Annotated in this window: 50 protein-coding genes and 1 tRNA gene (1 of these 51 running past the window's edge); 17 read left to right on the top strand and 34 right to left on the bottom strand. The window is 44.0% G+C overall.

Annotated elements, in window-relative coordinates:
* The 17 genes from FM019_RS00005 to FM019_RS00085 form a co-directional block, all read right to left on the bottom strand.
* Window positions 1–470 (bottom strand): GTP-binding protein (locus FM019_RS00005; RefSeq protein ID WP_143833839.1); only part of this gene is annotated, 470 nt, incomplete at its 3' end.
* Between the two features lie 63 nt (window positions 471–533).
* A complete protein-coding gene (gene fusA / locus FM019_RS00010) occupies window positions 534–2,636 on the bottom strand; it encodes an elongation factor G (RefSeq protein WP_143833840.1) in 2,103 nt (700 codons plus the stop codon).
* A gap of 24 nt (window positions 2,637–2,660) precedes the next feature.
* The gene (gene rpsG, locus FM019_RS00015; protein ID WP_143833841.1) at window positions 2,661–3,131 is read right to left on the bottom strand and encodes a 30S ribosomal protein S7; all 471 of its coding nucleotides are present in this window, start codon (window positions 3,129–3,131) and stop codon (window positions 2,661–2,663) included.
* Between the two features lie 76 nt (window positions 3,132–3,207).
* Window positions 3,208–3,582: a 30S ribosomal protein S12 gene (rpsL, locus tag FM019_RS00020; protein WP_143833842.1), complete on the bottom strand. Its 375-nt coding sequence runs from the start codon at window positions 3,580–3,582 to the stop codon at window positions 3,208–3,210.
* A 208-nt stretch (window positions 3,583–3,790) separates the two neighbouring features.
* The gene (rpoC, locus tag FM019_RS00025) at window positions 3,791–7,975 is read right to left on the bottom strand and encodes a DNA-directed RNA polymerase subunit beta' (protein WP_143833843.1); all 4,185 of its coding nucleotides are present in this window, start codon (window positions 7,973–7,975) and stop codon (window positions 3,791–3,793) included.
* A gap of 90 nt (window positions 7,976–8,065) precedes the next feature.
* Window positions 8,066–12,100: a DNA-directed RNA polymerase subunit beta gene (gene rpoB / locus FM019_RS00030; protein ID WP_143833844.1), complete on the bottom strand. Its 4,035-nt coding sequence runs from the start codon at window positions 12,098–12,100 to the stop codon at window positions 8,066–8,068.
* 295 nt (window positions 12,101–12,395) lie between these two features.
* Window positions 12,396–12,770, bottom strand: coding sequence for a 50S ribosomal protein L7/L12 (rplL, locus tag FM019_RS00035; RefSeq protein ID WP_143833845.1), 375 nt, complete (start codon window positions 12,768–12,770; stop codon window positions 12,396–12,398).
* 55 nt (window positions 12,771–12,825) lie between these two features.
* Complete coding sequence (gene rplJ / locus FM019_RS00040; protein ID WP_143833846.1) at window positions 12,826–13,344, bottom strand: 50S ribosomal protein L10; 519 nt, start codon at window positions 13,342–13,344, stop codon at window positions 12,826–12,828.
* Window positions 13,345–13,698: 354 nt separating this feature from the next.
* Complete coding sequence (gene rplA / locus FM019_RS00045) at window positions 13,699–14,397, bottom strand: 50S ribosomal protein L1 (protein ID WP_143833847.1); 699 nt, start codon at window positions 14,395–14,397, stop codon at window positions 13,699–13,701.
* A gap of 3 nt (window positions 14,398–14,400) precedes the next feature.
* Window positions 14,401–14,829 carry a 50S ribosomal protein L11 gene (gene rplK, locus FM019_RS00050; RefSeq protein WP_143833848.1) on the bottom strand — a complete coding sequence of 143 codons (429 nt, stop codon included), beginning with the start codon at window positions 14,827–14,829 and terminating at the stop codon, window positions 14,401–14,403.
* A gap of 444 nt (window positions 14,830–15,273) precedes the next feature.
* Window positions 15,274–15,810 carry a transcription termination/antitermination protein NusG gene (gene nusG, locus FM019_RS00055; RefSeq protein ID WP_143833849.1) on the bottom strand — a complete coding sequence of 179 codons (537 nt, stop codon included), beginning with the start codon at window positions 15,808–15,810 and terminating at the stop codon, window positions 15,274–15,276.
* A gap of 3 nt (window positions 15,811–15,813) precedes the next feature.
* A complete protein-coding gene (gene secE, locus FM019_RS00060; RefSeq protein ID WP_143833850.1) occupies window positions 15,814–16,191 on the bottom strand; it encodes a preprotein translocase subunit SecE in 378 nt (125 codons plus the stop codon).
* An 82-nt stretch (window positions 16,192–16,273) separates the two neighbouring features.
* A tRNA-Trp gene (locus tag FM019_RS00065) sits at window positions 16,274–16,350 on the bottom strand.
* A gap of 137 nt (window positions 16,351–16,487) precedes the next feature.
* Window positions 16,488–17,207 (bottom strand): hypothetical protein, encoded by a 720-nt coding sequence (locus FM019_RS00070; RefSeq protein WP_143833851.1) that lies wholly within the window; start codon window positions 17,205–17,207, stop codon window positions 16,488–16,490.
* A gap of 65 nt (window positions 17,208–17,272) precedes the next feature.
* Window positions 17,273–19,114, bottom strand: coding sequence for an ABC transporter ATP-binding protein (locus FM019_RS00075; protein WP_143833852.1), 1,842 nt, complete (start codon window positions 19,112–19,114; stop codon window positions 17,273–17,275).
* Window positions 19,115–19,132: 18 nt separating this feature from the next.
* Window positions 19,133–19,744 (bottom strand): RraA family protein, encoded by a 612-nt coding sequence (locus tag FM019_RS00080; protein ID WP_143833853.1) that lies wholly within the window; start codon window positions 19,742–19,744, stop codon window positions 19,133–19,135.
* 4 nt (window positions 19,745–19,748) lie between these two features.
* Window positions 19,749–20,165, bottom strand: a complete 417-nt coding sequence (locus tag FM019_RS00085) for an MAPEG family protein (RefSeq protein WP_143833854.1) — start codon at window positions 20,163–20,165, stop codon at window positions 19,749–19,751.
* Between the two features lie 151 nt (window positions 20,166–20,316).
* Here FM019_RS00085 and FM019_RS00090 point away from each other — a divergent pair, with 151 nt between their 5' ends.
* Both FM019_RS00090 and FM019_RS00095 read left to right on the top strand, forming a co-directional pair.
* Window positions 20,317–21,132 carry a class I SAM-dependent methyltransferase gene (locus FM019_RS00090; RefSeq protein ID WP_143833855.1) on the top strand — a complete coding sequence of 272 codons (816 nt, stop codon included), beginning with the start codon at window positions 20,317–20,319 and terminating at the stop codon, window positions 21,130–21,132.
* Between the two features lie 57 nt (window positions 21,133–21,189).
* Window positions 21,190–23,256: a M13 family metallopeptidase gene (locus FM019_RS00095; protein WP_143833856.1), complete on the top strand. Its 2,067-nt coding sequence runs from the start codon at window positions 21,190–21,192 to the stop codon at window positions 23,254–23,256.
* Between the two features lie 65 nt (window positions 23,257–23,321).
* Here FM019_RS00095 and FM019_RS00100 read toward each other — a convergent pair whose 3' ends face one another.
* The gene (locus FM019_RS00100) at window positions 23,322–24,206 is read right to left on the bottom strand and encodes a hypothetical protein (RefSeq protein ID WP_143833857.1); all 885 of its coding nucleotides are present in this window, start codon (window positions 24,204–24,206) and stop codon (window positions 23,322–23,324) included.
* Window positions 24,207–24,491: 285 nt separating this feature from the next.
* Between FM019_RS00100 and FM019_RS00105 the strand changes: the two genes are divergently transcribed.
* From FM019_RS00105 to FM019_RS00140, 8 genes are all read left to right on the top strand, one after another.
* Window positions 24,492–27,224, top strand: coding sequence for a hypothetical protein (locus tag FM019_RS00105; RefSeq protein WP_143833858.1), 2,733 nt, complete (start codon window positions 24,492–24,494; stop codon window positions 27,222–27,224).
* A 129-nt stretch (window positions 27,225–27,353) separates the two neighbouring features.
* The gene (locus FM019_RS00110) at window positions 27,354–30,020 is read left to right on the top strand and encodes a TonB-dependent receptor domain-containing protein (RefSeq protein ID WP_143833859.1); all 2,667 of its coding nucleotides are present in this window, start codon (window positions 27,354–27,356) and stop codon (window positions 30,018–30,020) included.
* Between the two features lie 173 nt (window positions 30,021–30,193).
* Window positions 30,194–30,961 (top strand): DUF3450 domain-containing protein, encoded by a 768-nt coding sequence (locus FM019_RS00115; RefSeq protein WP_143833860.1) that lies wholly within the window; start codon window positions 30,194–30,196, stop codon window positions 30,959–30,961.
* A gap of 64 nt (window positions 30,962–31,025) precedes the next feature.
* Window positions 31,026–32,348 carry a MotA/TolQ/ExbB proton channel family protein gene (locus tag FM019_RS00120; RefSeq protein WP_260681498.1) on the top strand — a complete coding sequence of 441 codons (1,323 nt, stop codon included), beginning with the start codon at window positions 31,026–31,028 and terminating at the stop codon, window positions 32,346–32,348.
* Window positions 32,349–32,357: 9 nt separating this feature from the next.
* On the top strand, window positions 32,358–32,882 hold the full coding sequence (locus FM019_RS00125) for a MotA/TolQ/ExbB proton channel family protein (protein WP_143834246.1): 525 nt from the start codon (window positions 32,358–32,360) through the stop codon (window positions 32,880–32,882).
* Window positions 32,883–32,907: 25 nt separating this feature from the next.
* Window positions 32,908–33,315, top strand: coding sequence for a biopolymer transporter ExbD (locus FM019_RS00130; protein ID WP_143833861.1), 408 nt, complete (start codon window positions 32,908–32,910; stop codon window positions 33,313–33,315).
* 3 nt (window positions 33,316–33,318) lie between these two features.
* A complete protein-coding gene (locus FM019_RS00135; protein ID WP_143833862.1) occupies window positions 33,319–33,927 on the top strand; it encodes an energy transducer TonB in 609 nt (202 codons plus the stop codon).
* 10 nt (window positions 33,928–33,937) lie between these two features.
* Window positions 33,938–35,263: a tetratricopeptide repeat protein gene (locus FM019_RS00140; RefSeq protein ID WP_185969122.1), complete on the top strand. Its 1,326-nt coding sequence runs from the start codon at window positions 33,938–33,940 to the stop codon at window positions 35,261–35,263.
* Between the two features lie 104 nt (window positions 35,264–35,367).
* Here FM019_RS00140 and dbpA read toward each other — a convergent pair whose 3' ends face one another.
* From dbpA to pyrC, 5 genes are read right to left on the bottom strand one after another with little or no spacing between them, the layout of a single operon-like run.
* Window positions 35,368–36,774, bottom strand: a complete 1,407-nt coding sequence (dbpA, locus tag FM019_RS00145; RefSeq protein ID WP_143833864.1) for an ATP-dependent RNA helicase DbpA — start codon at window positions 36,772–36,774, stop codon at window positions 35,368–35,370.
* Window positions 36,771–37,460 (bottom strand): crotonase/enoyl-CoA hydratase family protein, encoded by a 690-nt coding sequence (locus FM019_RS00150; protein ID WP_143833865.1) that lies wholly within the window; start codon window positions 37,458–37,460, stop codon window positions 36,771–36,773. The genes dbpA and FM019_RS00150 overlap by 4 nt, the downstream gene beginning before the upstream one ends.
* Before the next feature lie 11 nt (window positions 37,461–37,471).
* Window positions 37,472–38,287: an ABC transporter substrate-binding protein gene (locus tag FM019_RS00155; protein ID WP_185969123.1), complete on the bottom strand. Its 816-nt coding sequence runs from the start codon at window positions 38,285–38,287 to the stop codon at window positions 37,472–37,474.
* Window positions 38,274–39,110, bottom strand: coding sequence for a substrate-binding periplasmic protein (locus tag FM019_RS00160; protein WP_143833867.1), 837 nt, complete (start codon window positions 39,108–39,110; stop codon window positions 38,274–38,276). The genes FM019_RS00155 and FM019_RS00160 overlap by 14 nt, the downstream gene beginning before the upstream one ends.
* Before the next feature lie 32 nt (window positions 39,111–39,142).
* Window positions 39,143–40,177: a dihydroorotase gene (gene pyrC / locus FM019_RS00165; protein WP_143833868.1), complete on the bottom strand. Its 1,035-nt coding sequence runs from the start codon at window positions 40,175–40,177 to the stop codon at window positions 39,143–39,145.
* Window positions 40,178–40,334: 157 nt separating this feature from the next.
* On the opposite strand from pyrC, the gene FM019_RS00170 reads away from it, so the two are divergent.
* Complete coding sequence (locus FM019_RS00170; RefSeq protein ID WP_143833869.1) at window positions 40,335–42,080, top strand: lysophospholipid acyltransferase family protein; 1,746 nt, start codon at window positions 40,335–40,337, stop codon at window positions 42,078–42,080.
* Between the two features lie 32 nt (window positions 42,081–42,112).
* On the opposite strand, the gene FM019_RS00175 is transcribed toward FM019_RS00170, so the two are convergent.
* From FM019_RS00175 to FM019_RS00195, 5 genes are all read right to left on the bottom strand, one after another.
* Window positions 42,113–42,676 carry a PhnA domain-containing protein gene (locus FM019_RS00175; protein WP_143833870.1) on the bottom strand — a complete coding sequence of 188 codons (564 nt, stop codon included), beginning with the start codon at window positions 42,674–42,676 and terminating at the stop codon, window positions 42,113–42,115.
* 96 nt (window positions 42,677–42,772) lie between these two features.
* Window positions 42,773–43,276 carry a hypothetical protein gene (locus tag FM019_RS00180; protein ID WP_143833871.1) on the bottom strand — a complete coding sequence of 168 codons (504 nt, stop codon included), beginning with the start codon at window positions 43,274–43,276 and terminating at the stop codon, window positions 42,773–42,775.
* Window positions 43,277–43,368: 92 nt separating this feature from the next.
* Window positions 43,369–43,884, bottom strand: coding sequence for a lipocalin family protein (locus tag FM019_RS00185; protein ID WP_143833872.1), 516 nt, complete (start codon window positions 43,882–43,884; stop codon window positions 43,369–43,371).
* A 67-nt stretch (window positions 43,885–43,951) separates the two neighbouring features.
* Complete coding sequence (locus FM019_RS00190) at window positions 43,952–44,587, bottom strand: hypothetical protein (protein ID WP_143833873.1); 636 nt, start codon at window positions 44,585–44,587, stop codon at window positions 43,952–43,954.
* Between the two features lie 149 nt (window positions 44,588–44,736).
* Complete coding sequence (locus FM019_RS00195; protein ID WP_143833874.1) at window positions 44,737–45,237, bottom strand: hypothetical protein; 501 nt, start codon at window positions 45,235–45,237, stop codon at window positions 44,737–44,739.
* 379 nt (window positions 45,238–45,616) lie between these two features.
* On the opposite strand from FM019_RS00195, the gene FM019_RS00200 reads away from it, so the two are divergent.
* Together FM019_RS00200 and FM019_RS00205 are read left to right on the top strand one after the other, a co-directional pair.
* The gene (locus FM019_RS00200) at window positions 45,617–47,227 is read left to right on the top strand and encodes a sodium:solute symporter (protein ID WP_143833875.1); all 1,611 of its coding nucleotides are present in this window, start codon (window positions 45,617–45,619) and stop codon (window positions 47,225–47,227) included.
* A gap of 318 nt (window positions 47,228–47,545) precedes the next feature.
* Complete coding sequence (locus FM019_RS00205; RefSeq protein WP_143833876.1) at window positions 47,546–49,294, top strand: glycoside hydrolase family 9 protein; 1,749 nt, start codon at window positions 47,546–47,548, stop codon at window positions 49,292–49,294.
* A gap of 30 nt (window positions 49,295–49,324) precedes the next feature.
* Here FM019_RS00205 and FM019_RS00210 read toward each other — a convergent pair whose 3' ends face one another.
* The gene (locus FM019_RS00210; RefSeq protein WP_143833877.1) at window positions 49,325–50,077 is read right to left on the bottom strand and encodes a hypothetical protein; all 753 of its coding nucleotides are present in this window, start codon (window positions 50,075–50,077) and stop codon (window positions 49,325–49,327) included.
* A 117-nt stretch (window positions 50,078–50,194) separates the two neighbouring features.
* Between FM019_RS00210 and FM019_RS00215 the strand changes: the two genes are divergently transcribed.
* Complete coding sequence (locus FM019_RS00215) at window positions 50,195–51,073, top strand: LysR family transcriptional regulator (RefSeq protein WP_143833878.1); 879 nt, start codon at window positions 50,195–50,197, stop codon at window positions 51,071–51,073.
* 14 nt (window positions 51,074–51,087) lie between these two features.
* Here FM019_RS00215 and FM019_RS00220 read toward each other — a convergent pair whose 3' ends face one another.
* Together FM019_RS00220 and FM019_RS00225 are read right to left on the bottom strand one after the other, a co-directional pair.
* Window positions 51,088–51,840 carry a glutathione S-transferase family protein gene (locus FM019_RS00220; RefSeq protein ID WP_143833879.1) on the bottom strand — a complete coding sequence of 251 codons (753 nt, stop codon included), beginning with the start codon at window positions 51,838–51,840 and terminating at the stop codon, window positions 51,088–51,090.
* 183 nt (window positions 51,841–52,023) lie between these two features.
* Window positions 52,024–53,640, bottom strand: coding sequence for an alpha-amylase family glycosyl hydrolase (locus tag FM019_RS00225; RefSeq protein WP_185969124.1), 1,617 nt, complete (start codon window positions 53,638–53,640; stop codon window positions 52,024–52,026).
* Window positions 53,641–53,833: 193 nt separating this feature from the next.
* On the opposite strand from FM019_RS00225, the gene FM019_RS00230 reads away from it, so the two are divergent.
* The gene (locus FM019_RS00230; protein ID WP_143833881.1) at window positions 53,834–54,859 is read left to right on the top strand and encodes a metal-dependent hydrolase; all 1,026 of its coding nucleotides are present in this window, start codon (window positions 53,834–53,836) and stop codon (window positions 54,857–54,859) included.
* A gap of 97 nt (window positions 54,860–54,956) precedes the next feature.
* Here the strand turns inward: FM019_RS00230 and FM019_RS00235 are convergent, their stop codons facing one another.
* Window positions 54,957–55,286, bottom strand: coding sequence for a hypothetical protein (locus tag FM019_RS00235; RefSeq protein WP_143833882.1), 330 nt, complete (start codon window positions 55,284–55,286; stop codon window positions 54,957–54,959).
* A 144-nt stretch (window positions 55,287–55,430) separates the two neighbouring features.
* Between FM019_RS00235 and FM019_RS00240 the strand changes: the two genes are divergently transcribed.
* Both FM019_RS00240 and FM019_RS00245 read left to right on the top strand, forming a co-directional pair.
* Window positions 55,431–55,955 (top strand): helix-turn-helix domain-containing protein, encoded by a 525-nt coding sequence (locus tag FM019_RS00240; RefSeq protein ID WP_143833883.1) that lies wholly within the window; start codon window positions 55,431–55,433, stop codon window positions 55,953–55,955.
* Between the two features lie 295 nt (window positions 55,956–56,250).
* The gene (locus FM019_RS00245) at window positions 56,251–56,829 is read left to right on the top strand and encodes a hypothetical protein (protein WP_143833884.1); all 579 of its coding nucleotides are present in this window, start codon (window positions 56,251–56,253) and stop codon (window positions 56,827–56,829) included.
* A gap of 59 nt (window positions 56,830–56,888) precedes the next feature.
* Here the strand turns inward: FM019_RS00245 and FM019_RS00250 are convergent, their stop codons facing one another.
* Window positions 56,889–57,395 carry a DUF3087 domain-containing protein gene (locus tag FM019_RS00250; protein ID WP_143833885.1) on the bottom strand — a complete coding sequence of 169 codons (507 nt, stop codon included), beginning with the start codon at window positions 57,393–57,395 and terminating at the stop codon, window positions 56,889–56,891.
* Window positions 57,396–57,545: 150 nt separating this feature from the next.
* Window positions 57,546–57,671, bottom strand: partial view of a twin-arginine translocation signal domain-containing protein gene (locus FM019_RS00255; RefSeq protein ID WP_143833886.1) — the 3' portion only. Its footprint extends 960 nt past the window's final position; 126 of the gene's 1,086 nt are visible here — the last part of the coding sequence; its start codon lies off the right edge, out of view — the gene reads right to left on this strand; its stop codon occupies window positions 57,546–57,548.

Below are 57,671 nucleotides of genomic sequence, written 5' to 3' on the forward strand. Positions count from 1 at the left end.
AGTTCACGTACTTCCATTTCTACCAATTCTAGTAACTCTTCGTCATCAACCATGTCACATTTGTTCATGAATACGATCATGTAAGGTACGCCAACCTGACGACCCAACAAGATGTGCTCACGTGTTTGTGGCATAGGACCATCTGTTGCCGCTACAACCAAGATTGCGCCGTCCATCTGTGCAGCACCCGTGATCATGTTTTTAACGTAATCAGCGTGTCCTGGGCAGTCAACGTGTGCGTAGTGACGAGTCGGTGTATCGTACTCAACGTGAGACGTTGCGATTGTGATACCACGCTCGCGCTCTTCTGGAGCGTTATCGATTTGATCGAATGCTTGAGCTGAACCACCGTATGTTTTTGCAAGTACAGTTGTAATTGCGGCAGTTAGGGTTGTTTTACCATGGTCAACGTGACCAATTGTACCAACGTTGACATGGGGTTTCGTACGTTCAAACTTTTCTTTAGCCATTTTTCTTTTTTCCTAATTTAAAAGTCCGACCCAATAACAGACCGGACCGAACCTTCATTTAGATTAATTTCTAGATTCAACTATTGCTTGCGTCACATTTGCTGACGCTTCTGCATAGTTGAAAAACTCCATAGAATACGAAGCTCGACCCTGCGTAGCACTTCTCAGTGCGGTAGCATAACCAAACATCTCAGAGAGCGGAACCTTTGCGCGTACAATTTTTATACCCGCAACGCCATCATCCATTCCCTCTATTACGCCGCGGCGACGGTTTAGATCGCCAACAACATCACCCATCCAGTCTTCTGGTGTGGTGACTTCAACTTTCATTGTCGGTTCGAGCAATACAGGCTTGGCTATTTCACAAGCATTTCTAAAGCCCATTGAACCGGCAATTTTAAACGCCATTTCCGAAGAATCTACATCATGAAAAGAACCGTCAAACAAAGTTGCTTTGACATCGAGAACAGGATAACCGGCAAGTACACCATTTTGCATTTGCTCTTGGATACCTTTGTCAACAGCTGGAATGTATTCTTTGGGGACAACGCCACCAACGATTTCATTCACGAACTCGTAACCTGCTCCTTCTTCATTTGGCTCAACTTTTAGCCAGACGTGTCCATATTGGCCACGACCGCCGGATTGACGCACAAACTTACCTTCCACTTCCACGCTCTTACGAATTGTTTCGCGGTACGCCACTTGCGGTTTACCAACGTTACAATCAACGCTAAATTCGCGCTTCATTCGATCGACGATAATATCCAGATGTAATTCACCCATACCAGAGATTATAGTCTGGCCGGATTCTTCATCAGTTTTAACGCGAAAAGAAGGATCTTCGGCAGCAAGTTTTGCTAATGCGACAGCCATTTTGTCCTGATCAGCTTTTGATCGGGGCTCTACCGCAATGGAAATCACCGGTTCAGGAAACTCCATACGTTCAAGAGTAATCACATGATTAGGATCACACAAAGTGTCCCCGGTTGTGACGTCTTTTAAACCAATGGCAGCAGCTATATCGCCAGCTCTTACTTCTTTTAACTCTTCGCGGTCTTTGGCGTGCATTTGCACGATTCGACCAAAGCGTTCTTTTTTACCTTTAACCGCGTTGAAAACAGCATCACCTGTATTAACAACTCCGGAATAACAGCGGAAGAACGTTAAGGTACCCACAAATGGGTCAGTGGCAATTTTAAACGCCAAAGCAGCAAACGGTTCACTGTCGTCAGCATGACGCTCAGCTTCGGTCTCTTTTTTGTCGTTTAATACCCCTTTAATAGCAGGGACATCTACTGGAGCAGGCAAGAACTCAATCACAGAGTCGAGAACTGCTTGCACACCTTTGTTTTTAAACGCGGAGCCGCATGTAGCAACAACAATCTCGTTATTTAGCGTACGTATGCGTAGTCCGGTTTTAATTTCTTCCTCAGAAAGCTCTTCACCTTCCAGGTATTTATCCATTAGTTCGTCAGAGGCTTCCGCAGCAGCTTCTACCATCTCCATGCGCATTTCTGTCGCGCGGTCGAGTAGATCTGCCGGAATATCTTCATAGTCGAATGTCATGCCCTGATCAGATTCGTTCCAATTAATGGCTTTCATCTTGATCAGGTCAATAACGCCTTTAAAGGTCTCTTCAGCACCAATGTTCAATTGAATAGGCACACAAGTGGCACCTAAACGATTGCGAATTTGATCCACTACGCGATCAAAGTCAGCGCCTGCACGGTCCATTTTATTGACAAAAACCATGCGCGGAACATGGTATTTGTCAGCTTGGCGCCATACAGTTTCAGATTGAGGTTCGACACCCGATGAGCCACAAAACACCACGACAGCACCATCAAGTACACGCAAAGAGCGTTCTACTTCAATCGTGAAGTCAACGTGCCCTGGTGTATCGATGATGTTGATTCTGTGCTGGTCATACTGTTGTTGCATGCCAGACCAGAAACAGGTGGTTGCCGCTGAGGTAATAGTAATGCCACGCTCTTGTTCCTGCTCCATCCAGTCCATGGTGGCTGCGCCATCATGGACTTCACCGATCTTGTGAGACAAGCCAGTATAGAATAGAACACGTTCAGTCGTGGTCGTTTTACCCGCATCAACGTGTGCAACGATTCCGATGTTACGATAGCGTTCGATAGGATGCTTACGAGCCATCTTTCCCTCTTAATCCTGCGGTGACTACCAGCGGTAGTGCGCGAACGCTTTGTTCGCTTCAGCCATACGGTGAACGTCTTCACGTTTCTTAACCGCAGAGCCTCTGTTCTCAGACGCATCTAGCATTTCAGCTGCTAGGCGCTGAGCCATAGATTTTTCACCACGCTTACGCGCAGCTTCAACCATCCAACGCATACCTAGTGCATTACGACGAACTGGACGAACTTCTACAGGTACTTGGTACGTAGAACCACCAACACGGCGAGACTTGACCTCGACTGTAGGGCGGATGTTGTCTAGTGCTTCTTCGAAAACATCTAGGTGTGTTTTGCCGGTCTTTTCAGCAACGATGTCTAATGCACCGTAAACGATTTTTTCAGCAGTAGATTTTTTACCATCTAACATGACAACGTTCATGAATTTGGCAAGTAATTGTGATCCGAACTTAGGATCTGGTAGGATTTTACGTTGACCTACGACTCGTCTTCTTGGCATCTTAATTCTCCGTGGGATTCAGGGATAACCCAAAACTCTAATTTAATTCAGTTTGGCCTTACTAAACGGAGAACCGTTAAGATTTAGGCCTTTTTGCGCCGTACTTAGAACGGGCTTGTTTACGGTCGTTTACGCCTGCGCAGTCCAAAGTACCGCGAACAGTGTGGTAACGAACACCTGGTAAATCTTTAACACGGCCACCACGGATAAGAACAACACTGTGCTCTTGTAGGTTGTGACCTTCACCACCGATGTATGAAGAAACTTCAAAACCGTTGGTTAAACGAACACGGCATACTTTACGTAGTGCTGAGTTCGGCTTCTTTGGTGTGGTGGTATATACACGAGTACATACTCCACGTTTTTGTGGGCACGCTTGCAATGCAGCAACGTTGCTTTTCACAACGGGCTTTTTGCGAGGGGAGCGTACCAACTGGTTAACTGTTGCCATTAACTAGCTCCTGGTTATAAAAAATCTACTGTTTTGCTCGTTTTACCGAGCGCTGAAAGCGAAAAATCCGCAACCTTAACTTGGATTACCAAATTTCGGGTCGCGGAATTCTATAGATCATAAAGTGAACTGTCAAGGAATGAATAACGAAAGGCCCCTGAATGAGGGGCCTTTTTATTTGACAGTTGGTAAAGCGTTTAGCGACTGATTATTCTTCAGTTGCTGTGCCGCTTTCACCTGTTTCTGCATTCAATGCTTCGGCAAGTGCTTGCTCTGCTTCTGAAGCTGAAACTGAAGGTTCTTCAACCAATGCAGCTTGCTTCATTTTGGCGCGGTTTTGATGATAAGCAAAACCAGTACCAGCAGGGATCAAACGACCTACGATAACGTTTTCTTTCAAGCCACGTAATTCGTCTTCTTTACCTTGCACTGCAGCTTCGGTAAGAACACGTGTTGTTTCTTGGAAAGATGCAGCTGAAATGAATGATTCAGTTGAAAGTGATGCTTTGGTAATACCTAGCAACTGAGTCTCAAACTGAGCAGGGATTTTGCCCTGTTTTTCCATTTCACGGTTAGCAATCTTAACGTTAGCAACTTCTACTTGTTCACCTTCTAGGAACTGAGTGTCACCAGCATGGGTGATCAAACACTTACGCAACATCTGGCGAATAACAACTTCGATGTGCTTATCGTTAATTTTTACACCTTGCAGACGGTAAACTTCCTGTACTTCGTTCACAATGTAGTTAGCTACTGCACTGATACCACGCAGACGTAAGATGTCATGCGGAGACTCAGGACCATCAGCGATAACTTCACCTTTTTCTACAGACTCACCTTCGAAGACGTTCAATTGACGCCATTTCGGGATCATCTCTTCATAGTGATCACCATCTTTTGGTGTAATGACCAAGCGCTTCTTACCTTTGGTTTCTTTACCAAAGCCGATGCTACCTGATACTTCTGCCAAAATGGCTGGCTCTTTAGGCTTACGAGCTTCAAACAAGTCAGCAACGCGCGGTAGACCACCGGTGATGTCACGAGTTTTCGAACTTTCCTGAGGAATGCGCGCTAACACGTCACCTTCACGAGCTTCTTTACCATCAGCCGCTTCAATGGTGGTAAAGCTAGGCAGGCGAATTTCTTGCAAGCCAACTTCATCACTTTCAAGGATAAGCTTAGGCTCTTTTGCATTAGCTTTCGTCAAATCTTTAACAACGATACGGGTCAAGCCAGTCAACTCGTCTTGTTGCATTTCGGTGTTCGAATCGTCTACGTCAGCAAAGCTGATTTTCGCTTTACGTTCAGTGATAATTGGATGCGAATGCGGGTCCCAGTTAGCTACAACGTCACCTGCATTCACCGCAGCATTGTCGTCAACAGTTAAAATCGCACCATATGGCACCTTGTAACGCTCTTTCTCACGACCTTGATCATCGATCATTGTCAATTCAGTTGAGCGAGAAACGATTACCACTTTGTCATCTGCGTTGCGAACAAACTTAGAGTTGTGTAGTTTCAATGTACCAGTTGTTTTAACCTGAACACTGTTTTCGGCAGAAGCTCTAGATGCAGCACCACCGATGTGGAAAGTACGCATCGTTAGCTGTGTACCTGGTTCACCGATTGATTGTGCTGCAATAACACCAACCGACTCACCATGACCAACCATGTGACCACGGGCCAAATCACGACCGTAACATCTCGCACACACACCAAAATCGTTATCACAAGTGATAACCGAGCGTACGATAATCTGGTCAACTGAGTTTGCTTCAAGCATATCAACCAAGGCTTCATCCAATAGCACGTTACGTTCTACTAGAATCTCGTCTGAACCTGGCTTAACTACGTCTTCAGCAACAACACGACCCAATACACGTTCGCGAAGCGGCTCAACAACGTCACCACCTTCGATTAACGGTGTCATTTTAACACCTTCGAAAGTGCCACAGTCTTCGTTGTTAATAACCAAATCTTGTGCAACGTCAACCAAGCGACGGGTTAGGTAACCCGAGTTTGCTGTTTTCAATGCAGTATCGGCCAAACCTTTACGCGCACCGTGAGTTGAGATGAAGTACTGAAGTACGTTCAAACCTTCGCGGAAATTAGCGGTAATCGGTGTTTCGATGATTGAACCATCTGGTTTTGCCATCAAGCCACGCATACCTGCAAGCTGACGAATCTGTGCGGCACTACCACGAGCACCGGAGTCAGCCATCATGAACACGGAATTGAACGAGTCTTGCTCTTCCATTTCGCCGTCACGGTTCTTAACGCTTTCTTTTGACAAGTTCGACATCATCGCTTTAGCAACGTCTTCGTTTGCACGAGACCAGATATCGATAACCTTGTTGTAACGCTCACCAGCAGTAACAAGACCTGATTGGAATTGCTCCTGGATTTCAAATACTTCTTCTTCTGCTGCTTCGATAATTTCTTTCTTAGCATCAGGAATGACCATGTCGTCAATACCAACAGAAGCACCCGCGATCATCGCGTAGTGGAAACCGGTATACATGATTTGGTCAGCGGCAATAACCGTATCTTTAAGACCCAAAACACGATAACAAGTATTTAGCAATTTAGAGATTTGCTTCTTACCCATTGGCTGGTTAATGATTTCAAACGGCAATCCTTTTGGCAGGATCAAAGAGAAAATAGCGCGGCCAACAGTGGTATCTGTCAACGTCACTTTTTCTGTTTTAGAACCGTCTTCCGCAACATCGTACTCAGTGATACGTACTTTTACGCGAGCATGCAACTCAGCATTACCTGTACGATACGCTTTTTCAGCTTCGTGTGGGCTGGTAAATACCATGCCTTCACCCAAGCCATTTACACGGTCACGAGTTAGGTAGTACAAACCTAATACAACGTCCTGTGAAGGCACGATGATTGGCTCACCATTTGCGGGGGACAAAATGTTGTTGGTTGACATCATCAATGCACGGGCTTCTAGTTGTGCTTCGATAGTCAACGGTACGTGTACCGCCATTTGGTCACCATCGAAGTCAGCGTTGTACGCTGCACAAACCAATGGATGCAATTGGATAGCTTTACCTTCGATTAAGGTCGGTTCAAATGCTTGAATACCCAATCTGTGTAGTGTTGGTGCACGGTTAAGTAATACAGGGTGTTCGCGGATAACGTCATCCAAAACGTCCCAAACTTCCGGCGCTTCACGTTCGACTAATTTTTTAGCTGCTTTAATCGTTGTTGCTAATCCACGACCTTCTAATTTTCCGTAGATAAATGGCTTGAATAACTCAAGTGCCATTTTCTTAGGCAGACCACACTGGTGCAAACGTAGTGTAGGACCAACAGTGATAACTGAACGTCCAGAGTAGTCAACACGCTTACCAAGAAGGTTCTGACGGAAACGACCTTGCTTACCTTTGATCATATCAGCCAAAGATTTCAACGGACGTTTGTTAGAGCCAGTGATAGCACGACCACGACGACCATTATCTAACAAGGCATCAACCGCTTCTTGAAGCATACGTTTTTCGTTACGAACAATGATGTCTGGCGCAGCAAGATCGAGAAGACGCTTCAAACGGTTATTACGGTTAATAACTCGGCGGTAAAGGTCATTCAAATCAGAGGTTGCGAAGCGGCCACCATCCAGAGGTACCAATGGACGTAAGTCAGGCGGTAATACTGGAAGTACTGTCATGATCATCCACTCTGGCTTGTTGCCAGACTGTTGGAATGATTCAAGCAACTTCAAACGCTTGGTGATTTTCTTGCGCTTAGTTTCTGAGTTGATGCTAGGCAATTCTTCACGCATAGCCGCCACGTCTGCATCAACATCAAGTACTTTAAGTAATTCAAATACTGCTTCGGCACCCATTTTTGCTTCGAACTCATCACCATGCTCTTCTAGCGAGTCAAGGTACTCTTCTTCAGTAAGAAGTTGAGAACGCTCTAGGGTAGTCATACCAGGCTCTGTCACCACGTATGATTCAAAATAAAGTACTCGTTCGATATCACGTAGTGTCATATCAAGCATCAAGCCGATGCGAGACGGAAGTGATTTCAAGAACCAGATATGTGCAACTGGGCTCGCCAATTCGATGTGGCCCATGCGCTCACGACGCACTTTTGTTAGGGTCACTTCAACGCCACATTTTTCACAGATTACACCGCGGTGTTTTAGGCGTTTGTACTTTCCACACAAGCACTCATAGTCTTTTACTGGCCCAAAAATACGAGCACAGAATAGGCCGTCACGTTCAGGTTTGAACGTACGGTAGTTAATGGTTTCAGGCTTTTTAACCTCACCAAATGACCATGATCGGACCATGTCCGGAGAAGCAAGACCGATACGAATATTATCGAACTCTTCGGTTTTGTTCTGTTGCTTAAGAAACTTTAATAAGTCTTTCACATTTATCTCCCAGCGGAGTGGTGTTACGCAAGCCTGAATGGTGACTTACACCAAACAGGCTCTCTTAGTCTTTTGCTCTAGAAGAGCAGCTTAATCGTTCTGCTCTTCGAGTTCGATGTTGATACCCAGTGAACGGATTTCTTTCAACAATACGTTGAACGACTCCGGCATACCAGGTTCCATGCGATGATCGCCATCAACGATGTTTTTATACATCTTGGTGCGACCATTCACGTCATCGGACTTAACAGTAAGCATTTCTTGCAAGGTGTAAGCGGCACCGTAAGCTTCAAGTGCCCACACTTCCATCTCACCGAAACGCTGACCACCGAATTGAGCTTTACCACCCAACGGCTGCTGTGTAACCAAGCTGTAAGAGCCAGTTGAACGTGCATGCATTTTGTCATCAACCAAGTGGTTAAGTTTCAGCATGTACATGTAACCAACAGTAACTGGACGCTCAAACGCGTTGCCAGTACGGCCATCAAACAAGGTGATTTGTCCGCTCGTAGGGATGTCAGCCAACGTCAACAGATCTTTAATTTCTGCTTCAGTCGCACCATCGAATACTGGCGTTGCAATAGGTACACCTTTACGCAAGTTTTCAGCAAGTGTTTTGATTTGCTCATCTGAGAAGCTATCTAAATCCACTTCCTGGTGAGACGTACCAGAACCGTAAACATCTTTTAGGAAGCTACGTAGCTTGGCCATCTCTTCTTGCTCTTTGATCATGCGGTCGATTTTCACACCCAAACCATGAGCAGCCATGCCCAAGTGAGTTTCCAATATCTGACCGATGTTCATACGTGAAGGTACACCTAGCGGGTTAAGTACGATATCAACAGGGGTACCGTTTTCATCGTACGGCATATCTTCTACTGGTTGGATAGTCGAGATAACACCTTTGTTACCGTGACGACCGGCCATCTTATCACCAGGTTGGATATGACGTTTAACCGCCAAATAAACTTTAACAATTTTCAACACGCCTGGCGCAAGATCATCACCTTGGGTGATTTTACGACGCTTGATTTCAAATTTGTTATCAAAATCAAGTTTCGTTTCACTGTATTGCTCAGCGGTTTGGTCTAGTTCATTCTGTGCATCATCATCTTTCAATGTGATATCAAACCATTTCTCACGCGGCATGCTATCAAGCTTGGCTTGGTCAACGCCGTTGCGAGTTAGAAGATTCGCTGCACGAGCAAAAATGCCGTCAGCCAAGATACCAAATTCGTCACCCAAGTCTTTCTTAACTTGACGCAACTGCATATCTTCGATTTCTAATGCACGCTTATCTTTTTCAACGCCATCGCGAGTAAAGACTTGAACATCAATGACGGTACCGTGAACAGAGTTAGGTACACGTAGAGAAGTGTCTTTCACGTCAGACGCTTTTTCACCGAAGATTGCTCTCAAGAGTTTTTCTTCAGGTGTTAGCTGAGTCTCGCCTTTAGGAGTAACTTTACCTACAAGGATGTCACCGCCTTTCACTTCAGCACCGATATAAACCACACCAGATTCATCCAGTTTGCCCAATGCAGATTCCCCTACGTTAGGAATATCAGCACTGATTTCTTCTGGACCAAGCTTGGTATCACGAGCGATACAGCTAAGTTCTTGGATGTGGATAGTGGTGAAGCGATCTTCTTGGGCGACACGCTCAGAAATAAGGATTGAATCCTCAAAGTTGTAACCGTTCCAAGGCATAAATGCGATACGCATGTTCTGACCTAGCGCCAATTCACCTAAATCGGTAGACGGGCCATCAGCCAAAACGTCTCCAGCTACAATCGGGTCGCCAACATTACACGTAGGCTTTTGATTGATGCAGGTGTTTTGGTTTGAACGTGTATATTTAGTCAGGTTGTAGATATCAATGCCTGCTTCACCGGCAGTCATTTCGTCTTCATTCACCTTAATAACAATACGACTAGCGTCAACGTAATCAACCGAACCACCGCGTTTTGCAATGATGGTTACACCAGAGTCAACGGCAACGGTTTTTTCCATACCTGTACCAACAAGCGGCTTATCAGCCTTCAACGTTGGAACGGCTTGACGTTGCATGTTCGCGCCCATCAAGGCACGGTTAGCATCATCGTGCTCTAGGAATGGGATGATTGATGCAGCGACAGAAACGATCTGCTGAGGTGAGACATCCATGTATTTGATGTCTTCAATTTGCATCAACGTTGTTTCACCGCGATAACGACAAGGGATCAATTCCTCTGTCAATTTACCGTTTTCGTCAACTGCAACGTTTGCCTGTGCGATAGCAAACTGACCTTCTTCAATAGCAGACAAGTAATCAATTTCGTCTGTCACTGTGCCGTCAACAATCTTACGATAAGGTGTTTCCAGGAAACCAAAATCATTGGTACGAGCAAAACTCGAAAGCGAGTTGATCAAACCGATGTTTGGACCTTCTGGTGTTTCAATTGGACATACACGACCATAGTGAGTCGGGTGTACGTCTCGGACTTCAAAGCCTGCACGTTCACGTGTCAAACCACCTGGGCCCAAAGCAGAAATACGACGTTTGTGCGTCACTTCTGATAGCGGGTTGTTTTGGTCCATGAACTGAGAAAGCTGACTTGACCCGAAGAACTCTTTAACCGCTGCTGAGATAGGCTTAGCATTGATCAAATCTTGCGGCATGATGGCATCAAGGTCGCCCAAACTTAGGCGCTCTTTCACAGCACGTTCAACACGAACTAGGCCAACACGGAATTGGTTTTCCGCCATTTCACCAACTGAACGAATACGACGGTTACCCAAGTGATCAATATCATCCACTTCATCTTTACCATCACGAATGGTAATTAACTGCTTCATAACAGCGATGATATCGGCTTTGTCTAATATGCCTTCACCAGTCAATTCTTCACGACCAAGGCGTCGGTTGAACTTCATACGACCTACAGCAGACAGATCATAACGGTCTTCAGAGAAGAACAAGTTACCAAACAAGGTTTCTGCTGCATCTTTTGTTGGTGGCTCACCAGGACGCATCATGCGATAGATTTCAACTAACGCTTCAAGACGGTTAGTTGAGCTGTCAATACGCAATGTATCAGAGATGTAAGCACCGTGGTCAAGTTCATTGATATACAAGGTATCAAATGCTTTGACTTCTGATGCTGATAAGACTTCTAATACTTCAAGTGTTAGCTCATCATTAGCATTAACTATCACTTCTCCGGTTTCTTCGTTGACGTGTGTTTTAGCAACAACACGACCTACTAAGAATTCAGCCGGCACTTCTAGTTCAGTGATTTTAGCTTTTTCAAGCGCGCGCGTGTGGCGAGCAGAAATACGACGTCCAGTTTCTACTAGAACCTCGCCTTTCCCATCTAGTATATCGAACTGAGCAGTTTCACCACGAAGACGTTCAGGAACGATATCCATCATGAACTTATCGTCAACCATACGAATCTGATCGCGATCGAAGAACAATTCGAGAATTTCTTCTGTGCTCATTTCTAGTGCACGTAAGATGATCGTCGCTGGTAATTTGCGGCGACGGTCTATACGTACAAACAAATTATCTTTAGGGTCAAATTCGAAGTCTAACCAAGAACCACGGTAAGGAATAACTCGGGCGTTATAAAGTACTTTACCAGATGAATGCGTTTTTCCTTTGTCATGATCGAAGAACACACCAGGTGAACGGTGTAATTGAGACACAATAACGCGCTCAGTTCCATTGATAACAAAAGTACCGTTTTCGGTCATGAGTGGAATTTCACCCATGTAAACTTCTTGCTCTTTAATATCTTTAACTGTGCCCGGTGCTGCTTCTTTATCGAACAAAACTAAACGTAGTTTTACACGAAGAGGTGCAGAAAAGGTTACGCCACGGATTTGACATTCTTTAACGTCAAATACTGGCTCACCTAGGCGGTAGCTAACATATTGTAGTTCAGAGTTACCCGAGTAACTTTTAATCGGGAAAACTGACCTAAAAGCAGCTTCTAGTCCATATTGTCCATCAACATCAATATCGATAAACTTTTTAAAAGAATCGAGCTGGATTGAAAGAAGGTAAGGTATCTCTAATACCTGCGGGCGTTTGCCAAAATCCTTACGGATACGTTTCTTTTCGCTATTGGAGTAAACCATGGGTTCCTCAGCATTCTGATTTTTGACCCAACTTGCAAGGTAAAGCGCTTTTACCGAGCAAACTTCAAGCACCCTTTACGGCGCAATTTCAAAGCATACACCAATTTTTTACTTCGTATCACTATAAATAATACTTAACTCATTGGTTTTATTTTACTTTTCCATCACGGTTGCGCATACATTCGAAGGATAGTGTTAAAGGGTATAAATGCCCTATCCTACAGCGCAAAAAGGCTGGTGATTAAATAATCACCAGCCCAAGCCTTTTCAGGCAAGTAATCTGTCAGATGACAAATTACTTAAGTTCCACTTCTGCGCCAGCTGCTTCAAGTTCAGCTTTAAGTGCTTCAGCTTCGTCTTTAGATAGACCTTCTTTGATAGCTTTAGGAGCTGATTCAACAACTTCTTTAGCTTCTTTAAGACCTAGACCAGTAGCGCCGCGTACTGCTTTGATAACAGCAACTTTGTTGCCACCGAATGAAGTCATTACAACGTCAAACTCAGTTTGCTCTGCTGCTGCTTCACCAGCTGCTGCTGCAGGACCTGCAACTGCTACTGCTGCTGCTGCAGAAACGTTGAATTTTTCTTCAGCTGCTTCGATTAGCTCTACCAATTCCATAACTGGCATTTCAGCAATCGCGTTCAAGATATCTTCTTTAGTTAGAGCCATTTCTCTAAACTCCCGGGTTAGTTAATAATAAAAAATTTAATGCCAAACACGAAAATTATTTTTCGTCTTTGATCGCCGCCAATACACGCACAAACTTGCCTGGAACTTCGTTGATTGTACGAACGAATTTCTCGGCTGGTGCTTTGAAGGTAGCAAGTAGTTTTGCCAGTGCTTCGTCGCGAGTCGGAAGTGAAGCCACTGCGTCCAATTTATCAGGACCCAATAAACCACTGCCGATTGAAAGTGCTGTTACTTTAAGCTTGTCATTTTCTTTTGCGAAATCTTTGAATAGACGTGCTGCACCGCCTGGTGCGTCTATTGAAAATCCGTAAATCAAAGGACCAGTCAAAGCTTCATTCAGATCTGCAAACTTGCTGTCTGCTAAACCACGCTTAGCAAGAGTGTTACGTACAACTTTCACGTACACGCCTTGTTCACGAGCTTTAACACGCAGGTCAGTCAGTTCTGAAACTTCCATCCCACGGTATTCAGCGACGGCAACGGATAGAGCGCGAGATGCAACATCATTTACTTCTGCTACGATCTCTTTTTTTGCTGCTAAACCTAGTGCCACTGAGTTCACCTCTTGTTAACTGAAAGTTTGTTCTAAAAGAACGCTCTTTCAGAGTTCCAGATTGATAAAAATGTCACACGTAAGTGCTTCATTTTTACCGCTCTACGGTGTTCGCTTTCCCAGAGAGTCTGAGTCGAAACCACCGTCTGCGCAGGCATCCCACTTTAAAAGTAAAACATTAAGTAAAACGTTTAGTGCAAATGCTCTCTTACTTCATTTACCGTTTCACACCTGCGGTCTTGGACGGGAGCTAAGTAGTGACTTTGTCATCTATTAGCTCCAACCCATAACCTACAGAGAGATAGGCGTTAGCCTATAAGCCTTGTTTTACCGCCTAAGCGATAAGCAAAGAATTTATTTCAAGCCAATGCTTGCTGGATCAAGTGTCACGCCAGCACCCATAGTGGTGCTCAAGCTAACTTTCTTGAAGTAGGTGCCTTTTGCTGAAGAAGGCTTAGCTTTCTTCAATGCTTCAAGCAATGCTTCAAGGTTTTCTTGGATTTGATTTGCTTCAAAAGCAATCTTACCAATGCTTGCGTGGATGATACCGTTCTTGTCGTTTCTGTAACGAACCTGACCCGCTTTTGCATTTTTAACTGCAGTGGCTACGTCTGGTGTTACTGTACCCGTTTTAGGGTTTGGCATAAGGCCACGTGGACCTAAGATTTGACCAAGTTGGCCGACAACGCGCATCGCATCTGGAGAAGCAACGACTACGTCAAAATTCATTTCGCCTTTTTTCACTTGGTCTGCCAAGTCGTCCATACCGACGATATCAGCACCAGCTTCTTTAGCTGCTTCTGCATTAGCGCCTTGAGTAAATACCGCAACACGTACTTCTTTACCTGTACCGTTTGGTAGTACAGTTGCACCACGAACGTTTTGGTCAGATTTACGAGCATCGATGCCAAGGTTGACAGAAACATCAATACTTTCTGCGAATTTTGCAGTCGCTAGCTCTTTCAACAAAGACACAGCTTCGTTGATTTCATATTCTTTTTCAGCGTCAACTTTCTCACGGATAGTGCGCATTTTTTTAGATAATTTAGCCATGTCTTAACCCTCTACTACCAAGCCCATGCTACGAGCAGAACCCGCGATGGTGTTAACAGCAGCGTCAAGATCAGCCGCAGTAAGGTCAGGTTCTTTAGTCTTTGCAATTTCTTCCAATTGCGCGCGCGTCACTTTACCCACTTTTTCAGTGTTAGGACGGCCAGAACCGCTTTTGATACCCGCTGCTTTTTTCAATAAGAAAGATGCAGGAGGAGTCTTGGTTTCGAACGTGAATGAACGATCTTCGTACACAGTAATAATTACTGGAACTGGAGCACCTTTTTCAAGGCTGTCTGTAGCGGCGTTAAACGCTTTACAGAATTCCATGATGTTCACACCTTTTTGACCCAATGCAGGACCAACAGGTGGACTAGGATTTGCAGAGCCAGCTGCAACCTGTAGCTTAATTAAGCCAGTGATTTTTTTAGCCATTTTGCTTCTCTCAATTTTGGGTCAAACGCCTCGCAATACACTGAGAATGTTTGCTCGATCGGCTTCCCATACAAATAAAGGGTCGCGAATTATAGATTAGTAATTGGACATGATCAACAACAAATGTTGACAAATTTAAATTTTCTGCTTTTGGTGGCTCATAACGCGTGTAATTGTTGTCGACGACGTTATATATAACTCGACTCGAAGAAAAGTTATCGAGCGCTCTTGTCGGGGATCTCTTAAACACCATCGTAGAGTTTAAAAGATCCCGGCACTGCGTGCGCCCACAACAGCGTTGCCGGGACGAGTCTAGGTTGTATAAACAAAAAAAGACGACCTAATGTCGTCTCATCGTGCACATCCTGTGGCTAGGTTCCAGCCCGACATCCATGTCGGTCGTTCGGCAGGTAAACGCTTCTTCGAAGCTAAGTACTACCTACCTCACCCTTTCTCTACTTGCCCAAATTCCAACTCTACAGGCGTTGAACGGCCAAAAATAAGAACGGAAACTTTCAAGCGGCTTTTTTCGTAATCGACTTCTTCGACAACACCGTTGAAATCGGCAAAAGGACCGTCGGTAACACGAACCACTTCGCCTGGCTCGAATAACGTCTTCGGTTTTGGCTTGTCTACAGACTCTTCTAAGCGGTTTAAGATAGCGTCTGCTTCTTTCTTAGTGATTGGCATTGGACGGTCGGATGTACCGCCAATAAAACCAAGTACGCGTGGAACACTTTTCACTAAGTGCCACGAGTCTTCGTTCATTTCCATTTCAACCAGAACATAACCTGGGAAGAATTTACGTTCACTTTTACGCTTTTGGCCAGCGCGCATTTCAACCACTTCTTCGGTTGGAACTAGGATTTCACCAAAGTAGTCTTCCATGCTGTGCATTTTAATATGCTCAAGGAGTGTTTTTTGAACACGTCCTTCGTAACCGGAAAAAGCTTGTACTACGTACCATTTCTTGTCAGACATGAATTAAACTCCTAAACCGGTAATAAATGACACTAGCTTAACTATGATTCCGTCAAGTCCCCACAATAAGAGAGACATCACTGCCGTAGCAGCTAAAACTATCATTGTGGTAGTCGTAGCTTCTTGGCGTGTTGGCCAAACCACTTTACGAACTTCCATGCGGGACTCTTTAGCAAAGGTCAGAAATGTGCTGCCTTTAATCGTACTACTCGCAATAAAACCTGCGATAACCACAAGAGCCACCGCGCCTAAAGCACGATAAAGCACTGAAACTTCTTGGTAATAGGTATTAGCCGCAATTACGCTGCCCAACAATAGGAAAACAACCAACCATTTGATCATATCCACCGGGTTGGATTGGGTTTCTGTTTTTTCGCTCATTACTAATACTTCCGTTATCTATGCAGGCGGCAAAGTCACCCTGCATGTAAAAAATTAATTCAGGCATAAAACTATATTTGTTTGGCAGGGGTGGAGGGATTCGAACCCCCAACCATCGGTTTTGGAGACCGCTGTTCTACCAATTGGAACTACACCCCTAAACAAATTTTAGTTACACCAGCCTTGTGATTTCTTGACATTCTTATCGGAAAAACGCTGAGTCACACAAGGAGGGACGCGTATTATACTCATTGATGGGGGCGTTACAAGGGAAAAACCAGATCAAGATGCAAATTTTATTGCGGTTTCGAAATGCCGTATCCCTGGATGTATTGTGCTGCGTATTTTTCCATTCTTTCGCTGACTAAAGGGGCAAGATAGCCAAGCCTGGTGTTTAGAACGTGGTAAGTGGCGGTAGAAAAAAGAAATTGTTTTTGCAAGTGTTGGTAGGTGTCCAAACTACTGTCACCAAATGTAGTTACATAGATGCCGTAAAGAATGCGTTTTTGTTCAATCAACTTGGGAATATTGCTCAGTGTGCTCAAGATATAGGGCTGGGCTTCGAAGCTTTCCCCATAATGACTTTTTATCCCACCATAAGACGCTTCGGTAATTAACATTGTCACATCGTCTTCACTCAACACAGAAACACTGCACCGCACACTGTCATGGCACAACAAGATAAATTGCGAAGCGATAAGTGACTTGCCAACCTTCACCAAATTGTCGTGCTCGTTAACCAGCAATTCGCTGTAAGCAACCTCGCCGTCAGTTTGACCAGACGAGGCCAAATACATATTTCGTTGGGAAGGTTGCAAAACAAATTCAACTTGAATACCTAAATCCCTATAAACCTTTTCCATCAATGGCAGGACGTGGTTTTCTATGTAGGGGTGGGAAATATATGAAAGCGTAATGACTTCAGGTAAAGGTGGGGCACAACGGATCGAAAAAGAGTAGCTAAATACAAGCCCCAAAAGAAGTACTTTAGCACCACTCACTTTTGCCCTAAGCATATAAAGGACAGCCCCAGTTTTCGATACAGTTTAAGTATAGCTTAAGAATACAACTCGACTCGTTTTCAATCGACGCCAATAAACCCGCCCGTTTGATGCGCCCATAATTTTGCATAGATACCGCCCTGTGCCAGCAATTCTGTGTGGCTCCCCGATTCGACAATTTGACCTTTTTCTAAAACCAGTAATCGATCCATTTGTGCGATGGTCGACAGGCGATGCGCGATGGCTAATACGGTTTTATTCTCCATAACTTTATTCAAGCATTGTTGAATCGCTAACTCGACTTCTGAATCCAACGCAGACGTAGCCTCGTCGAGGATCAAAATCGGCGCGTCTTTTAGCATTACCCTGGCAATCGCGATCCGTTGGCGTTGGCCCCCGGAGAGCTTAACTCCACGCTCACCAACCTGAGCATCGTAGCCAATATTTCCATTTAAATCCGACAGGTTCTGAATAAACTCATGAGCTTCTGCTTGTTTGGCCGCAGTGATCATTTGCTCATCATCCGCATTCATTTTACCGTAAACAATATTTTCTCGAACAGAACGATGTAACAACGAGGTATCCTGAGTAACCATACTAATATTTTCGCGCAAGCTTTCTTGCTGCACCTGTTTGATGTCCTGACCATCTATCAAAATTTTACCTTGCTGAACATCATAGAAGCGCAACAACAGATTCACTAATGTCGATTTGCCCGCACCAGAACGTCCTACCAAACCAACTTTTTCACCGGGTTTAATCGATAAAGTCAGTTTATCAAACACTTCAATTGGCCGACCTTCTGGTCCTGCATATCCAAAATCAACACTGTCAAATTCGATGGCACCGCCACTAACCTCTACAGGTTTGGCGTTTTCACTGTCTTTTACTGAGATTTCATTGGACAGGGTATTAATGCCATCTTGCACGGTCCCGATATTTTCAAACAATGAAGAGACCTCCCACATGATCCACTGTGACATGCCATTTAGGCGCAGACACAAGCTAATGGCCACAGCCAAATCCCCTGGACTCACGGCGTTATCTATCCACAACCAAATAGCGATAACACTAACACTGAATACAAGTAATGAATTGGCAAACCAAACGCAGCCATAAAGCAAAGTAACCAGGCGCATCTGCGGATAGACTGTTTTCAAAAACCCAAACATGCCCTCTTTGGCATATTCTGACTCGCGGCTACTATGAGAGAACAGTTTCACTGTCATGATATTGGTGTAACTATCGACAATTCGACCGGTCATTATCGAGCGGGCATCCGCCTGTTTTTGCGATACATTTTTGAGTCTTGGTACAAAGGTTTTCAGTACTAAAACATAAACAGCCAACCAAATAAACAAAGGTAGACTTAAGCGCCAGTCTATTGAAAAAATCAATACCAGAATGCTGATGAAATAGACACTGACATACACTAAAATGTCCAGCAGCTTCATAACGGATTCGCGCACAGAAAGCGCGGTTTGCATAACTTTAGTTGCGACACGTCCGGCAAATTCGTTTTGGAAGAAGCTAACACTTTGGCCAATCAGATAGCGATGAGCTTGCCAACGGATTTTCATTGGGTAATTACCCAACAGTGTTTGATGCGTCAAAAGTGATTGTAATACGACCAAAGACGGCAGGATCACCAAAACCAACAATCCCATCCACATCAAACTGCTTTGTTCTTCACTTAAAAAAGTCTGACGATCACGAACTGCTAACCAGTCTACGAGTTGTCCAACATAGCCAAAAAGAGTGACTTCTAGCGCAGCGATGAGTGCTGACAACATCGAAACAAGCAAAATGGCAGGCCACATCCCTTTTGTGTAGTGACGACAAAACGCAACCAGGCCTTTCGGGGGTTGTTTGGGATGTTCAGGTGGGAACGGGTCTGTTAACCGCTCAAAAAATGAAAACATTACCTTCCTTAGTTGGAATTATTTAAGCTTTGCCAAACACTTGTTTACGATTGCTTGATGATTTTCCTGCCACTGTTCTAGCGAAGTATCGGCATCTTTGTCGGTACGCGCTTTTGCGATATTGTACACCTCGTCTTGTTGCGCCTTTGGAATAACAGCAATCCCCTCTTCATCTGCAACAATGATATCACCCGGATGCACGGTCACTCCGGCACAATCGATCGGTTGATTAAGTGGTGTGTAACAGTTCTTTCCTCCAGGTTTGGGAATAACCCCTCGAGCAAAAACCGGAAATTTTAGCGCTCGCACTTCGGCAAGATCACGGATGACACCATCAATAATAAAACCTGCAATACCGCGATTTTGAGCGATTGCACAAACATTTCCACCTGCCACAGCAAAGCTATCATCTGCTTGTACAACAATCACGTCGCCGGGCTGCGCTTGGTAAATCGCAGCATGCAGCATTAAGTGATCTCCGGGCTCACATTTCACCGTAAATGCAGGACCAGCAATACGAGGAGGCTCAGGCCATAGGCTTGCGATTTGATAATCTAAAAACTGAGAGCGCGGCAAACCGTCGGCATATTCGCAAGGTGAAATCTCAGCAAACTGCTTCATTGTGAGCATCAAACTACCCCGCAAACTTAGAAAATAACATGACCAGCCAATATCCACTAATGGCGATTTGTGCGAGGAAAAGAGCAAACCGAATTTGCACAGCAAGCACTGATGTTGAAGCCAAATGAACGATGGATTGGCCCAAACGTGCTGCGAGCAAATAGTAGGCCAAAGGATCTGTAATTGCCGACGAACCTGTTGCTAAAGCCAACAACATCACACCACCGGTGACCACAAAACTTTCAGAACAATTAAGCTGGGCTCTGGCAATTCGTTGTCCAAATTCTGGCGAATCTGAACCATCCGCTTTGAAAGCATTGGGAAGTCGCTCTTTATTCATCACCAAAACCGTTCGATATACGGCTAAAAACACCAACAGTAGTAGTGCCCAACTTATGTACCCTGCCAGGGCGATAATCGTAGCGTTCATTAGTAACTCCATCAGGTCAAATCTTTGAGGTTAAAGTAACTCAATTAGTCTCTAAATTAAATCTCGTATTTTTCTGTTACAGTTTTTAGTGCAAATTTGACCCAGCAACGGCTATTCTAGACAGATTAATATGTATACTTTTTGAGCCAACATGAATGTTTTTCGCAACTCTACGCAAAATTTAATCTGCCGTGCTCTTTCCTGCGGTTTTCTCGCTTTATGTGTATCCTTTAACACGTCTGCACAAAGCGTGTTAAATGCTCAAGCAATTCAAAAGGTTCTGACTTCAAGTGAGCGTCCAAGCGAAGACATCAAGCGTGATGCCGCTAGAAAACCTGAAAAGATCCTGGCTTTTGCCGGCGTAAAAAGTGCTGATACCGTATTAGACCTGTTTGCCGGTGATGGTTGGTACACCGAACTGTTTTCAAAAGCAGTAGGCCCAGCAGGGAAAGTTTACGCTCAAAATGATGAAGTGATTTGGCGCTTCGCCCAAGAAGGGATCAAAAAACGCACATTAGACAATAGACTGCCGAATGTGACCAGACTAGACAACATCGCCATCGCAAAAATAAACGTACCCGACAACTCCGTTGATATTGCATTTATGGCGTTGAATTATCATGATTTGTTTTTCACCCAAATGATGCAAGATGGCAAACTCGTTAAATTACGAGATAATGTTGTTGACCACAAAGCAGTTTTAGCAACAATAAAACGGGTGTTAAAAGATGATGGTGTGGTAATCATTATTGACCATTTTGCTCACCCCGGCTCTGGTTATGAGGCAGCCAATAACCAACATAGAATTGACCCAGATATCGTAAAATTCCAATTCGACGAAGCCGGCTTCAAACTATTAGAGGAGGCCTTTTACCTTCGCAACGATAAAGACACATTAGACCTATCCGTATTCGACCCCAGTATTAGAGGGAATACGGATCGATTTATTTATAAGTTTGGTAAGTAGTACTTGCCATTGTTTAACTAAGCATGGAAGCAAGACCATGAAAAATAAGGTGTAAAAATGAAGCGTTATGTTCTGTCCATGGCCGTCGCATTGGCCGTTACAGGTTGTTCACAACCTCAACAAAACACAACTGAGCAGACTGAGACAAAAGCAGCTGTTGAAGCCAAACAGCAGCTTAGTTCAGGTATCTCTCTTGATCATATTGATCAAAGTATCAGCCCCGGCGAGAACTTTTTTAAGTACGCAAACGGCAAATGGTTAGATAGTGTTGAAATCCCTGATGACAAAGCAAGCTATGGCGGATTTCAGATACTCAGAGACGAAGCCCAAGAAGACGTGATGAACATAATAAAAAGTTCTTCTGAAGGCGACTTTGCCATGGGTAGTGATGAGCAAAAAGTGGGTGGCTTGTACAACTCATTCATGAATATAGAGCAACGCGATAAGATTGGTATTGCCCCTCTGGCCCCCGAATTTGACAAAATCGACAGCATTTCCGATTACAAAGCCCTTGCCGCACACTTTGCCTATGCAAACAAATATGGCTTTGGTTCGCCGTTTTCTGTTAGCCAATACGTCGATTTTAAAGATCCCAACTCTTATATGATTTTAACCTGGCAAGGTGGTATCGGCCTGCCAGAAAGAGAATACTATTTTAAAGATGATGAAGCGTCTGTTGCTATTCGCGAAAAGTATCTTGCTCATATTGCTCGTATGTTTGCATTGGCCGGTTTGGAAAATGGCGAGCAGCATGCAAAGACTATTATGGAATTGGAAACCCGTATCGCTGAGCATCACATGAAAAAAGAGCAAACTCGCGATATGGTTGCCTTGTACAACAACATTCCTGTTGCTGAGCTTGCAGAGCTTATGCCGAAGTTTGATTGGACAACCATGCTTGCCGAAGGACAGCTTTCAGATGTCAAAGAACTTGTTGTCACCCAACTAGACTTCATGCGCAACATGGACGAGATCATCGCCAATACCGATCTTGAAACCTGGAAAGTGTTTTTAAAATGGGGCCTGATAAACCGTGCCTCAACGCTGTTAACCAGCGAATTGGATAAGGCAAATTTTGAGTTCTACAGCAAAGTTATTTACGGTGTAGAAGAGCAACGTCCAATGTGGCGCCGCGGCGTCAATTTGGTAAATAGCCACTTAGGTGAAGTGATCGGTAAAGTCTATGTTAAGGAGCATTTTTCGCCTGAAGCAAAAGAACGCATGATGGAACTGGTCAATAACTTGTTGAAAGCCTATGAGATCAGTATCAAGGAATTGGACTGGATGTCTGACGAAACAAAAGTGCAGGCACTAGACAAATTATCTAAATTTACCCCTAAAATCGGTTACCCAGACAAGTGGAAAGATTATAGTGCTTTGACCATTGCTGAAGATGACTTATTTGGCAATGTTAAACGTTCGAGTGAAGTGCAATATGCGCTAATGCTTGAAAAACAAAAAGGACCAGTGCAAAAACACGAATGGGCTATGAACCCACAAACGGTGAACGCATATTATAATCCTCCAATGAATGAAATCGTGTTTCCTGCGGCCATTCTTCAACCTCCATTTTTTAACATGGAAGCGGAAGACGCCGTTAACTATGGCGGGATCGGAGCGGTAATTGGCCACGAAATTGGTCACGGATTTGATGACTCTGGAAGTACCTTTGACGGTGACGGGGTGCTACGCAACTGGTGGACAGACGAAGACAAATCGGAATTCAAAAACAGAACCAAGCAACTTATCGAGCAATACAATCAATTTGAAGCATTGGAAGATGTATTTGTTAACGGTGAATTTACCTTAGGTGAGAACATTGGTGATTTAGGTGGGATCAGCATCGCGCTGAAAGCCTATGAGCTATCGCTGGAAGGCAAAGAAGCGCCAGTGATTGACGGATTTACCGGTACTCAACGGGTATTTCTTGGTTTTGGTCAAATTTGGGCCAACAAATATCGGGATGAAACCTTACGGAATCAAATCACTACTGACCCACATTCGCCTAGCGAGTTTCGTGCAAATGGCTCGGTTAGAAATGTACCGGAATTCTATGAAGCGTTTAACATTACCGAGCAAGACGCCCTGTACCTGCCACCAGCAGAACGTGTGAAAATCTGGTAATCAAAATATAACCAATCCCAAGTTGGGTTCGTTAATCTGGGCGCCAATTCTTGTTGGCGCCTTTTTTATTTCAATCCAAAATCTTTTGGTTGGAACCAGTATCTCTCGTTTGAATAGTCGGTGCCTTCTGACAGGATGACATTTTTAACTGATATGGCTCTGACATCTGCCTCTTTACCAAGTGGGAAGACATCTCGCGTCAATTCATGAGTTTGCATGTGCAATTGAAACTCGCCACTGTCGATCATCATATCAAGTCCTTTTTCGATCCAACTAGCAAGTTCAGCGTTTTCTAAACTAGTAAAAAAATACACCGCAAACGGATAATGTAACATGATCCCCCGATAACTTAACAATGTGGGATATTGTTCGGCTCTAAGTTGAAGTTCTTTTTGGTGATCATGATAACCACGAGGAAAAAAATCACATCGGCCCGCAGCGAGCATTTTGTATATATTTTCTAATGCTGGAGTCGTGGCTACTTTTATCTGAGCGTTGCGTAAAATTAATGTATCTGGCCACCCGGTTCCTTGGCATGCCGTGAGCTCTCTGAGTTGCTCGATGGTGTTAATGCGTGCAAATTTTCCAATATCTTGTTTTCTAATCACAAACTTTCGAAAGCCAATCAAGCCTCTGGTTGTTGGGATCGGAACCGCGCGTAATTGCTGCTCTTTGCTGTAATCTGTGCCCATCCAAAACACATCAAGATTTTCCCCCTTAATGAGTTCTCGGGTCGCTCTGCCCTCATGCATGTCCACTTCTGCGACAAAACTAGCGGTATGCTCACCTTCGCTTCCACGTTCGATCGCTGCTGCCAGTAGTCTAGTATGGTAGTCATATGAAATATCGTGCTGAGATCTTGCTAGGGGAATTTTTAAAGTTAATATTTCGGCCGAGCAGGTCCATCCAATGCAACACATTAGCATAGTGACGAATATGTTCCTGCCCATAAAGCATCCTAAAAACCAGAGAATCAATTCTAAGCCCATTATAGTCAAGAATTTTAAAAGGTCCGTATGCGCATTACCGATATCGTTGTAGTTCGTATACCCGAAAGATGTGGAACAGCATCAGTGTAGTTTTGGTTCGCAGCAGCCGTTAGCCTAAAAAATAGAACTGCATCAATATTAAACTTTTGTGACGATTATCTTACTGTAACAAGTTTGTCATTTTTGTTAGTTACTTTGCTCGCGTTTTTAAATCCAATAATCATAAAATCGCATGTGGAGAGCACGATGGAACTCAAAAATGTTTTTAGGGCAAGCGCTGTAGCTACGGCCATTGCACTAGCAGGTTGTGGCGGTGATATTAATATCACAGAAGGCAATATTGACAATAGTCAGACAATCAATAACCCACCCACTCAAACTCCAACGCCTACTCCAACACCAAGCGAACCACTCCCAGGCGAGTTCAGTTCTTCGTTAACTCAAGCGGTTACCCAAGCCTTGGGTCGCAGTGTCACGGTACAGGTTTTATCTGGCACAATCACTGAAGACACGACACTAACAACAGACGCCTTTTACGCATTGTCAGGTTCGGTATTTGTCGGCGGTGACAATGAGAATTCAGCAGTTTTGACCGTTGAACCCGGTGTTGTGATATTTGGTCAAAGTGGCAGTGATGCAATGGTTGTGAGTCGTGGTTCCAGATTAGAAGCGGCTGGTACTGCTTCTCAGCCAATCATAATGACATCTTTGCAAGATGTGGTTGGCGAGCCAATTTCTCCTGGACAATGGGGCGGTTTGGTACTCCTTGGCAATGCGCCCAGCAACAAATGTCCGACAGACGGTACACCTTGTGCTCGCGAAGTTGAGGGCGTAGCTGACGCTTTCTACGGCGGTACGGACACAGAAGACAACTCGGGCACACTGCAATACGTTGTAGTAAAAAACTCTGGATTTGAAGTCGAACCAGGTAACGAATTAAATGGCATTACCTTCGGTGGTGTAGGTTCTGGCACTACAGTTGATCATATCCAGGTTCACAACAGTTCTGATGATGGCGTGGAGTTTTTTGGCGGCAATGTTGACGTCAAATACCTGGTGCTAACCAACAACCAAGACGATAGTATTGACTGGGACCACGGCTACCAAGGTCGTATGCAGCACATTTATGTGCAACACAATCCGAACGCTTCTGATGCAAACCGCATCATCGAAGCAGACAACGATGGAAGCAACTTGGATGCTAGCCCTAAATCAAACCCGACCCTAGTTAACATGACTGCAATAGGTAATAACTTTGCTGCAGACGAAGATCCGTCTGAAGGGATTTACCTGCGTGAAGGTACCGGTGGTCAGTTTTACAATATTGTCGTCACTGGTCCATCTGAAATGGGTGAATGTTTCGAAGTAGAGGGTAATGCTGTTTCTCAAGCTAACTTGGGGGACGGAACCATTTTAATGGAAAACTCCGCTTTCGCCTGTACCAATGAAGAAAACTTCAAAAACGGCGACACCGATGTCGATTTGGAAGCATGGTTCTTAGGCCAGACAGGTAACTTTATCAGCGACGCCCCTATGATTATGTCTAATGGACAACCCATGGCGGGCTCTCCATTACTGGGCGCAGGTCAAGATACGTCTAATACGGTAGATGGATTCTTCGATGCAACAAATTATGTAGGTGCTTTCGATGGTTCTTCTGATTGGCGAGAAGGCTGGGCATTTGGCTACGGTGGTGGCGAAGTGACCGCGCAAGCAGAACAAGTAGGCTGCCCTACTGGCACTTCTTCGATTTTGTCTGTCGATGGATCCACAACTACCTGTGAAATTCCTGCCGGCACTATCACAGCCGATACTACATTAACTGCTGGCAATATATACGCCCTATCGGGTGTAACCTTCGTCGGCGGCGACAATGAAAACAGCGCAACCTTAACTATTGAGCCAGGTGTCACTATTTATGGTCGCAGCGCTAGCGATGCGTTGGTTGTAAGCCGAGGTTCACAAATTATGGCAGAAGGTACTGCCGCGGCACCCATCACATTTACATCCACTCAAGATGTTACAGGTGAAGCAACCGGCCCAGGTCAATGGGGCGGCGTAGTGTTGTTGGGCAATGCTCAAAGCAACAAATGCCCGACAGACGGTACACCGTGCGCACGTGAAGTTGAAGGTGTCTCTGGTGCGTTTTATGGCGGCACAAACGATGAAGACAACTCAGGTGTGCTTCGCTACGTAGTCGTCAAACATGGCGGATTTGAAGTCGAGCCAGGCAATGAATTAAACGGTATCACATTTGGTGGTGTTGGCTCAGGGACAACCGTTGAATACATTCAAGTTCACCAGAACTCAGACGATGGAATCGAATTCTTCGGTGGTACGGTTAACTTAAAATATGTCGTCCTAACGGCCAACCAGGATGACAGTGTCGATTGGGATCACGGCTATCGCGGCAAGATGCAGTATGTATTGGTTCAACACGCTAACGACGACAGCGATGCGAACCGCCTAATTGAAGCCGACAATGATGGAAGCAACCTGGCTGCAGAGCCAAAATCTAATCCGACAATTGCAAACTTCACTGGTATTGGAAATAACTTCAATCCAGAAGACGACCCGTCTGAAGGTATCTACTTACGTGAAGGTACAGGCGCGCAATTGTATAACCTGATTGTTACCGGCCCGGCATTGATGGGTGAGTGTTTTGAAGTAGAAGGTAATGCAGTGTCTCAAGCAAACCTTGGTGATGGCACCATCTCCATGACCAACGCCGTATTTGCATGTGAAAACAGCGAAAACTTTAAAAACGCTGACGGCGACGTTGACCTTGAAGCATGGTTCCTCGGACAAAACGGCAACTCAATTGCTGCAAATCGTGCAGCGGTATTGAATGGCATCTTCACAACGACGGATGCTGCGGCCCGTGACTTCACTGGCGATACATTCTTCGACAACGTTGATTTCATTGGAGCGGTTGAAGAAGGCAATGACTGGACTGCTGGCTGGACTGTAGGTCTGTAAAGACTTGCAATGATGGAGCCAGAGCAAAGTGCGTTGGGTGTCCAACGCACTTTGTTTTATCAGACAGTTATTTGTTAAAAGGTCCAAGCAAACCCAGGACCTTTAATAAGCATTCTAATGAGGTTAAAAATGAATAAGCTAGCCAAAAGGTTTTCTGTTGCAAACCTGTCCTTGGCAATTATTGCAGGGTTGAGCGCACAATCATCATATGTTTTGGCTCAACAAACAGGTGAAGAAGAAAACGTCATTGAAGAGGTCGTCGCTACCGGCACGCGTTTGAAAGGGACAGCTACGGCGGTACTTCAAGAAAGAAAAGAACAAGCGTTTGTCGCTGACATCCTTGGCGCCGACCAAATATCCAGAACGGGAGACAGCGATGCCGCCTCGGCACTGCGCAGGGTAACAGGTTTAACCTTGGTTGATGGCAAATTCATCTACGTGCGCGGCTTGGGAGAGCGATATTCAAGTACGCAATTAAACGGCATGACTGTACCAAGTCCCGATCCAACCCGCAGTGTCATCCCGTTGGATTTGTTTCCAGCTGAGATTATAGAAAGCTTGTCTGTTCAAAAAGCCTACTCACCTTCTATGCCTGCTTCATTTGGTGGCGGAAATGTCGATATTCGTCTGAAAACCATTCCAAATGATTTTTTATTCAAGGTTTCGGGAGGACTTGGAGTCAATAGCAACAACTTTGATGATGGCTGGCACTATGACGGCGGAAGTGACGATTTTTATGGAAGAGACGATGGAACGCGCGAAATGCCAAGTGCACTGCGCGACGTGTTTGATCGACAACTGACCATCGAGCAGTTAACTATCGCACAACAGCAAGAAGTGGCCCTTGGCTTGAATAGAAATTACGACCCAATCAAAGAGGCAGTTGATCCCGATGTGAGCTTCGACATTTCGGTGGGAGACTACTACGACATTAACAATGATTGGCGAGTAGGATTTCTAGCGACGCTTGGCTATGACAATTCGTGGCAAGTGTCTGACGAGTTTCAAGGCAACCAATTTAGCTCAGATGGCGAAGGTGGATGGACTTTGCAGTCTGGTTGGCCAGTGGGCGAATCCAATGAGCATTCTGTCCAATGGTCTGGGTTATTAAATTTGGGTCTGAAATATACCAACTACCACAATATCGACGTAAGCTTGCTAACGCTAAACGATACACGTGACCAGATCCGTGAACGTTATGGTTTTAATGCCAATACCAGTACCGACGAAGGTCAGTTTATCCGTTCTTACGATCTATTGTACGAAGAACGCCATATGCGTACTGGGCAAATAAAGGGCTCTCACACTCTGCCAGATTTGTGGTTTATGGGCGTCGATTGGAAATATTCTGAATCTCGCAGTTTCCGTCGAGCGCCGGGCAATATTACCACTGGGTTTTCTTTCCTTGATGCTGATGGAGATCGTATATTTGACCGAGGTGTTGAATCAATCTCCTTAATCAGAGGGCGTACAGGCCAAGCAGACTATACCTTCCAGCGTTTAGACGATATTGTCAAGAATTGGGGGGGCAATGTTTCATTACCTGTGTCAGTGGAGAAGTGGGATTTCGAATTTAAAGCCGGCGTCGATTTTGTGCAAAAAGCGCGAGTGGGTGAAAACCGTGCCATTGGTTTTCTAACCAACAGTTTTACAGCTGAGGAACTCGCTGGGTTTAATCTCAATGACATACTTACCGACGAATTGATCTCTGGTTTTGAAAGCAACCTTAACCAAAATTTACTGCGCCAATCTGCTGCACCAGGAGATGATTACACCTCAGCACAAATTACCGATGCAGCGTATTTTGAATTTGATGCTTTTTTCAATAATCAGTGGCGGTTATCCGGTGGTGTAAGATGGGAAGAGTTCAAACAAGCGATTTTGGACTCCAGTTCGCGTAACAGCAATAACCCGCCAGAGCGTAATTTTGAAGATCTCACATTTCAAGAGGACGATTTTTATCCTGCGTTAGCATTCACCTATATCCCTGATGACAGTATGCAATACCGTTTCAGTTATGCAGAAACGGTGGTTCGCCCAGACTTGAGGGAAATTTCTGATGCCCTTTACATCGACCCACTTACAGAATTCCCTATTCGAGGAACGCCAGGTTTAAGGCCTACAAGTATCAAACATTACGACTTTCGTTGGGAGTGGTATCTTGATCAAGGCGACAACTTATCCGTCGCACTGTTCTACAAAGATATGCTTGACCCAATTGAGGGATTCCAGACAGAGCAAGGTGATTCCGCTCCTCGGACAAGGATTGCTAACGGTGAAAGCGCAGAGGTATATGGTATAGAAGTTGAATTTCTTAAAAGTTTAGGCTTTTTGGGGAACGATTATACAAGTACTTGGAATGATTTGTTTTTCTCTGGAAACGTCACCTTAAGTGATTCGGAAACCACCTTTGATCGTGAAAAAATCACTGAACAAACTGGAGTTAACCCGGATTTTGTTAATGATGTAAGGCGTTTGACCGGTCACTCTGAATACGTAGTAAATATGCAACTGGGTTACGATGCGCCGAATGGTGAGCATTCTGCGACCTTGGTTTACAACGTGTTTGGAGAGCGCATCATTATCCCTGGAATAGGGTTACAAGACGACGCATTTGAACAGCCGTTTCATTCGTTGGATTTTGTTTATACCTACTATCCAAACTTTAACAGCACGGTGAAATTTAAGTTAGACAATATCCTTGATCAAACCAAAGAAATTGAGTTTGAAGGTGTATTGATTCGCTCAGAAACCCGAGGGATTGGTGCAAGCCTAAGTTACTCCTACGAGTTCTAGGCTATTCGCACGCCCCATAAAGCACCAGAGCCGCCTTTGCGGCTCTGGCTCTTTTAGTGTTGCAGTATTGTCATGTTTCTGCAATCAAACTGTCATACAAGGTCATTATCCTGCACGCAACTTTGAAAGGCGGCTATGTGTCAGCCTCAATTCGAGAGTCAGGACCTAATTGTATGAAGTTTTTTAGACAAGCAGCTGTAGCAGTAACAGTGGGCACTTTGCTTACCTCCACACTCTCAGCCCAGGAAGATAAAGATTTAAGGCCCGTGGTCAACGCTGCCGCTGAAATTAATCAGTCAGCAGAGCAATCACAGACAAAAATCAATCAAATAACCGACCAGATTGAAGACAAACTTCAACAATTTAAAACCCTCAATAAAGAAACTGATGGCTTGCGCGTTTACAACGAACAACTGCGCAAACAAATCGCCAATCAGCAACAAGAGATGCGTGACATAAACAGCGCTATCGACGAAGTCAGCGTGGTGGAGCGCCAAATAACGCCGTTAATGCTGAAGATGATTGCTGGGCTCGAACAATTCATCACATTGGATGTGCCGTTTTTACCTGAAGAACGGGCCCAACGTGTCGCAGATTTAAAAGAAATGATGGACCGAGCTGACGTTGCACCCTCAGAAAAGTTTCGCCGTGTGATGGAAGCCTATCAAGTGGAAATGGACTACGGACGAACGTTGGAGGCCTATGCAGGCTTGCATACGATTGAAGGCCAAGAACGCAATGTTGATTTTCTTAGAATTGGTCGAACAGCGCTTATTTACCAAACACGCGATGGTAGCTTACAAGGCAATTGGAATAAAACGACTGGTCAATGGGAAGTATTGCCTAGCAGCTATCGTTCTCAAGTCACTAAAGGGCTGAGAATGGCTAAAAAGCAAATGGCGCCAGACCTGCTAATGCTACCTATTGCGATGACAGAGTGATTAAGTGAATAAAATGATGAACAAACTAACCCAACTAATTTTTGTATTTGTCACGTCAATCGCCATGACGTCTAATCTTGTTGCTCAAGAAAAGGCACTGGATCTAGATGCTTTGTTAAAGCAGCTTGAGCAAGGCCAGTTTCAGCAAAATCAGCAAAATGTCGAACGTGAACGTGAATTTGCACAAAAGCGCTCAGAACAAGACCAAATGCTTCGTGATGCCTCAAGACAAAGAGACAATGAATTAGCCTTGTCTTCGCAACTTGAAACTCAATACGAAGAAAACGAATTTAAAATTGCTGATCTCAAATCTGCGGTGGATACCCGGTTAGGTTCGCTTAAAGAGTTATTTGGCGCGCTACAGCAAACTGCAGGTGATACCAAAAACAAGTTTTTCGGTTCGGTAGTGTCGGCACAAATCCCAGGTCGCGCTCAGTTTCTAGATGAACTCGCTCAATCAATGGGTAAAAGCAGCAAGCTTGCCTCGATTGAAGAAATCGAGCGAGTTTGGTTTGAATTGCAACGTGAAATGACCGAATCGGGCAAAGTAACCCGATTCACCACAGATGTTGTTGAAGCTGGTGGCGCAAAAGTAAACAAAGAAGTTGTTCGCGTCGGGTCTTTTGCACTTATCGCCGATGGCAAGTACCTTGATTACGAAGGTGCAACGAACTCTGTGTTTGAATTGGTTAGACAACCAGCGGATCGCTTTACAAATAGTGCCGCAAATTTGCAAAACTCAAGCGGCGATGTCATTCAATTTGGTCTTGATCCAACGGGCGGTACTATTATGCGTTTGTTGGTTAACGCACCGAATCTTGAAGAGCGCATCCATCAAGGTGATCTTGTTGGCTATATAATCATAGCTGTCGGCGCAATAGGGATCTTTGTCGCTGTGTGGCGCTTTATCGTGCTCACGAGTGTGAGCAATAAAGTTAGACGCCAACTGAAATCCGATACTTTTAAAGATGACAATCCGCTCGGCCGAGTGATGCTGGTGAAGGACAAGTATCCACATGCAGATACCGAAGCACTGGAATTGCATCTGACAGAAGCTATTTTGGGCGAAGTGCCTAAGTTGGGTCGCTTCTTAACCTTGGTCAAAATGATTGCGGTCGTAGCGCCATTGGGCGGGTTGCTTGGAACGGTAACCGGAATGATCGTGACCTTCCAACAAATAACCTTATTTGGTACAGGCGACCCTAAAATCATGGCGGGTGGCATATCCTCCGCGCTGATTACCACTGTTTTGGGATTGGTTGTTGCTATCCCCACTACCTTGATGTTCGCACTGCTTAATACACAAAGTAAAAACATTATTTATATCTTGCAGGAACAAGCCGCAGGGGTCATTGCCGAGCGTGCCGAAAGGTTAGAGAAGGCATAACCAATCATGATGCTTGAGCTATTCGAATCCCTTCGAGATTTTACTGAAACAGGCGGAATTGTGCTGCTCTTTATTGGCGGCCTAATTTTCACAATGTGGCTATTAATCCTTGAGCGGATCATTTATGTCAACAGCGGCCACCGACAGTTCAAAAAACACGTCATTGCTACATGGCAAGCAAGAACTGACCGAGCCTCCTGGAATGCAGAACAAATTCGCCAGGCAATGGTATCCCGAGTGAGCCTAAAGCTGAAATACAGCCTGCCTATTATTCAGGCTTTGGTTGCTCTATGCCCCTTGCTGGGACTAATGGGTACTGTGACAGGCATGATTCAGGTTTTTGATGTCATGGCACTTTCAGGTGGTGGTAATGCACGTTCAATGGCTGCTGGCGTATCCAAGGCGACGATTCCAACGATGGCCGGAATGGTGGGCGCATTGTCCGGAGTTTTTGCCTCGACTTGGCTAACTCGAACGGCAAAAACCGAACGTACACATTTAGAAGACGCATTAATTATGCAGCGTCAGGGCTAAGTCCTGAGGAACTAGAGAGAATAAAATGAAACAGCACTTTCAGAATTTAATTGATGAAGAAGAATCGAACATCGACATGACGCCGATGTTGGACGTGGTATTTATCATGCTGATCTTTTTTATTGTGACGGCATCCTTTGTCAAAGAAGCGGGCATCGATGTCAATCGACCTGATGCGGCCACCGCAGTCAAAAAGGACCGTGCCAATATTTTGGTTGCGATCAGCGACAAAGGCGAAATCTGGATCAATAAACGTCGTGTCGACAAACGTGCCGTTCAAGCAAATATTGAGCGACTACATGCTGAGAACCCACAAGGCACAGTCGTCATCCAAGCTGATAGAAAAGCCACAACAGAAACATTGATTGCTGTCATGGATGCCTCTAGGGCAGCAGGCGTATTTGATGTTTCCATCGCTGCACAAGAGCCTTAAGCCATGCCGCGTATTTTGATTGCCATTGTATTAGCTGCAGGTGTCACACTGGGCTTGTTCTATTTAATGCAAGCGCTGATTAAAAGTGGTGACCAGGCGTTGTCAGAGCCATCCAAAGGTAGTGTTTTGGATTTCGTAAGAGTAAAAAAAGACGAAGTTACCGAACAAAAACAGCGCAAACCGCGAAAGCCCCCTAAGCCAGAGCAACCACCACCTGATATGCCTCAACCTGAAATGGATCTTGCATCTTCTGATCCACTAAGCAGTGGTTATGACTTTGCTGCGGATGTCGCAGCGGATGTTTCTCTAGAAGGTGGACTAGCCTTGGAGTCGGGTGACGGTGAGTATTTACCCATCGTGAAAGTGTCGCCCGTTTACCCGAGGCGCGCGTTGTCTAGGGGAATTGAAGGTTATGTCATCGTTGAATTTACTGTGACGAAACAAGGTTCAGTAAGCAATCCAACAGTCATTGAAGCGGAGCCTGCAGGTATTTTTGAGCAGGCGGCTGTCGATGCGGCATTGAAATTTAAATATAAACCTCGGGTAATAAACGGTGAAGCAGCAGAAGTTGCAGGTGTGCAAAACCGTATTTCTTTTCAAATAGATGGTTAAAGGTGATCAAATGAAACGTTTTGCTGCGATTTCTCAAAAAACTATGTCTTTGCTGTTAGCTTTCTCGATGGCAATTTCAGGTAGTTTGTTGACAACAACCAACGCCGTTGCGGAAGTCCAAAAAGAACAGAAAACTAAGCGCACACCAGCGTTACGCTCAAAAGTCTACGACCAACTCGCACGAGCACAGGCCCTCGCTGATATGGACAAAATTGACGAAGCGTTAGACTCACTTAAAGCGGTGGAACGAAAGTCTTCTTCAATGAACAGCTACGAGTTAGCGATGATGTATAACTTCTTTGGTTTTATCTATTACAACGCTGAAGATTATGACAATGCGATCGCCTCTTTTGAAAAAGTAGTCGCTCAGCAGCCCATCCCGGAATCCTTTGAAAAAAGCACGTTATTTAGTCTGTCTCAGCTGCATATGATGCGTGGAAACTACGACAAGACTGTGAGTCATTTGGAAAAATGGGAAGCCTTGCATGATGGAGAAATACCCGCCAAAAACCTTGTATTAAAGGCACAGGCGATGTACCAGAAAAAAGACTACGTTGCGGCTTCGGGATTTATTAACGCGGCCATTGAGCAACAGGAGTCAAGCGAACTTGGTTTCAAGGTAGAAGAAAGTTGGTATGTGTTGCAGCGTGCCGTTTATTACGAGTTGAAAAACCCCAAAAAAGTGACCGAAGTGCTGGTCAAAATGGTTAAACAGTTCAACAAGCCAGAGTACTGGGTGCAGCTGTCAGGCATGTACGGTGAATTGGGTCTGGAAAAAGAACAGCTAGCAATTCTTGAATCAGCGTATCAACAAGGTTTTGTAAACAAAGCCAATGATTTATTTAACTTAGCACAGTTATATTACTACCATCAGGCCCCGTTTAAAGCAGCCAAAATAATCGAACAGGCGATTGATCATGGTGTCTTGGACAACGACCTGCGCAATCTAAAATTTTTAGCGCAAAGTTGGTCTCTGGCAAAGGAAGATGAAAAAGCGGTGCCGGTAATGTTGGCAGCGGCACAAATGTCTTCCGACGGTGAACTCGATATGCAACTCGCGCAGATTTTCCTCAATATGGAAAAATATGACGACGCCATAGAGGCGTCACAACGGGCGATAGACAAAGGTGACTTGCGTAACCCTGGAAACGCGCATTTAATTCTCGGAATGGCTTTGTTTAACAAGCAACGTTTTGTGGCATCGCTAACACAACTGGCCAAAGCAGAAGAACACCAGAAAACTGAAGCCATGGCCAAACGCTGGAGTCAGTTTGTAAAAAATGAACAAGAATACTTTAGCAATGTGCTGGGCCGCGCAACACAGGTTGGGTCATAGCAGCTGCCAAAGCTTGGGGCGTTACAAAGAAAAATCCGGAAATTGATTTAGCTTTTTAGCAATCAATACTCCGGATCCATCTTTGGCCGAATGTTTTTTATCTGTTAGGTCAATTTACGTGCTTTAAACTTTCTGCCTTTCATTTTGCCTTCATTAATTTGTTTTAGGCTGCGCTTAACACTGCGCACTTTGACCGCGACATAGCTGTGTGTGGCTGTAACATTAATTTTACCAATATCGTCACCGGGCACGTCGGCATCTTTGGTCAACGCGCCTAAAATATCTCCAGGACGAAGTTTGGCCTTTTTACCGCCATCAATGCAGATGGTTTGGTATTCAGGTTTAATGATGCGATTGGCATGAAATCGCATGGCTTGTATTGCTTTCCACTGAATTTTCGCTTGTTGATAATCTTCAATAGCGTTTGCCCGAGAGATTTCATTCGGGGCACAAAGTGTTAGCGCTAGTCCTTCCTCATCGGCGCGCCCTGTCCTGCCAATGCGATGAATATGCACTTCTGGATCAGGTGTAATATGATAATTCAACACCATCCCTACGCCTTTAACATCAAGACCCCGTGAGGCAACATCAGTCGCAATCAACAAATTGATACTTTTATTGGCAAATTGCACTAGCACTCGATTGCGATCTTTTTGCTCAAGATCGCCGTGGAGGGCTTGCACCGAAAAACCTCGTTCTGAAAGATCTTCAAGTAGAGATTGGCATGCAACTTTGGTATTGCAAAAAATGATTGCAGATTCAGGTTGATATTCACTTAACAAAGCCGAAGCTGCGTTGTTGCGATGATTCTCTTCAATCTCAAAAAAGAATTGTTTAATTTTGCTGGTATCGTGTGTTGACTCAACACTGATTTCAATTGGGTTGCGTTGTACCTTGAGGCTTATTTGACGGATCTGATCTGGGTAGGTTGCAGAAAACAAAAGCGTTTGCCGATCACTGGGGGATGCTTTGATTACTGCTTCCATTTCATCTTCAAACCCCATGTCCAACATACGATCAGCTTCATCAAGGACAAGGGTGTTGACGTCACGAAGGTCCAAACGCCGCTTGAAAAGATGATCCATTATGCGACCTGGCGTGCCAACAATAATATGAGCACCATGTGCCAAAGAACCAATTTGCGGTCCCATCGGAGAGCCGCCGCACAAGGTTAACACTTTCATGTTTTCAATCATGCGCCCTACGCGACGGATCTCTTGTGCAACTTGCTCCGCCAGCTCTCTTGTAGGACACATAACTAATGCTTGCACGCGAAAACGCTCAACGTCCAAACGATTCAGCAAGCCCAATGCAAAGGCCACGGTTTTACCACTTCCTGTTTTCGCTTTGGCCAACACGTCTTTACCTGCCAAAATCTTTGGCAGACTTTGAGCTTGAATTTCGGTCATGGACGCGAAACCCAGGGTCGCTAAATTGTTTGTCAGTCTGGCGTCTAGTTCAAGAGACTCAAAAGGTTGTGCGTTGTCGCCACTGGGTGATTCAGTATTCAAAGTGAACTCGTTTTATCTAGTTCGATGCATTTGTCCAATAAGCTTAAAAACTCTTCTCGCGCTTTAAGTTTTGTTTGACGATGGGCTCGCATATCGAGCGACGCCATGGCGTTCGCAACCTTTTCAACGATTTTTTCAAACTTTTTCGGTTTCACAACAAGATCTATAAAGCCGGCTTCTAACGCACCGTCTGGGTTGAAAATTTCTGCGTTAATGACGGAACGATTAAAGTATACGGGGGCCAAGCGGTTTCTCGCCAATTCTACACCAGCGTTGTGCATCGTCATGCCAATTGCGACTTCGTTTAATCCGATTTTAAATTCGCCCTCAACGCCTATTCGGTAGTCTGCAGAAAGTAACAAAAACGCTCCTTTTGCTACGGCATGTCCTGGGCAGGCCGCGACGATTGGTGTGGGGAATGATAACAGTCGACGAGAAAGTGTAGAGCCTTTTTCCACCAGCTCCATTGCCGCTTCCATGCTTTGTTTCATTACGCTTAGATCGTATCCAGCGGAGAATATTCCTGCTTTTCCGGTAAGCACAACAACTTTTTGCTCTTTCTCAGCTTTGTCTAAACATAAATTGAGTTGGTCTAGGACCTCATGGGAGATAGCGTTGGCTTTGCCATTATCGATGGAAATAACTGCGTATTTTTCTTTTGCTTGGTAGGATACAAGTTTTGTCATTTAAGGGCCCTTTATTGCTGCCATAAATTAAGCACACCATCTTCCATGTGCATCGGAATTGGTAATTCTTCGTATTGTTTTAACCAATGTCGCGTAAGCTGAGTGAATTCCTCAGAATGCTTAAATCTAAGGGCTGCACTTTTTAATCTGTCAGCTAACTGTTCATCAGTTTCCGCTTTGGACAACACCAGATAACTGAACATTCGCTCGTACATAAACACGCGCTTGAGCTCTTTGCAATTATTTGTCGATTTTTCGCAAAAAAATTGCATACCGGCATCGGATAAAAATATCGCTTCTGACTGTCCATTGACCACCGAGTCGACCGCCTCCTGCCAGCTTTCATAGGGTCTGATATTTGTCATCTTGGCGTTTAGCAGGATTTTGTGTCGCACGTCATTATTAAGGACCGCGATAGACGAAATATTCTTTAGTTCATCAAGATGCTGATAGTGGTCTTTGGTCGCGCTGTGCCCATACACAGCAAATACATTGGCAGTTAAAGGCGTTATCCAGTGATAATAATTTTCGCGCTCAGGCGTTCTGGCTAAAGCGAATACCAATACATTGGATTTTACTCGCGCTTCTCGCTCGACCCGCTCCCATGGCGCCGCAAGAATTTGCTGCTTTATGTTAGCTTCACTAAGCACGCCATTGACCACATCCACCAGCATACCACTTAACTGACGTTTATCATCTTGCACAACAAAAGGCGCTTCAGGGTTAGTCAGCACCCAGAAATCAGGCGTGTTCGGCACTTGCGCAAAAACGCGTTGTGCTAACACGACCAATATGAAAAATAGTGTGGATCCGTTACGGAAACTCATTCTTAACTTCCACCATACCATTGGTTAAAACCAATGACTTTGATAAACCTTCGCGCCCAGACAAGTAGCGTGCGGCCATGAGGCGAAACTCTTCAGACTCTTTCACCATTTGTGCGGCCGTTTTTAAGCTATCGGCGACGACATCATTAACTTTGGTTTTTGCCATTGCAATATAACTCTGGGTAACTTGATACGTCAGTACCTTTTTGAGAGAACGACAGTTCAGACTTGCTTGTAAACAAGTTAACGCAAGACCCATATCCGACAAAAAAACGCTATCGACCCTTCCTCGAATAAGAGTTTTAACAGCTTGTTCCCACGAGTTAAATGTCACCATGTTTTGAACTTTATTATCGATAAGAATTTGTTGACGGTAGTCGTCCCTTAACACCGCGATATAACCAAATTCGTCGAGTAATTTAAGCGACGTAAGTGAAATTTGCGGCGGATCATTCGCAAAGGCTGCTACCTGATTTTGTGAAATCGCAGTGAGCCAATGAAAATCTTCTTCCCTTGCCTCGGTGCGAGCCAACCCCAAAATCATAATCGGCACGTCCCCTTCCTTCTTCGCCATAATACGAGCCCAAGGCATCGCAGATATCGAATACCGCATTCGTGCCTGATCAGCAATCAATTTAGCCAGTTCTACGGAGTAACCTGAAGGTTTTCCATTACGATTACTTTCACTAAAAAAAGGCAGAGGATTGGTCAGAATGATCAATTCTTGTTCTGCTGCTCGCCCGTGATTGGAATATAGAAGACCTAAACCGATAACGGCGGCCGCAAAGTTTGCCCCGTATCTTAGCGCGACTGTAATAATCATACCCAACAACCTTTTTTTACCGAGAAAAACCGTTAGTCTGCAATTTTCCAGTCAACTCGCTGTCCGGCAAAAAACGGTACGATTGGGTTACCATTTGGCAGAGTAATACTCTCTGGAACTTGCCATGTTTCTTTAACCAAGGTTACCTTTCCTGTATTTCTTGGCAAACCATAAAAATCCGCACCGTGAAAGCTCGCAAATCCTTCGAGTTTATCCAGGGCGTTAAGTTCTTCAAAGACATGAGTATAGAGTTCCAATGCACTCCAGGCGCTGTAACATCCTGCACAACCACAAGCAGATTCTTTAGCATGTTTTTCGTGAGGAGCGGAATCTGTACCGAGGAAAAACTTCGAGGAACCACTGGCAACAGCTTCCCGTAACGCCTGTTGATGAGTCGAGCGTTTAAGAACTGGTAAACAGTAATTGTGTGGTTTGATCCCACCTACAAGCAAGTCATTGCGATTCAACAGCAAATGCTGCGGTGTAATGGTGGCGGCAACGTTATTAGAGCTCTGTTCAACAAAGGCTGCGGCATCCGCTGTTGTGATATGTTCGAATACGACTTTCAATTCTGGGAAATTTTTAACAATATCGGCCAGATATTGATCGATGAAGGCCTTTTCTCGATCGAAGATGTCCACATGGTTTTGTGTCACTTCCCCGTGGATAAGTAACAACATGCCTTGTTTAGCCATTTCTTCAAATACGGGGTATAGGGCTTCAATGCCATCTACTGCAGCGTCGGAATTAGTGGTTGCCCCAGCGGGATAAAGCTTCGCTGCGACCACACCTGCTGCTTTTGCTTCGCTGATGTCTTGTTTACTAGTTTGATTAGTCAAATACAGCACCATTAGCGGCTCAAACTCACTTTGCTGCGGGCGAGCTGCCAGAATGCGGGCCTTGTAGTCCATTGCCATTTGCGCAGTCGTCACTGGCGGAACAAGATTTGGCATAACTATCGCGCGTTTAAAACAACGAGCGGTAGCGGGGACTGTTTCTGCCAACATCTCATAGTCTCGAAAGTGTAAATGCCAGTCATCAGGTGCTGTTATCGTAATCTTGTCCATAATGCTCTCAATCAGTAATATTTTTTTTAGATTATCGGTCTACAACTATTATGCCCTATTAACGCGCTAAAATAATCCTTTGCAATACATTAATCGCCTCTGTTATAAGTGAGAAAGTTGATTATTGAAACGCCCTATCAAATGTTACGGACTTGCGATGTCAGAAGTATCCGGCTCAATTAGCCTCATCAATTTATTACCCAAAGAAAAGCAACAGGCACCAATGCGGTATGCAATCAAGCTACTTGATTCGGTTTTAGGCGTCAAAAAAATGGACCGCATGTACAAGCAACACAAAATGAGCGGTTTAGACAAGGAAGCCTTCGCCAAAAAACTACTAGATGTGATGAATATCCGTATCAACGGAGGCAAAACGTTACAGCAGGGCATTCCAACATCGGGGCCTATTGTGATTGCCAGCAACCACCCATTTGGTGGCATTGAAGGCGTTATCTTATGCCTTTTGATAGGCCAAGTCAGACCCGATCTCAAGGTACTAGCCAATCAGGGGTTGAAACTCTTTCCAGAATTGAGTGATTATTTTATTTTTACTAACCCCTTGTCTGAGCGGGACCCTAAAAACACGCCTTCAATTCGCGCTAGCATTAAACATGTTAAACAAGGAGGGGCATTGCTCATCTTTCCAGCAGGCCGTGTTAGTTATTATCAAAAAGACAAAGGGCGAGTCAGCGAACACACTTGGAATCGAGTGATTGGGAAATTGGTAAGCATTACTGATGCGCGATATTTACCCATATTTGTAAGCGGTCAAAATTCTCCTTTATTTTATCGACTTGGCCGTATTTATTATCGTCTTCGTATGTTTATGCTTGCCAGAGAACTTCTTAACAAAACAGATTCGCAGATCACCGTTAGTTGCGGTTACCCTGTGAAGGCGTCGCATTTTAAAGATGAGAATACCGCGCAAATTGCCGCTCTTTGTCGAGTTCAAAGTTATTGCCAGGATCCCAGTTGGGATCGAGAATGGCCTGCTGATCCGGTTACCGATCTAAAACCACTAGCAGCAGAAACCCCTTGGGCAGAAATTGAAGCAGAGCTGAACGAATTACCTCAAGGCCAAAGGTTGCTCGACCACAAAGCATTCAGCGTTTTTTATGGCTATCAACATCAGCTTCCAAAGACCGTTTACGAAATTGCCAGACTCCGTGAAAAGGTATTTCGTGAGCACAATGAAGGTAGTGGTGAACCAATCGATACGGATCATTTTGATGCCAGCTACACTCAACTGTTTGTCGTCAACAACGAACAACAGAAAATCATCGGTGCCTATCGAATGGGACGTACAGATGAATTATTGAAAGATGGGGATACTTCCAAACTGTATTTGTCGAGGATGTTTGATTTCAAACCCACATTCGTTAATCAACAATCTGCCTGTTTAGAAATGGGACGCTCGTTCTTAATCCCTGAGTACCAAAAAAGTTTTCAAGGGTTGTTTTTGTTGTGGAGAGGAATTGGTGCCTTTGTGTGTAAGTTTCCACAATACAAGACACTTTACGGAACAGTGTCATTGAGTAAGCTATACAGCAATCGTGGTGTGGCGATGATTAAGCAAGCCTTAGTAACACCTACCGAGGACGTAAAACCCTTCAACGAGTACGATTTTGAATTGCCAGTTGAGCTACTGGATTACAGCCGACAACACGATTTAGCTGATAACTTGTCTGCGCTTTTGGCTTGCATCGAACATGATGGTAAGGATATTCCAATATTGGCTAAGCATTATCAAAAGCTCGGTGCAAAATTCCACTGTCTGGGCATTGATAAACACTTCAACGATACCCCTGGCCTTTTGCTGAGTGTTGACTTACCTAATGCGCCGGAGAAACTACTGAAACTGTACCTTGGTGATTCTTGGCAGGATTATAAGACAGCTCAATAGTAAGGGAAGAAACACGCTACAATGAAAGGCGATTACGATTTTTTAGTGTAAGCACTAATTATCACAATGCGCTGGCCATTCACTTTACCTTCAATGTGCGCGGGATTGCTGCTTAATGCGATCCCTCTGACTGCGGTGCCGCGTTTAGCCGTAAAATTCGCACCTTTTACATTTAAATCTTTAACTAAAGTAACCGTGTCACCAGTTTGCAGAGGCGTACCATTGCAATCGAGGGTCGCTTCATCATTAATTTCCACTAGGCCCGCTTCGGCCCATTTTTGCATATCTTCGTCAAGATAAAGCATGTCCAAACTGTCTTGTGCCCAGGGTTCAGACATTAAACGTTTGAGGAGTCGCCAAGATACGATTTGCACCGCAGGTGTTGTACTCCACATTGCAGTATTTAGACAATGCCAATGGGTCGCATCTAATTCGTTTTCGTCGGTTAACTGTGCGTGGCAAGTTTTACAGACCAAAAGACATTTATCAGCATGGGCTTCTACCGGTGGGACCTCATAAACACGCAACGATTCTTTACTGGAACACAGCTCACAAGATTCATTACTGCGAGAAAGTAGAGATTGCTCAATGGACATATAAATTTACCGGCTGATTGGAAATGCGCGGTTATTATCCATAAAATCCTTACGATTACTATGGTTTTATAGACTCAACTGCGCGTCCAGGTATGTTTAGGCTTGCTGGCGAATAAAGGTTGCGGTAGCGGGTGCGATACCAAAATACTCGGGTGTTGTTTTGCCTTGCAAAGACCGGATCACTGCAAGCAACGAAAAATGATGGATGGCATGGCTTGAAACAAACACTAGCTCTCTGGCTAGTGTTGAAGGAACTTGTGCAAATTGAGTTTCAAAGATACAAGTTTCACTCATCACCTGTAGTGGGGCATCCATAGGCTGTGCACAAATGTTTGAAAGCCAAGATTCGATCTCATCCCAAATAGCCATTGCCGATTTTGGACAGGATTCCACTTCGGAGAAGCGATTACGCTTGTTGTAGTCGACCAACCCACTATCAAAGCCATGCATCAACGCTAAATAGTGATCCAATACGTGACGCATGTGCGCCCCTGCACTGCCTGAAAAATGTGGCGTAACGGTAGCGGTATATTCGTCTATATGGATATCACGTAGGAATTGTTTGGCTTGCTGCACAATTTCTAACTGACTATCGAGCATGGCGATCCTTTTTATAAGCTTACTATTGAGTGTTTGGTCCAGTTTAAGACCCTGTTAACACGCAATATATTTCACGCCAATCTATTACAGCATTAAGGATGACTAACGTAAATTAATTCTTCAGTGGCAAAACCATTGGTCTTAGCTTTTTCCACCAATGCGTTTAATATTGCTTGAGGTAACTGCTTTTGTCTACTAAGTATCCAAAAGTAGTCTCTGTTTGGACCTGTCACCAAAGCATATTGATAACCCTCTGAATCCAAATCAAAAATCACGTAGCTGACGTAAAAGGGACCGAAAAAAGAAACTTTCAAGTGACCTGTTTGGGGATCCCCGACAAAATAGGCCTTGCCGTCAGCTTGCTCCCATTCGTTTTCTTCTGCGTTGTAACCCCGATTAGTCACACTTACGCCACCGTCTTCACGCATTTCATAGTGGGCAGTAACATGATCCAGTCCACGTTCAAATTTGTGATCCAATCTCGCGATTTCGTACCAGGTACCTAAATAACGATCCAGCTCAAAATTGTCGACCGGTTTAATACCGTCAGGGATACTTGTGCAGGCTTGTAAAAGGATAAAGGCAGCGATGAAGAGTGCTTTTTTCAAGGGAGATCTCTCATACTTTTATGTTTAAACGTATAAATAGAAAATACGTATCACTTTGCGTATCTCACTATTGCTCGCTAGGTTTCGCCGCAGGAACAATAGATTTAATTTGATCGACCGGATATACATTGGCTTGTTTACTATCGGGATGATAAGTGAGTATAAAGTTTGTCGTCGATCCTAATAAGGTCACCGTTCGTAATTTGTTTGTTTCGACTAACTCTAATATCACTTGCTTGCCTTTGCCACGTTTGACCTGTTTACTTTTCCAGTCGGCATATAAGGTCATAAAAATATACGAGTAGACAACAAACGTGCAAACAAAGATGAACATAACCGAGATACTTTTTTTAGGCGTGTATACAGCGGTCAAAATCAGTCTTCGTTTAAAGCTTTTTGGCTTTTCTCGCCAACGTCTTTGTGCGTCGTAAGATCGTCGAGTGATAAAATCTGTAAAGTAGGCCACCAACAAACCACCGCCAAACATTAGGATAGCCGCAGGTTCACTCACGCCGATAATCATCAAATCAGACACATTCGCCAACTTGAGAATTTCGATGTTAAATTCTTCATAAAATCCCTGACTATACAAAATCCCGCAAAGTGTCAGCAGCATGTATGCAATGGATAAGGTTGTCCCAGGATTTTGTTTGAAGTAATCGAGCAACAATAATAATTGGCTTTCTTTTTGGTACTCACTCATAGAAAACTACTTGGCCTGTTACATTGGTTAGCGGAGTTATTACTTTGACATAAACGACAATGAGAGGACAAATTAATTATTGAACCAGGAAATTTGATGACTCTATAGAAGGTGTCTTGGTGTGCCAAATACGATTCGGTTAGCTCAAATCAATGACTAATTGGCTTTTTCGGTTGCTCTATCTGAGAGGTTTTGTGATTTTCCTCATTAACGCGGCGAAGTATGTTAAGCCTGTGAAGGTCGTTTTCAACATATTGCAAGCCAACAAATTGATAGGCTAGATGGCATTGTGAGTCCAAATAGTAACGATGCTCAATATTCGATGCAGAAGTCATCATAACTATTCCTTTAACCAGATTGAGTAATTTGCCATTACCGCTGGGAAGGAGGAGCGCTGTTTTGCTATTTGGCAGGTCGTTATTTCTGTCACTTATAGATTTTGTGAATGCACTGAGATCGGAGAGCTCTCCAAGAATGTTGGTACATTGGGTTAGGTCGTAAAAACTGTTCATCCCTGGTCGAAACTGTGGATCTTGCAACAAGGTATGCAAATGCTTGAGCATATCGCTAAAAGCGATTTCTCCCTTTACCTTAGACATTACAACCGATTGTGCGGTATCAATATAGTAGCTAATCACTGTAATTTTCAAACCACTCTGTCTGTATTAATTATTGTAATCTGACAGAACATATAACTTTGAATATCTCGAATCGTGGTCCAACGTAACAAAAAATGATCAATTGCTACATTATCAATTAGTCTAATAGGAGGTATTCAGTCGTTATTACAGACTGTTTTCACTACTAATGACTGAACCAAAAGTTTTGAATAAAGTGAACTTATCCTTAATAATCCTCATTGAGTGTACTTCCAAAATCATCAGCAACTCGTGTTGGTACGCATCAAAAGACTGCTGCACCTCCCTTTAATGCAAGAACAAAGCGACAATGCAACGGGCGGAAACGGGCGACGTATTAACAAATGCAGATATCATAACGGGCCTTCTCGAGCCCCAGACAGGAGAATGGATGGCTTCTTCAATTGATCCAATTGATTGGTTGGTAATCGCTATATATCTTATTGCCTTGCTAGGTTTCGCGTACTATTTGTCTCGCGGTCAACATAATCGAGAAGACTATTATGTAGGCGGTAGGAAGATAGGTAGCTGGCCAATCGCGATTTCCATTCTTGCGACACAGTGTTCAACAAATAGCATCTTAGGTGCTCCGGCTTTTGTTGCCTTTGCCGCCGGCGGAGGCTTGCTTTGGCTGCAATATGAGTTAGCTGTTCCATTAGCCATGCTAGTCATTATTTTGGTTTTAGTACCAGTATTTCGCGCTCTTAAATTAGTCTCTGTTTATGGGTTTCTCGAACAACGATTTGATCTGCGCACGCGGTTGCTGTTGAGCGGACTTTTTCAATTCGTGCGCGCTTTTGCCACGGCGGTCACCGTTTATAGTATTGCGTTAGTTATTGAGCTAATCACCGGATTGAGTTTCTTCTGGTCTGTCGTGCTGCTTGGATTATTTACGGTAGTGTACGACGTAATGGGAGGTATCAAGGGCGTTATTTATAGTGATGTGGCGCAAATGATTATTTTGGTCGCGATGTTGCTTATTGTTTTTGTATCACTAGTGGCTGACGCTGGCGGTTTGAGTGCTATGTTGCAAACCGTGCCTAGTGAACGACTGCAAACATTGCGTTTTGATAAACACGGGTTTGGCGATGGTCACACCTTTGCGTTTTGGCCAATGTTATTTGGTGGTCTGTTTCTTTATGTTTCTTATTACGGTTGTGATCAAAGTCAGGCTCAACGAGTGCTATCAAGCGACAGTCAACAAGGCAGTGTAAAAGCACTTTTCTACAATGGGTTATTGCGCTTTCCACTTGTTGCTTTGTATTGCTTTGTCGGTGTCGGAATTGCCGCTTATGCCATCAATAACAGCGAATTTGTTGGTTCATTGCCAGCCAACGGCGAACAAGCAAATTACAATCTCGCGGTTCCTGTCTACATGATCCAACAGTTGCCTGTTGGATTGGTAGGCATGGCTTTGGTAGCTCTTTTTGCTGCAGCAATGTCTTCATTAGATTCAGTTTTAAACTCGTTGAGTGCAACCACCATGGAAGATTTTGTTTTTCGGTTCAGACAAAAGAAGTGGTCACTAAAACGTGAATTGTGGGTTTCAAGGTTGATCACTGCGACTTGGGGACTGATCACCCTCACCATGGCATTCTTTGTTGGGGACATCGCGTCTACGGTACTCGAAGCGATTAACAAAATCGGTTCATTAGCTAACGGGCCCGTACTAGCGGTATTCATGCTCGGTGTGTTAACACGCATTGTCTCGGCCAATGCAGTGATCACTGGAATGTTAGCTGGCTTTTTATTCAATGCTTATTGCTGGATTGAACTCCCCAACCTTTCGTGGCTCTGGTGGAATGTTACCGGATTCATAGTTACTGTAATCGTTGCACTTTTATTTACTTTGGCTCAAAGGACTACAAAGCAAGCTGCGGTTTCTACTTTAGCGCAGAAGGTAGATCTACAAAACAATGACAGTTATGTTTGGACAATCAGCCTCACATTACTGATATGGTTTGCCCTGATGTTTTCCGCGCTATTATACCAATCCACATAAAGAAGTGATCCGTCAGAATGCGCCCAGCGGTTTTTGAACAAAGCGTTGCTTGAACTTAAACGAGCCCCACTCTTCCTTCATTCAAGCGCCTTGATTACGCCCATTTACTTTCTCGCTGCCTGTTCACTTCTTTGTGTGGATTGGTATTACTTGCCTAGCAAGGAAATGCTGCATCAAACACCCAAAACATATAGTTAACTCCCTTAAAATTAAAACTGTAAGCGCTTACAAAATATTTTTATTTATTGATAATCTTTGGGTATAGTGGCAATCAAGTGCTGGATTTTTGTCCATCAACGTCAATTAACGGTTGAAAAAATGAAAATGATTAGACTCTGCTTGGTAATTTCTGCGATCTGTTTGGCTGCGTGTCAACAGAATCTGCAAACACAAAACGAACCTAAATTGTCTACTAAAGATCCTTTGGTACAACAGAGTACCAAAATCATGATGAACCAAGTAGGTTACGCTCCCAGTTCAACCAAAATTGCGTTAGTCACAAATGTTAATTCGACACATTTTGAGGTTATTGATATTACTCAAAATAAAAGCGTTTTAAAGAAGCGACTGGGACCAAGCAAGCTTTGGCAGGATTCAGGACTAGATGTGCAGATTGCGGATTTCAGTGAGTTAAATACATCGGGAACTTTTTTAATTAGAGTAGACGGTATTGATGATTCAATCACGTTTGAGATCACATCCAATCCGTACAAACCAATACATGACGCTGCCCTAAAAGCTTATTATTTCAATCGAGCGAGTGCCGCATTACCCGTTGAATTCGCCGGTCCTTGGTCAAGGCAAGCTGCGCATCCAGATACAAATGTTAAGGTTCATACTTCTGCAGCCACACAACAAAGACCCGAAGGGTATATCATTTCCTCACCGAAAGGTTGGTATGACGCGGGAGACTACAACAAATATATTGTCAACAGTGGAATTTCAACCTATACGCTACTCAGCGCCTACGCTGATTTTCCGGCGTTTTACCAACAACATTTCGGACAAATCCCAGAATCTTCCAACGACATACCCGATATACTTGATGAAATAAAATGGAACCTGGATTGGATGTTAACCATGCAGGACCCAAATGACGGAGGCATTTATCACAAATTAACGACCTTACGCTTTGAAGGTAAAAAGATGCCCCACAATGCAAATGCTCAGCGCTATGTGGTTAAAAAAAGTACCAGTGCGGCATTAAATTTCGCGGCCGTCATGGCCTATGCCAGCAAAATATATAGCGACATTCCTCAATACACCGCGTTTTCCGAACAGGCAAAGTTTGCGGCAGTAGATGCCTGGAAATGGGCATTGCAAAACCCTGGGGTTACTTATAAGAATCCTGAAGATGTCAAAACAGGTCAATATGATGATGAATTTCTAAACGATGAATTTAAATGGGCGGCCGCGGAGTTGTTTTTGCTCACTCAAGAAGAATCGTATCTGCGGCGTTTTGAACAAAGTAAAAGTCCGCTAAATGTCCCTAGCTGGTCAAACTCGTCGGCGCTTGCCCATATTTCTCTGCTTAATCACGGGAAAGATCAGCTGCCATCAGAGTTGTACCAGCAACTTAAAGTCGAATTTATAGCCTTTGCAGATACGATTGTTGAACAACACAAAGACTCACCGGCCCAAGTTGCTATGACGACTCCAGACTATGTTTGGGGCAGTAACGGGGTGGCGATGAACAAATCTATGGTGCTGTTACAAGCCGCTAAATATGTTAAAGATGCGACAGCATACAGAACCGCTGCTAGCGGATTATTGGATTACGTGCTTGGCCGTAATCCGACGGGATACAACTATGTCACTGGTTTTGGACATAAATCACCAATGGATATCCACCATCGTCAATCTTATGCTGACGATGTGGTTGCTCCGATACCAGGTTTTGTCGCGGGAGGGCCACATTCCGGTAGGCAGGATGGATGTGAATATCCTTCGGCATTTCCAGCCGGAAACTATGCTGACACCTGGTGTAGTTATTCCACAAACGAAGTGACCATCAACTGGAATGCACCCTTTGTTTACGTTACTGCTGCCATAATTAATGCTGACTAATGAGTAACCATCAGTCAGCACATTGTATGGTTATTTAATTACCGGCTGAACACGGTACAACTCAAATTGCTTTGTACCGTTTTTAAGCAAATGAGCATGGCGTTTAAAGCCTTCGCTTTGTTGGAAATCGAGTAAGCCTTGCTCACTGTCCCATTGTACAAAGGTAATTTCATCTGGACCTTTCAGTGCCTCATTCATCGAAACATGCCGAGGATTCACCATGCTGTGAATGAATTTACCCCCGGCCTCTGATACAGCATCTTGAATGCCGTCCATGTAAGCGCGATAATCGTTGGGGTTTTGGCCGTCCAACCATGCAAACGCTACGGAATAATACTTGTCTTGCGAAAAAGTAAGCGTTTTGGCATCCATTGTGGGCGCTTTATAAAAATTGAGTTCTTCCCAAATCTGGTTACGTAACCCTTTGTAATCTTGCCATCTGGGATCACTTTCAAACGTCAGATCCGCTTCATTGCTAGGCCAGCTTGCCAATACAAAAACCACGGGCTGTTTGCTGCCCACTACCGTTTCGGTTACTCGTAGAGTTCCGTGATTTTGATACCCAAATGATCTAGCCAGGGGAATTGCTTTCTCGTAATAAACTTTTAATCCTTCTTTTGCGCTTTCAGTCTTTTTTGTTTTTGGGTTGATAATCGACAGCAGATTGTCTTTTTGCAAGGCAACTTCCAACGACTTTGCCTGTGCGAATTGGCCTACAGCCATGCAGCTCGAAGCGAGCAACATCATCACTTTCGCGATGCCAAATATTCTATTATTCGTCATATAAAACCTCATTAGTTAGTTGTTACAAGACACTTACTGTTGCGTTTTTGCAATATACAAGGAAATAAATCGGACAATTGGATTTAATTAAACTCACTTTGTTGCAATAATGCACCAATGAAAGATTGGGATGATTATCGATTTATACTTGCGCTTGCTAGGCAAAAGTCCTTAAGGGGTGCCGCAAAAGCGTTAGGTGTAAATCATTCAACAGTGTCTAGAAAGCTCAGCTGGTTGAATCAATCAGCGGGTAATGACTTATTTGAGAAAACTCCTTTAGGTTATCAGGTAACATCGTTGGGCCAACAGTGGCTCAAAACCGCTGAAGAAATGGAAGTATTAACCCTTTCCGCTGAACGCAAACAACGGGCGTTAACTGACACTGAGCTGTCAGGTAAGGTGTCCTTGTCGCTTTCAAATCCAATTGCTGAATATATACTTCCAGAAGCGTTTAACACCTTTAATCAAGAATTTCCCAATATAGAATTGTGCATCGATGCGACGGAAGCCGTTGTTAACTTGGATCGTTCAGAAGCGGATGTAGTGGTAAGAAGTGCCCAAAATCCTCCAGATCATCTTGTTGGCAGAAGGTTGTTTCCTTATTCGGTGTGTTACTACGCCAATCGTGACTATTTCCATGGGACGTCTGAAGATAACTTTACATGGATTGGCAGTGAAAGTGATCCCAAGCATCCCCAATGGATTGAGCAAAGCCCTTTCCCGAATAAACCGGTAAAAACTCGCACCACTGGCTACCATTCTCGATATCTAGCACTATGCGCTGGAATGGGGCTGGCGCGAGCGGCTTGTTTTATGGCTGATCAGAACCCCGTACTCATGAGGTTACCTGGGGCGTCACCCTTTCCTACGATGGATTTTTGGGTTCTCACCCACCCCGACCTACGAGACTCGCCACGTATTCGTGCGGTCATGAATTATTTAACTGAAGCCATGCGCAAAAAGCAAAGTTTAATTCAGGGTGAATTACCGATTTAAGGTTGAATGCACCGCTACAGGTGCTGCCGTTTGATTAGCTCGTCTGCTACCAACAGTGGATTTTCCGGTAAACAGGTTTGCACCCTTCGGGCCCAAGCAATGATTTCAGGATGCTCGAGCATCGGTGACTTTCCCCTCATCCCCATTAAGTGGCCTGAGACAATCGTTGGGTACGCTGACAAGTCAGCTAAGGATGGCTGCTGTAACCCGCCCAGAAAAGGTCCGTTACCGAGATGCTCAAGAAATTCATCTCGCAAACGAAGCTTCATGTCCTGCATAGACTCAGCACGGTTTAATTCGTTTACCATTTCAACGATGAATTTTGCTTTACGCACAAAGAACGGCCATAAAACTCTAACCCATCCTGGAATGGGTGTTCCAGCATTTACAGCAGACGATAAAATCCAACCATTGCGAATGGAATCTAAGGCGTTTTCCCACTCTACTGCAGCACGAAATCGAGCTGGAATGAGCTGATTGCTCACCCAGGCATCGATTTTTAGTATGGGATCTGTGTGCTGCTCGGGAACAATTGAACGTTCTGGGAATTGCTCATCTAGCCAAATCCCCAATGGACTAGAGTCCTTACGCCACTCGTCTCCAATGGTCAAAACCGGTACTTGGCGTTGCCCGGTAAACTTGATTTGTTTTAGTGAAAGAGGATTAACCGGAACGTGCTCAAAATTAAGCTGTTTGTATTTAAGAAAACAGCCTACTTTCATCACAAACGGACTAGTAGCGTAACCATACAAAATGATTTTTTTCATTTAGTGCCCAGCAACATATCTATCTAGCTTTATTTGAACGACTAAATTACAGAAAGATTTCGTTTTAGAGTATTGACCTTGTTGATAGTTTTTTATGGGTTTTGCGAATATGCTCGCGAGCTCCTCGTATATCAAAGGAACACCAATCAAAAGGCAGTGATTTGAAATTTTCCTCGCACAAGTTTACTGACAAATAAAAATCCCAGCATAATTTCCCGGTACGGATTGATAAAAGGTAATATCAGGGAAATTAGAAATCAATTGAGCAGATTTTTCGAACAGTAAGGGATTAACCGCTTGTTCCTGAGCTGAAAAATTAAACACACATAGCAATTCTTCTTGGCGATAGATGCGCTTGATGATCACCACATCTGTTGCGCATTCAATAAAATGAAATTCGCCGTACTTAAGTGCAGAGCTTTGCTTACGCAAACGAATAAGCGCCTTGGTGTAGTTTAATACGGAATATTCATCGTCTACCTGAGCAGAAACAGAATCAGCTGCAGATGCAGATGCAAAATCTGCCGGTAACCATGGAACAGTATTGGTAAAATCAAAATTTGGTTTTGCGTGATCCCAAGGCATCGGTGTTCTTGCGCCATCGCGTCCCATACTGTCTGGCCAGTTAGCAATACCTTCAGGGTCTTGTAAAAGATGGAACGGCAAGGAAGCTTGCCTCATGCCTAACTCCTCGCATTGGTATAAAAAGATGTTTCCACGCAGACTAATTAATAGAGTCTGAAATAGTTTGGCTTTAATAGGAGATTCTTGTCCATTTGACCAACGACTTAATACCCTTGGTACGTCATGATTTGAAAAGGCCCATGATGGCCAATGCTCGTCATCTTTTGTGTCCCAAGGTTGCAATATTTTCTGCAAATTTAAACCACTGACGTTTTGCATGGTTAAGAAGTCGAAACTGTAGGCCGTACTCAGTTTATTGTTGGCACTGATATAGGATTTCATCACCGCGGTGGGTTCATTACCTCCAACCTCAGCCACCGTAAAAACCTCATCAAATTGTTCAAGAACCTGACGAAATTTTTCTAAAAACATCGGCATGTCTTGATGAGACATATTGTTCGACTGCTGCTGCATGGTATAGGGACGCGCAGTCAATTTGTCTGCCAAGGGGTTTGGCGGATTGTCGAATAACTCGATGTTGTGCATACCATAATTGATTGCATCTAGGCGGAAACCATCCACGCCTAATTCCAACCAAAATTTAGCGACATCAAAGATAGCCTCTTGTACATCGGGGTTATGAAGATTCAGATCCGGTTGGTTGGTTAAGAAGTTGTGCAGGTAATATTGCTTGCGTCGATTGTCCCAAGTCCAGGCGGGGCCACTAAATACTGACTGCCAGTTCGACGGCGCTGAACCATCAGCTTTTGCGTCAGCCCAAATATACCAATCACTGTAGGGGTTGTCTTTGGATAAGCGGCTTTGTTTAAACCACTCATGTTGATCAGAGGTATGCGAGTAGACCTGATCAATAATGACTTTTAAGTTTCGTTGATGGCAGGCGCTGACAAGATTTTTAAAATCATTTAAATCACCGAACAACGGATCTACTGCTGTATGGTCAGATACGTCATAACCAAAATCTTTCATTGGAGATAGAAAAAATGGGCTTATCCAAATCCCGTCTACGCCCAAATCAGCAATATAGTCGAGTTTCTCTAATATGCCGTTTAGATCACCAATACCGTTGCCTGATGAATCGTTGAAACTTCGCGGGTAAATTTGATAAAGACACGCGCCTTTCCACCATGGCTCGGCTGCAGTAACAATAGGCACACTATCACTCCTGATTTATAGGGATAACATTTGTAAAAATTGGCAATAGAATAAAGAAAAATGTGCCAGTATTCCAAACACGTTCTATTATCCGATTATATTGAACAAAACACAGAACAAACCGTACTATGAAATATTAGTTGTTTTTCAATGGACCCTAGGCTTCCTAGGCGGTCAAAAAGGTAGTAAAAATATGGATTCAATCACCCAAATCGCATTGGGTAGTGCCGTAGGCTATGCAGTCTTGGGCAATAAAGTTGGCAAAAAGGCAGCCTTATATGGCGCTATACTTGGTACCTTGCCCGATTTAGACGTTTTTGTATCGTTTGGCGGACCGGTAGAAGATTTCACTTATCACCGCAGTTTTAGTCATTCATTTTTAGTTCAACTACTGATAAGTCCATTGATTGCTTGGTTGCTGATTAAGCTGCATCCCGCGACGAAGATCCATAAGGTAGGCTGGTTTTGGTTAGTGTTTTTGACATTATCTACCCATGCACTTTTAGATAGTTTCACCGTTTACGGTACCCAGTTACTTTGGCCCCTAACAGAATACCCCTTTGGGATATCCAATTTATTTATCATCGACCCACTATATACCTTGCCTTTGTTAGTCGGGCTATTCGCTTTTCTATGGCCCAAAGTTAGCCACCAGCGACTGCACCGCATCAATACTATGGCACTAACATTGAGCTCCATCTATATAGTTTGGAGCCTAATCGCAAAGTGGCATATTGATAATAAAATTGATGTCGCTTTAAAAGACAATGGACTGGAAAAAGGTGTGTACGAAAGCACACCCGCCCCCTTCACTACCTTGCTTTGGCGAGCTGTAGTGGTTAATGATGACAAATATTATGAAATTTTTACGTCAGTATTTGACTCCCCATCGCAAGTGAGTATTGATACCTATCCAACGTCCCCAGAGCTTTTGGAAAACATCACTGAAGAGTGGAGTGTGCAACGATTAAAATGGTTTACCAAAGGGCTTTATTCCGTCAATATAGTCGACGACAGCGTAGTGCTTTCTGATTTGCGCATGGGGATTGAAGGCAGCTATGTGTTTAGCTTTGAAGTCGGTAAAGTCAATGGTACAAAGATAGTCACCTCAGACAACGAGCAATTTGAAAACCAACCAGACTTAAGGCAAGCCGGAAAATTATGGGATCGAATTTGGGATGCCAACGTTTCGCTCTCACCCACAGCAAGGGCGGAATAAATTCTCACCTGAATTCTGATTTGAAATCGGATAAAAAGGCCCAGCATGAAGCTGGGTCACTCAATACTATGGCTATTCATTTTTAGCGCATTTCAACTCATGCCTTAAAGAAGGTGATCGTTCTATCCGTCTTCACTAAGCAGGTATAGCTAGCTTTGCGTTTTGAATCAGGCTTGATTTTCATGTTTACAACCATGCCTTTTAGACTTCTGTGCCATTTTACTCTACTTGCATCACGTTGCACCTTCGCTGATTCATCAGCGTCAATCACTGAGCCATCTCCATATTTTTCTTCTGCGGCTATATGGCAAGCTTCAACAGCCATTGCTCGCAATTCTGATTTAGTTGCTCTGTCCTCAGCCATTGACGCTGTTACGGCAGATAAATTTATAGTTAACGCGATGAATAAGTATTTTGCCATGTTCATATGTCTCTCCTCAAAATAAAAAAGTCGGGCCTCTCTCCCCATAACAAGTTCCATTTTGGAACCTGTGTATTAATATAGAGTTGCAAAATGGAACCTGTCAAGTAATACTGATAAAAAAATTTAATTGAGATTGTGAGGTAAACGATGAAATGGCAAGATTCCAGCCACCAGACATGTTCTGTAGCCCGCGCCACGTCTATCTTTGGTGACAAGTGGACGCTGTTGGTGTTGAGGTTATTGTTTGTCAGGGTTTATAAGTTCTCAGACATTCAACAAACGCTTGGGATCACCAAACATCGATTGACTGACAGATTGAATCGCTTGATCGAAGAAGGCGTTGTGTTCAAACACCTCTACGATGAAAAATACAAGCGATATGATTATCGTCTGACCGAAAAAGGCACAGACTTATATGCGGTAATGATTGTTATTGGGCAGTGGGGAGACAAATGGTTATCAGACGAAAATGGCCCTCCTGTAGAATATGTTCACAAAGACTGTGGTCACAACGCACAGCCCGCTCTGACGTGTTCTTGTTGTGGAGAGAAATTGACGCCGCATAACTTAGCCCTAAGCATGGGACCGGGTTTAAAAAAGAAGATAGACGATGGTGACATCAGTGAACAAGATAAAAAACTCTACGCCAATGCCTTTGCACTAAAGAAATAATTTCTATTACGTCGACTATCAGAGCAATATGTTTGGTCGACTAACTGGCAGTCAGTTTTAAACATATTCCCTATCGCGATTGTTTGCAGAAGTGAAACAATTAAAAGCGCAAGCTTGTTCAACGGTGCACAGCTATGGCATCTAGTTAAACAGCTCAGTGCGGCTTTCAATGAAAAACGCAGACCATTGCACTGAGTGTTTTTCAACGCTTAAAATATACGATTCAACGTTGATGGATTGAGCGCATAGCTTATCAACGGCTAATCTTGATATCTTACTTATCGAGGATTATCCGATGTACCCATCAACGCTAGCACAAAAATCTGCGCAAATTTGCTTGTTATTTTTGGGCACTCTATTAACCGTTCTATTGACCGTTGTTGCGTTTTCATCTGAGGCTAAAGAACAAAAGATGCCCATGGAAAAGCTTAGCTGGTTATTGGGTGAATGGACGTTTGAAGACGCTCAAGTGAATGGTCAGTATTGGGAGCGTGGTACTCGAACTTGCATTCTGGTGTTGGAAAATCAATATATTCAATGCGAATCCAAGGGTATTTCAAACAGTGGTAAAGAACGTTCTTATTACTTTATTTTAGGTTACAACTCGATGGATAAGCGATACGAAATGCTTGGCCTTACGAGCAGCTACCCAAGACAAAATTTATACATAATCACTCCCTCTGACGACGGTCACACGTTAGAAATCTCTAATCACTTTTGGACCCAAGAAGGCATCGTAAAAAGTAATGAAGCGACCATTAGGTATAATGGCAAAGACCAATATATTTGGCATATTCGTAATGGTGAATTGGACCCAACGACGGGACTAAAAAAGGTAGGTTTTATTGACACCGTAAACCGAACAGATAAATGAAGTGATTTACTCCTCAAATGAGCATCAAAAAGCCCGTCAAAGTTAAACAACAGACGAGGTTAATACCGCTCTAACACTTTGTTATCATAGTCTTCAGCTCGCAAAACCACATTGAATTGTTTAGCAATACTGTCGAGCTCAGCTTGGTGAACGACCAGTTCATCCATGGTAATGGTGTTATCGTCTAGTTGCCATAATTGTCGAAAACCAGAATAGCTAAATTGAATCGCATTCAGTGCTTCAATATCGCCTTTCCACCCTCCAGCTTTTAGCTTTTCCATTTTGCGGTTTATCTTATTTAGCGCTTGTTTGAGATCCCAAACATAGACTACTTCGGTCATAAACTCATGGGTTCGAAGCCTATTTAGTTGCCAGCCAATCAGCACACAAGTCACAATCACGCCAAGTAGATTCCAGTGGAAATGGCTGCCGCTATCATCCGGAAATAATGCAATGAGCATTTGTGATATCGTTAAGCTTCCGACCGCCAAGCCAAGAATGCAAATTGCGATAACGCGGTTTAGGTGACGACGATAACGCGCTTTATCAATTTCGATGAGCTGCATAAAACCTAATTAGAAAATGTTAATAAGCGCAATTGTACCCGTATTTTCTAACGATAATAAATGCTATTGATTAATCGTATGACAAGGCGGTATAAATCCTGGAACACGTTCTCCAAAGCATCTCAAACTAGTGTTGAGATTCACCGGTTCTCAACTCGAACGCTGCTTTTCCCAAAGGCGGATGATCTCCTGTTCTCGCTGCGAAGATATCGTTGCCGTATTGGGCTGACCAAAAACAAAATCGTCCTTTGGATTTCGATCTAAATATCCTTGAAG

This window comes from Aliiglaciecola sp. M165 (assembly GCF_007197995.1).
Lineage (GTDB): Bacteria > Pseudomonadota > Gammaproteobacteria > Enterobacterales > Alteromonadaceae > Aliiglaciecola.

Coding starts and splice junctions, on each gene's coding strand:
- fusA (WP_143833840.1), bottom strand. CDS start 2,636: ATGGCTCGTAAGCATCCTATCGAACGCTATCGTAACATCGGAATCGTT.
- rpsG (WP_143833841.1), bottom strand. CDS start 3,131: ATGCCAAGAAGACGAGTCGTAGGTCAACGTAAAATCCTACCAGATCCT.
- rpsL (WP_143833842.1), bottom strand. CDS start 3,582: ATGGCAACAGTTAACCAGTTGGTACGCTCCCCTCGCAAAAAGCCCGTT.
- rpoB (WP_143833844.1), bottom strand. CDS start 12,100: ATGGTTTACTCCAATAGCGAAAAGAAACGTATCCGTAAGGATTTTGGC.
- rplL (WP_143833845.1), bottom strand. CDS start 12,770: ATGGCTCTAACTAAAGAAGATATCTTGAACGCGATTGCTGAAATGCCA.
- rplA (WP_143833847.1), bottom strand. CDS start 14,397: ATGGCTAAATTATCTAAAAAAATGCGCACTATCCGTGAGAAAGTTGAC.
- rplK (WP_143833848.1), bottom strand. CDS start 14,829: ATGGCTAAAAAAATCACTGGCTTAATTAAGCTACAGGTTGCAGCTGGC.
- nusG (WP_143833849.1), bottom strand. CDS start 15,810: ATGTCTGACAAGAAATGGTACGTAGTACAAGCTTTTTCCGGTTACGAA.
- secE (WP_143833850.1), bottom strand. CDS start 16,191: ATGAGCGAAAAAACAGAAACCCAATCCAACCCGGTGGATATGATCAAA.
- FM019_RS00070 (WP_143833851.1), bottom strand. CDS start 17,207: ATGCTTAGGGCAAAAGTGAGTGGTGCTAAAGTACTTCTTTTGGGGCTT.
- FM019_RS00075 (WP_143833852.1), bottom strand. CDS start 19,114: ATGTTTTCATTTTTTGAGCGGTTAACAGACCCGTTCCCACCTGAACAT.
- FM019_RS00080 (WP_143833853.1), bottom strand. CDS start 19,744: ATGCTCACAATGAAGCAGTTTGCTGAGATTTCACCTTGCGAATATGCC.
- FM019_RS00085 (WP_143833854.1), bottom strand. CDS start 20,165: ATGAACGCTACGATTATCGCCCTGGCAGGGTACATAAGTTGGGCACTA.
- FM019_RS00090 (WP_143833855.1), top strand. CDS start 20,317: ATGAATGTTTTTCGCAACTCTACGCAAAATTTAATCTGCCGTGCTCTT.
- FM019_RS00095 (WP_143833856.1), top strand. CDS start 21,190: ATGAAGCGTTATGTTCTGTCCATGGCCGTCGCATTGGCCGTTACAGGT.
- FM019_RS00100 (WP_143833857.1), bottom strand. CDS start 24,206: ATGGGCAGGAACATATTCGTCACTATGCTAATGTGTTGCATTGGATGG.
- FM019_RS00105 (WP_143833858.1), top strand. CDS start 24,492: ATGGAACTCAAAAATGTTTTTAGGGCAAGCGCTGTAGCTACGGCCATT.
- FM019_RS00110 (WP_143833859.1), top strand. CDS start 27,354: ATGAATAAGCTAGCCAAAAGGTTTTCTGTTGCAAACCTGTCCTTGGCA.
- FM019_RS00115 (WP_143833860.1), top strand. CDS start 30,194: ATGAAGTTTTTTAGACAAGCAGCTGTAGCAGTAACAGTGGGCACTTTG.
- FM019_RS00120 (WP_260681498.1), top strand. CDS start 31,026: ATGACGTCTAATCTTGTTGCTCAAGAAAAGGCACTGGATCTAGATGCT.
- FM019_RS00125 (WP_143834246.1), top strand. CDS start 32,358: ATGCTTGAGCTATTCGAATCCCTTCGAGATTTTACTGAAACAGGCGGA.
- FM019_RS00130 (WP_143833861.1), top strand. CDS start 32,908: ATGAAACAGCACTTTCAGAATTTAATTGATGAAGAAGAATCGAACATC.
- FM019_RS00135 (WP_143833862.1), top strand. CDS start 33,319: ATGCCGCGTATTTTGATTGCCATTGTATTAGCTGCAGGTGTCACACTG.
- FM019_RS00140 (WP_185969122.1), top strand. CDS start 33,938: ATGAAACGTTTTGCTGCGATTTCTCAAAAAACTATGTCTTTGCTGTTA.
- FM019_RS00150 (WP_143833865.1), bottom strand. CDS start 37,460: ATGACAAAACTTGTATCCTACCAAGCAAAAGAAAAATACGCAGTTATT.
- FM019_RS00155 (WP_185969123.1), bottom strand. CDS start 38,287: ATGAGTTTCCGTAACGGATCCACACTATTTTTCATATTGGTCGTGTTA.
- FM019_RS00160 (WP_143833867.1), bottom strand. CDS start 39,110: ATGATTATTACAGTCGCGCTAAGATACGGGGCAAACTTTGCGGCCGCC.
- pyrC (WP_143833868.1), bottom strand. CDS start 40,177: ATGGACAAGATTACGATAACAGCACCTGATGACTGGCATTTACACTTT.
- FM019_RS00170 (WP_143833869.1), top strand. CDS start 40,335: ATGTCAGAAGTATCCGGCTCAATTAGCCTCATCAATTTATTACCCAAA.
- FM019_RS00175 (WP_143833870.1), bottom strand. CDS start 42,676: ATGTCCATTGAGCAATCTCTACTTTCTCGCAGTAATGAATCTTGTGAG.
- FM019_RS00180 (WP_143833871.1), bottom strand. CDS start 43,276: ATGCTCGATAGTCAGTTAGAAATTGTGCAGCAAGCCAAACAATTCCTA.
- FM019_RS00190 (WP_143833873.1), bottom strand. CDS start 44,587: ATGAGTGAGTACCAAAAAGAAAGCCAATTATTATTGTTGCTCGATTAC.
- FM019_RS00200 (WP_143833875.1), top strand. CDS start 45,617: ATGGCTTCTTCAATTGATCCAATTGATTGGTTGGTAATCGCTATATAT.
- FM019_RS00205 (WP_143833876.1), top strand. CDS start 47,546: ATGAAAATGATTAGACTCTGCTTGGTAATTTCTGCGATCTGTTTGGCT.
- FM019_RS00210 (WP_143833877.1), bottom strand. CDS start 50,077: ATGACGAATAATAGAATATTTGGCATCGCGAAAGTGATGATGTTGCTC.
- FM019_RS00215 (WP_143833878.1), top strand. CDS start 50,195: ATGAAAGATTGGGATGATTATCGATTTATACTTGCGCTTGCTAGGCAA.
- FM019_RS00220 (WP_143833879.1), bottom strand. CDS start 51,840: ATGAAAAAAATCATTTTGTATGGTTACGCTACTAGTCCGTTTGTGATG.
- FM019_RS00230 (WP_143833881.1), top strand. CDS start 53,834: ATGGATTCAATCACCCAAATCGCATTGGGTAGTGCCGTAGGCTATGCA.
- FM019_RS00235 (WP_143833882.1), bottom strand. CDS start 55,286: ATGAACATGGCAAAATACTTATTCATCGCGTTAACTATAAATTTATCT.
- FM019_RS00240 (WP_143833883.1), top strand. CDS start 55,431: ATGAAATGGCAAGATTCCAGCCACCAGACATGTTCTGTAGCCCGCGCC.
- FM019_RS00245 (WP_143833884.1), top strand. CDS start 56,251: ATGTACCCATCAACGCTAGCACAAAAATCTGCGCAAATTTGCTTGTTA.
- FM019_RS00250 (WP_143833885.1), bottom strand. CDS start 57,395: ATGCAGCTCATCGAAATTGATAAAGCGCGTTATCGTCGTCACCTAAAC.